Origin of the sequence: Paenibacillus sp. NPDC058898, assembly GCF_049316025.1 — a bacterium.
Taxonomy (GTDB): domain Bacteria; phylum Bacillota; class Bacilli; order Paenibacillales; family Paenibacillaceae; genus Paenibacillus_AQ.
Genome location: NZ_JBMOSM010000016.1, coordinates 57,672 through 104,442 on the forward strand (window position 1 = coordinate 57,672; position 46,771 = coordinate 104,442).

Consider the following 46,771-nt stretch of genomic DNA (forward strand, 5'->3'; position numbering starts at 1 on the left):
TCAGCTTGGTTCTCTATGCCTGCCTCTTCCTGCAGCCATTCCGAAATTCGGGGAACGATCCCCTCTGTCGGCATGTGCTCCATCTTCGGCCCCGGCAAAGAATATAAGAAATATTTCCCGTAATAGGATTCAATGACCCGGGTATCGTAGACAATGACAATCCCCTTATCTTGCGCGGTCCGCACCAGTCGGCCAAATCCCTGTTTGAAGCGAATGACCGCTTGCGGAACCGAAAGTTTCATGAACGGGTTCTTCTTCTGCTGCTGCAGCAATTCGCTCTTGGCTTCGACCAAGGGATGATTCGGCGGCTGGAACGGCAGCCGGACGATCGCAAGGCAAGTGAGCGCCTCCCCGGGTATGTCTACCCCTTCCCAGAAGGAGCTCGTACCCAGCAGGACCGAAGCGCTGCTATCCTGGAATCTCCGGATTAACTTGGTACGGCTGGTTCCGTCCATCCCTTGTCCCAGTACCGTAATATCGCTGGATGCCAGCGCCTCCTTCAACGGCTCGTGAACCTGACGCAGCATGCGGTACGAAGTGAACAGCACAAGCATGCGGCCATGCGTAGCGATTGCCGTATCGGCCAATGATTGCACAAGTGTATTCACAAAGAGTGCATCCCCGACCGAGCCCTTCACGCTCGGAAAATCGCGCGGCACGACAAGGAGGGCCTGCTCCCTGTAATTAAACGGGGACGGCAGCAGAACCGTGTTCAGGTTGCCGCTATCTGCCGCTTCCTGAAGACCCAAGTTCTCGATCATGAACTGAAACGATTTATCCACCGACAAGGTCGCCGATGTCAGGATCACGCTTTGTTTCTTGTCAAAAAACAATTCCTTCAAGTGAGTGCTAACATCGACAGGCACTGCATAAAGCTGCAGCGATTTGCCGCGGAAATTCCCGTTAGCCTCCATCCAGTATACCGTGCCTTCATCATTCAGAGCCATGAAGGACCTCAGGTCATCGCGGTGTGCGGCCAGGTCCTTAAACAGACCCGATAGGTCTGTTAACAAACTGTCCGCGCTGTAGTCGTCCAGATCTTCCTTCATCTCGGCGATCAGCTTGTCACCCTTGCGAACGACATCGCCCAGCGTCACATGAATTTGATGCTCCAACTCGGCCAGCGAACCCCAATCCTTCGGCTTCTTCAGAGGCGATAAGCGAAGCGAGAATTGACCGGCATCCCCCGGAGTCGCGTCTCCGCGTTCCGGAAGCAGTCCGAACAATTGATCGCTGAGCCGGTCCCAATTCTCTTTTGCGGTGATCAGATCCGGATAAATCCGGTCTATGATGGAGGACCACTCGACAGCCTTCTCATGCGATGATGCTTGCAGCAGCTGGCGAAGAGCCGGAAGCTGACCGCTGCGGCTGTCTTTGTACATACGAGTCAGCGTATGGACCACCGAAAAATATTTCATCTGCAAGCCAAGGTGCTTGCCAGCGACGTCCTCCAGATGATGCGCTTCATCAATGACGAGACGCTCATAACTCGGAAGCAGCTGATGATTCGCTTTTACGTCAGTGAACAGCTTCGAATGGTTCGTAATGACAACATCCGCGATGCCCGCTTCATGTTTGGCCCTGTGATAGTAGCATTTGCGGAACCATGGGCAGGCACGGCCAAGGCAGGAATCCGAATCACTGGAGATCGTCTCCCAGAAATCCCCTCCGCGACCGCCAAAGTTCAGTTCTTCATCATCCCCGTTCTCCGTCTGGGTCAGCCAGACCAGCATCTGCGCCGCGGTGATCACATCTTCCTTCGGGGAATGAAAATCTCTTCTATTTATTTTATGTTCAAATTTTCTCAAACACAAATAATGGCCTCTTCCCTTGAAAATAGCCGCTTTAAAAGGAAAAGGAACAACCTGGGTGAGCAGGGGAATATCCCGGTCACGCAGCTGTTCTTGAAGGTTGATTGTATGCGTGCTCACCATAACCTTCTGTTCCTGCTTCACGCTTTGATAAATCGACGGCAGCAAATACCCGAGGGATTTGCCTGTTCCCGTGCCAGCTTCGATCAATAAATGTTTATTGTCATCGAGAGCCTGCATCACTTCCTGAAACATCATGTCCTGGGCATCCCTGCTCTCATAATGAGGCAGCGTTTCCTTTAGACGTTCACGGACATCATTCATGTATTGCTCAAAGCTTACATCCGCCAGCGGATTAGGCTCCGACTCATCCCTGGCAGGCGCAATATCGTTCCAATCGTCAACGGCCAGGGCAAATTGACGATAGTACGTATGGGTGTCTCCGGCTTGTACAGCCTGGAACTCCCTGTCAGCACGGATGCCGTCAAAGAACCAGGCCAAGTCGCTGTCCTCGTCGGCAAACAGGTCGCTTAACCGCTGCACGGTAAGGAGAGGAAGCTCATCGATCTCCTCCAGGCATTTCAGCAGTGCATAGGCTGTGGCAAGCGCATCGCTGTCCGCCTGATGCGGACGGTCATGCTCCAGACCGAAATGAGAAGAGACCATCCCGAGCTGATAAGAAGGCAGCGAGGGAAAACATATTTTTAAGAAGTGCATCGTATCTAGAATTCGGCCGCTGAACGGTAAATAGCCGCAGCGATCGAGTGCATTTTGCAAAAAGTTAAAATCAAAAGCGACATTATGCCCAACCAATACGACATCGTCGAGCATGGGCACGAGTTCCATCATCATTTCTTCCAATGACGGAGCATCCGCTACATCACTGTCGGAAATGCCGGTCAAACCGGTAATAAAAGGAGGGATCGGAATCCCGGGATTGACATAGGTGCCGTATACGCGGGAGATGCTTCGATCCTCTTCGATGATGGCCAGTCCAACCTGAATGATCTCATCTGCTGACTGGTTGCCCGTGGTTTCAAAATCCAATACGGCAAATTTCATTTCGATAAAATCCCTTTCCTCCAGACTAATTAACAGCATACCAGAAGTTGCGGGTTTTGAACATTCCGGGTAAAAAATCCCCCGTTTCTCCTCCATCGCTCCATACGGCAAGAAGCGATACCAAAGTCTCAGGAATGAGCTCTGGCATCGCTTCTTGTAATGGCTTGATTTCTACAGCAAAGAGATCAATTGGCTGCCGTACTGGAGCTCACCGCGATTCTGCTTGCAGACCTCCAAATTGATAATGGGGTCAGGAAGTGTCGGGTCGCTGTGAATCGCCAGTGCAAAGTGCTCCTCGGCTTTCCCTTGTTGTCCATTCAACACCTCGATGCATCCAAGCGCGTTGTAAATCATCGCTCGCATCTTCTTGTTGTCTGCCAGGGGCAGGATGGACACCAATACATCGGACGCTGGTATGGTTTGCCCCAAATAAAGATGGGACATCGCAATATACAGCTTGGTCAGAAGGCTATCCGGAAATACCGTGGCGGCCACCTCAAATTGCTGTATAGCCGGCTGGAACATCAACAACTTGTAATAACCTTGGCCGCGAATGAATGCATCAAGCTGCAGTTCAGGCGCTTCGGTCGGTGGAAAAACAGGAGGTGAGGCGGCACTCTCGCGGAAGATAGCCATCTTCTCTTCAAAATGGAGCCATTCCTCGATAATGCCCTCGCTCATGCTTTTGAGCATGTTCCAGTTTTGTACCAGCGCCTGTTTTTGGGGACCTTGAGCAGAAGGGTAATGCTTCACAATTTCATCTAACATGTTGTTCATTTCAGCGAATACATGTTGAAACATAGCTGCATCCCACCCTTAGCGGAAAAATGAGATCAGTGCGTCGACCTGAACTCATTTTCTGTAGAAGTCGGTCTTTTCATCCCTTTAAGGTCCCGACACATTTTGGCTCTTAGGAGACCATTTAGAGAACCGCGGCGTGAACCTCACGATATTCCGTGTTAACCGGCTTATTCATTTCGTCAACGATCACAACCGTTGGGGTATGATTGTCGTATTCCTCTTTAGACATCATGGCATAAGAAATGATAATGACGTTGTCGCCAGGCTGTACAAGCCTTGCAGCTGCCCCGTTCAGACAAATCACGCCACTGCCGCGTTCGCCTTTGATCACGTACGTTTCCAAACGGGCGCCATTGTTATTGTTTACGATTTGAACTTTTTCATTCTCCAAAAGGTCTGCAGCCTCCATTAGATCCTCATCAATGGTAATGCTGCCCACATAGTTCAGATTGGCTTCCGTCACCGTTGCGCGGTGGATTTTGGATTTCATCATTGTTCTAAACATGGGATCCCCCTACTTTTGGTTGAAGTAACGCATTGTCAATGAGACGGGTGCGGCCAAATCGTACGGCCAGCGCCATAATGACGGTTCTGCCTTCATCCGCAATGCGATATGAATCTTCCACGGGAACAAGTTCCGGGAAAGTGAGCAATTCTGCATAATCAATATCAGCGAGCGGGGACTGGGATATAGAATCCCGAAGATGAACACGGATCTCTCCTGCCGTTGTCGCTTGTCCCTGCTGGATCATCTCCTGAGCGGTTCGCAAAGAGCCCGACAGCACAAGTGCCTGCTCCCGCTCTTCCGGCTTCAAATACACGTTGCGTGAGCTTAGAGCAAGGCCGTCAGATTCGCGGATGATCGGACAAGGCACGATGGTTACGTCCATGTTCAAATCTTGAACCATTTGCTCAATGACGGCTACCTGCTGGGCATCCTTCATTCCGAAGAAAGCATAGTCAGGTTTTACGATATTAAACAATTTGTTAACAACCGTGGTAACACCGTCAAAATGCCCGGGACGGGAGGCCCCGCACAACAAAGACGTAATTTCCGATACAGCGATTTTGGTTTTGGTCGGCTGGGGATACATTTCCTGAACCGTGGGAATAAAAACCACATTCACCCCTTCGGATTCCGCCAACGCCAGATCGCGTGCCTCATCCCGGGGATAGGTCTCATAATCCTCACCCGGTCCGAATTGAATCGGATTGACAAAGATACTGACAACCACCGTACCTGCCATTTCTCGCGCCTTACGCATCAGGCTGGCGTGTCCTTCATGCAAATAACCCATCGTAGGCACAAGTCCTACCGAACCACTGCCGGATTCCCAGCGGTCCTTAAGTTCTGATCTTAATTCCGCAATGGTGCGAATCACTTTCATGATGTCGTGCCCACCTTTTCCTTTTTGCTTCCATATAATGTTGTTGTCGTTTCGGAAGCCTCATGATTCTCGGCCTTGAAGACATGCTCCTCTGCCGGGAATGAGCGGTCCTTCACTTCCTTCACATACTGCGTAATGCCTTCACGGATAACGGAGCCTACATCAGCGTAAGTTTTCACGAAGCGTTTGTCCCGATAGGGAGACGCATATTTGATTAAATCATGGAATACCAGAACTTGACCGTCGCAGTAACGACCCGCTCCGATGCCAATCGTCGGTATGCTCAGCGCTTTAGATATTTCCGCCGCAGCCTCTTCTGTAACCAGCTCCAATACAATTGCGAATGCTCCAGCCGCTTCAAGTGCCTTTGCATCATTCATGAGCCGCTGAGCGTCTTGGGCATCCTTGCCTTGGATCCGGTAGCCTCCAATTTGATTCACCGACTGAGGCGTCAGCCCGATATGACCCAGTACCGGTACGCCGGACTGTACGATCCGTTTCACGGTGCCGGCGATTTCTTCGCCGCCCTCCATTTTCACGGCATGCGCATGACCTTCCTGCATCAATCTCCGCACCCCGCGCAGACTTTCATCAATATCTCCGTGATAGGTCATAAACGGCATATCCGCTACGATAAAAGTTTCTTCCGCTCCACGAGCGACGGCACGGGTATGATATACCATGTCGTCCAGCGTTACCGGAATTGTGGAGTTATAGCCGAGCACGACATTGCCGAGGGAATCGCCTACCAATATCATATCAATATCCGCTTCCTCCGCCAGCTTGGCGGAAGGATAATCGTACGCGGTCAGCATGGTGATCGGTACACCCTTCTTCTTCATGTTCTTCATCTTCACGATGTTCAGTGGTTGTTTGCCTGCCATTGTGACACAGCCTCCTTTGTGTAAATAAGTTAGACACAATAAAAAAAACCTTTTAGCACATACTTGCTAAAAAGTCCGAAAGGCAAAAAAGAGTCACTCGCGATCGTCCCTTCTGTCTCGGTCCTTTCGGCTCAGAGCAGAATCCAACGTAACCGGCATAACAGTTATGAAGGTGTTCTAAAAAAATAATGCTGTTCAATACCACTTGCTGTAGAGTGCAATTCGCTCATGGCGATACCGCCTCTTGGTCATAGTATAACAAAATCCAACTACGATTTCACCATGTTTCATTTACCTGGTATTAAAAAAGAATTTCACCGGAATATACGGGGATCAGCTCGTCATCTTGATTGCGGACCAGCAGCGCACCATCTCGGTTGAGTCCTGTGGCAATCCCGCTAAAACGGTCAAGGGTCGTCTGCACTTGAACTTCCCTGCCCACCGTGCCGGATAAAGCTTCCCAGAGAGAGGCTATAGGCTCGAAGCCCTGCTCGTTGTACAATTCATATAAAACCTCCATCTCCGCCATGATGGACTGGATCAGCTCTGTCCGATTGACGGTTGCTCCGCCAGCCATGCGAATCGAAGTCGCCACGCCGCGCAGCTCCTCCGGAAAATCCGACTCTTTCAGATTGGCGCTGATGCCGATACCGGCAATGCAGTAGCGCACCCTTTCGTCTTCTGTTGCAGACTCCAGCAAAATGCCGCACACCTTTTTGCCTTGAAACAGAATGTCGTTTGGCCATTTGATATCGGTTTGCACACCGGCGCACTTCGTGATCGCACGGCATACCGCTACGCCTGTCAACAAGGTGAGCTGCTGGGTTAAATGCAGAGGTTGCTTCGGTCTGAGCACCAGGCTCATCCATATGCCTTTGCCTCTCGGGGAGTGGAATTTCCTGCCCATTCTCCCGCGGCCGCCCGTCTGCTCTTCCGAGATCACAAGCGTGCCTTCCGTTGCCCCTTCTTCCGCCAATTGCCGGGCATCTTCCTGCGTTGACGCCGTTTTGTCAAGCAGCTTCAGCGGTTTCCCGAAGGTTTGACTGGTCATCCCCGCTGTCAGTTGTTCCACGCTCAGTTTGTCCGGTTCATCCATCATGCGGTAGCCAAGCCGTGGAACGGCCTCGAAATCATAACCCAAATGACGAAGCTTATTGATCTGTTTCCATACGGCTGTCCGGCTGATGGACAATTTACGGCTGATCTCTTCTCCGGACAAAAACTGGCCGGAATGCTCCTGGAACATTTTCAGAAGTGCATTGTCTTGATCATAATCCTTCATTATGAATTACCACCCGCTTTGCTTCTTCAATCAACGATTCCTTATCGTTGTTAATTAAACCTGCTGCCGCTTTCTCTAGCAATTGCCCGAGAAGTTCGCCTAGCCATGGGCCCCCGCGCTTGTCCAGCGCTTCAAGCAGTTCGTTTCCGGTGATGGCCAAATCCTTCAAACTCCGAATTCGGAGTTCCCGGAGCCAACCGTCAAGCTGCTCGATTACGCTAAGTGAGGCAGACGCCGCTCCCGTTTGGTTCAACGCCGTCTGCAAATGCAGCCAGCCTTGAGCTGCCTCGGCTCCGTGGAAAAGAACCAGCTTAATCCACTGGGGCCTAGCGCTCTTGGTATCTTCCTCTTCCTTCTCTTGCAGATAGGATTCATGAAGCGCCAGCTGCTTAACGATGGCTTCCCGCTGCTTATTGGAGAACGTCCATGATCGCAGCAGTCCCTCTGCTGCCTGGGCTGAAATGCCGCAGGCAAGCAGCAGCAGCGTCCAGCGGATCGTAGTATGCTCCGGCTCGATCCCACTCATGGCTTCTATCGCCTGCGTGTCATGCCCGGTATACGGAAACGGCGCTTTCATTCGGGCGTACAAGCCGCTGCGGACAAACATCTCCAATCCGCGTAAGGGGGCCGGCCCTGTCAATATCTTTTCAAATTCACTGCGGATGCGTTCCATCGCAATCCAGCTTAAGGTGTCTCTCTCCGAGAGAATCCCTCTCCATGTATGCTGCGCGATGGAGAAACCGAACACAGAGGCGAAACGGATGCAGCGAACCATGCGCAGGGCGTCTTCACGGAAACGCAGACGCGCATCGCCTACGCAGCGGATCACCTGCCTATCAATATCCGCTCGTCCGCCAAACGGATCCACCCAGGATCCATCAATCCCTCGGGCCATCGCATTCATCGTAAAATCGCGCCGTCTCAAATCTTCCTTTACTTCTCTGACGAAAGCGACCTCCGTTGGATGACGGTGATCCTCATAACCGCTCTCCACCCGATAAGTCGTCACTTCGAAAGACTGGCCTTCCATCAGCACCGTTACGGTCCCATGCTTGATTCCTGTAGGAATGACCTTGGGAAAGACGGAACAGGTGACTTCCGGCAAGGCGGAGGTCGTAATATCCATATCACTGACCCTGCGTCCCATGTATTCATCACGGACACAGCCTCCGACCCAATACGCTTCATGTCCATGCCGAAGCAGAGTCCGGATCACGTCCGCACTCCGCTCGGCCATATCGGGATCCGCGTTGCGCCATCGTATTGAATTAAACATATCTGCCATAGTTTCCCGTTCCTTTATCCGAAAAACAACGAGAGGGTCGAGCTTAGCCGCAGACCGGCTTCAACTCGCTAACCTCCCGTCCCAATACTCGGTAATATATTTCTTCGTACTTGCCTCGTATTAATTCATTGCAGAACATCGTCTTGGAACGATGCAGACAAGCCTTGCGCAGCCGCTCACTAAGCGCTTCATCCTTTAAAATTTCAAGCACATGCTGAGCCATCGAATAGGTGTCTCCGATAGGAGCCAAATACCCGGTTTCGCCATGTGTTATCAACTCGGGAATCCCGCCTGCCGTAGAGCCGACGGTAGGCACTCCGCAGGCCATCGCTTCTAGAGCAACCAGGCCAAAGCTTTCTTTCTCGGAAGGAAGCAGCAGCACATCCGCCATGGATATGACGTGCGCAATTTCATCTTGCTTGCCTAGAAAATGCACTTTGCTCGCGAGTCCCAGCTCATTGATCCGGCACTGAATTTTCGGAAGCTCGGGCCCTTCCCCGACAAGCAGCAGTTTCGCCGGGACCTGTTCCTGAACCTGGGCGAATATTTCCAACACGTCCGCTACCCGTTTTACCGGTCGGAAGTTGGAAATATGCATCAAGATCTTCTCATTCGGATCTGCATAATCTTTACGCAGTGATTCCGAATCCCGTGGATAATATACCCGCGGATCCACAAAATTGTAGGTAAGGTCAATATCCCGGCTTATATCCAGCAGCTCCCGCGTTTCTCGGATAAGATCCTGAGAAACAGCCGTAACCGCATCACTTTCATTAATAGCGAGTCGAATTAAGTCCTTCAGCGATTCATCCTGCGCCAGAACCGTAATATCGGTTCCATGCAGCGTCGTGACGACCTTCAGCTGATCTCCGACCATCTGCTTCGCTAGGAAGGCACACACGGCATGTGGCACCGCATAGTGCACATGCAGCACATCAAGCTGCTGCATTTTGGCTACCTGAGCCATCTTTGTCGCTAGCGACAAATCATATGGCGGGTATCGAAACACATAGTAGTCGTTCACTTCAACTTCATGATAAAAAATATTTTTATGGAAAGTCCCTAACCGGAACGGAATGCTGTGAGCAATAAAATGAACCTGGTGTCCTTGCTCGGCCAGGAGTTTCCCCAGCTCTGTCGCCACCACGCCCGACCCGCCCAATGAAGGGTAACAGGTAATGCCGATTTTTAATGGTTGTTGATTCATGTCAGGCCTCCTTTACGTACGCCTCTATATATTATGCCTGCTTGGAGCCGAATAGATGAACAACATACGGACTTTTACAAGCGAAACCTTCTGCATAAGGAATAAGCCTGCGCGCTCCAAGCAGTGAATCCCTGGCCCGCACACGCTCGATGTACCCCTCAGTCAACGGGGTAGAGACTGCATTTTCTTCAGCCTTCTGGAACTGGGAACGGTAACAAGACAGGGCCTGCTCCTTAACGGCATACTGATCCGTAACGTCAACGACCAGATCCGTTCTTCCGATATCATTAATGAAATAAAAATAAAGCTCGTCCACCTTAACCGGTGGCTGCTCAGGCATATAACGACGAAGCTTGGCATTAAATACCGCTTCCTCAACTAAACGGCTGCAAGCCACATGGTCCGGATGGCGATCCTCCCAGTAGGGAGCAAACACAATCGAGGGGGAAAACTTGCGAATCTCGGCCGTGACCCGTTCAATATTCTCCGGCGTCACAAATAAACCGCGGTCCGGCAGTCCCAAATTCGTCCGGACCGTAAGATCCAAAATCCGGGCTGCTTGCTCAGCCTCCTGCTTGCGAATGTCGACGGTGCCGTTCGACGACATCTCAGCCTCCGTCAGATCGCAGATCCCGACCGACAATCCAGCTGCTGTATGCTTCGCAATCGTTCCTGCCATTCCGATCTCGGCATCGTCAGCGTGTGCTCCGAAGATTAAGATGTCCAGTTGGCTGTTCATTAGCTATCCACACCCGGTTTGTATTTATGAACGAGTTCCCGCCATGCAAAATCGCCACGGTCCAGCGCTTTAACAAGAATCTCGGCCGTTGCCACATTGGTAGCAAGTGGAATTCCCTGCACGTCGCACAGACGAAGGAGTGCATTAATGTCTGGTTCATGAGGTTGTGCCATCAAAGGATCCCGCAAAAAAATGATGAGATCCATCTCATTGTCCGCAACAAGCGCGCCAATCTGCTGGTCACCACCAAGCGGTCCCGAAGCGAAACGGTGAATGCTGAGTTTGGTTTGCTCCATAATACGGGTCCCCGTCGTTCCCGTCGAGTAAAGATTATGATCTTCGAATACATTTTCATAAGCAATAACGAAGTTGACCATTTCCTCTTTTTTACGGTCATGAGCGATAAATGAAATATTCATAGTAATTTCTCCCCTATGTTAGTCGATAAAATGATCAAATCCATAGACCAAGCCGGTGTACCCCATTACTTTCTCTATAGCCATCTTCACGCCCGGCATATAAGCTGCACGCTCATAGGAATCATGTCGGATCTTCAAGCTTTGTCCGTAACCGCCAAATATAACTTCCTGCTGAGCAAATACACCCGGCAGACGAACACTGTGAATACGGAAGCCGTTATAGTACCCGCCTCTGGCGCCTTCAATGACCTCTTCTTCCTTTGGATTGCCTTGCCGGATTTCCTCGCGGTTTGCGGCAATCATTTCCGCTGTCTTGATCGATGTTCCGGATGGCGCATCAAGCTTCTGGTCGCCATGGGTTTCAATGATTTCAACATGGGGCAAATATTTTGCTGCTGCAGCTGCAAACTTCATCATCAGGATCGCTCCGATGGAGAAATTCGGTGCGATTAAACCGCCAATATTCTGCTCCATACACTGCTTGTCCAACTCTTCGATTTGCTCTGGCGTGAAGCCGGTAGTGCCCATGATCGGACGGACGCCGTGCTTAATGGCCAGAGCCGTGTTGCTATAGGCAAATTGCGGTGCTGTAAAGTCAACCATAACATCTGGTTTCGATTCGACCAACGCCATCTCCAGATCGGATGTCACCGTAATGCCGCAGGCAGGAAGACCCACAAGCGTCCCTGCATCAGCACCTTCATCCGATCGGCCCACAGCGGCAACCAGTTCCAGTTCCTCATCGCCCAAAACAAGCTTCACTACTTCTTTACCCATACGGCCGCCGGCACCGACGACCGCAACTGTCCATTTGTTTGCCATTGTACATGTCCTCACTTTCAATCCGATGCTGTATCCTGCATATATGATTTCAAGCGCTGTTTGAGTTCCTCCATTATATGCTGAAGCCCACTCTCCTGCGGGTACAATGAGATGACCTCTTTTAGTGTAGAAATGGCGCGCGCATGCTCATCGAGTTCGCTATAGACCAGAGCAAGCCACACGTAGGCTTGAGCGTACAAAGGGTCCATCGCTACGGCTGATTTCAGATGAGACACGGCCTGATAGAGCTCAGACTTGGTCACATCCTTGCGATTCTCCACCATTTTTCTGGCACGCTGCACCAGCTCTGCCGCTTTGATATGCTGTAAGTGAAGCGCATATTCCGGTTTGTCCGGCTGCAGCCTCACGGCTTCCTCCGCGTGAGTAATCGCCATTTCCAGTTTATTGCTTCTGCCGTAGGTAATGGAGCATCGGTAATGCACTTCGGCATCTCCCGGATTCGCAATGATCGCTTGCTCAAACCAACGTAACGCCTCTTCGAAATCATTTTGAAGGATGCATCGATATGCTTTTTGTATATAACTTTCAGGTTTCACGGGCTGTCCCTCCCCACAGCGGGTTTGGTACAGCATATGTAGCAGCAGCCTAATCGGTGTTTATTTTCGTCCAACGATCAGCATCACGCGTCGCAAATTTATGCATGACTTTAGCGTGCGCTTCCGCGAGATCGATGCCAAGGGAATTGGCAAAACAAATCGTAATAAACAATATATCTCCAAGTTCCATTTCGATGGAATTGTCTGCTTCATCGGCCTTTTTCGGCTTCTCACCGAACTGATGATTAACCTCTCTGGCGAGTTCGCCCACCTCTTCGGACATCCGGGCCATCATGGATAAAGGACTGAAATAACCTTCCTTGAATTGTGATATGTATTGATCGACTTCCTGCTGCATTTCAGCCATTGATTTTTCCAAGACCTATAACTCCCTTCACTGCGCAGTCTGCCCCAACTTGCAATATCCAAGCTGTAAGCAGCATTCTCTTATGACGAGCGATTGGTTTTAAACCTATGTTATCGTAAAGCGGATTTGAAAACAAATAATTTTTTATGGCTGGAACATGATCGGCACATACTAAGCAGGTACAAGCAACCTGACATACGGGTAATATCCACAATTGGAAATGTGAGGGGTCTTATGAAAACGTCCAAGTTGTTAAATCAGCTTCATACCATCATTCCGATCATCGCCGGTTCCGCCATTTACGCATTCGGCCTTCTGTATTTCATCATTCCGAATGAACTCATGGAGGGGGGCGTCACCGGCATTACCGTACTGCTGAACTATGCCTTTAACATATCGCCGTCCATCTCAACTATGGTGCTCAATATCCCGTTATTCTTGGTCGGCATGAAAATCCTCGGTAAACGCCAGTCGATTTACACAGGTCTCGGTATCGCCTCATTAACCCTGTTTCTGTGGCTGTTTGAAGCTTTGATCGATCGCGGCTATGTTGTACCGTTTCAGACCGAGCAGGATTATATTCTTGCTGCGCTTTACGCAGGTGTCACATTGGGCGCCGGACTCGGCATTGTGTTCCGGTTCGGCGGGACGACAGGCGGTTCAGACATCATTGCCAGAATCATCAACCGAAAATTCGGTTTCAGTATGGGACAGATCATTCTATCTCTTGATATCTTGATCATCGGGCTTTCTTTATTCTTTATCCCGCTCGAGCGAATATTGTATACCCTCGTTGCCGTATTCATCGCTTCCAAGGTCATCGATTTCATACAGGAGGGGGCTTATGCCGCCAAAGCCTTCACCATCATCAGTGATCACGCACCCGATATTGCCCATCGCATATCAACCGAGATGGAGCGCGGAGTAACACTAATCCCGGCCATCGGCGCCTACTCCAAGCAAGCCAAACATATGGTATACTGCGTCGTATCGAGGCAGGAAATTCGCCGCCTAACGGGAATCGCCAAATCGTTGGACCCTCGGGCATTTATTATCATTAATGATGTCAATGATGTGCATGGCGAAGGATTTAAAGAAGAATAGCCCGGTTTGCACCGGGCCTCAATCGGAACAACTATGGATTCCCGCCTACATTTTGCGAGGGAACATGGGTTTTGCGCTATACAACTGACCTCGGTATTTGCGGTATCCCGCAAACGTTAATGCCGCCAAAATGAAAGCCCCGATGACCAGCTGCCACGTCCATGGCTCCTTGACCTCTCCCAGCGGAGCTAGGGCGGGCTCATCCTTTTTCTTGCCAAACAGCGTATTGATCATTTCCTCACCCTGCGGAACCACTTTTTGCACCTGAGCTGTGTCCCCAGATGACACCAGACCCCCGGCATAAGAAATCCAGGACTCCATCATGTTAACCTCCTCAGGCTTTCGCTGTATGACAACAGAAGGACGGATGAGTTCATAATGTTCACTCAGGCTGTCATACGCTCGTCTCATGCCAGCCTGATCCTGCTGGATGGCATACTCCCCCATGACCCTCAGGTCTTCACGCATGACCTTGTAATATTGCAGCCATAACGCATCTCTGGTATGAATCAGGCTATCGGTTGCCATTCGGAGTTTTCCTGCGGACACCATCCAGTGCTGCGGCTCCTGCGTGGCCCTTGCCGTAGCTTCTTTCATCTCCAAAATGCTCTCAGCCAACGCATGAATTCCTTCTACACCGGTCAATCCCTGAAATGACGAAGCCTCAAACATCCCGGATACCCGGCGAACATCCTCTAGCACGGCTTGTACATTGCCTTCCTCCACATGGCGGTATAGCTGCTCCACTTCCTTGTTCAGCGCCTTAGCCTGTATGGATGCAGCGGGCGAAGTCTCCGACTGTCCGTTTGCCGGGGTAGCCCTCACAACAGGATCACCCATGCTGACAGTAACCAGCATAAGCAGTGCAAACAGACACAGCAGGAGCTTCGGAAAGGTTCGAAACATGGGACATCCCTCCTACCGTATATGTATGGCAGAAGGGATGCTCATAGAACTGTATAACCTAAACAGCTAACGTTGTTTGGAATTCCCATATTTCATGAAGATCCAGCCGGCAAAACCGCTGAAAAGAGTCAAAAGATAAGTAAACAGCTCGACCGCTGATAGGTCGTCATATAACTGCCCCGGCAGCCAAGGAAATACGCCGTACGTATAATCTACGGTATCATTCAGCAGTGTCCAGGCAATGGCCCCGGTGAGCGCTGTCCAGCGATAATGAAACAATCGTACGAACAATAACGCTTCCACTGCCATTGCCGTATGCGAAGCGACGAGCATCCAATCCTGCCATCCCAGCACATCCCCTTGGGCTTGTCCGGCAAATATGATGGCAACAGCCCAAATCCCATACTTCACTGATGTCACGACCGCCAGCGCCTCAATGAATTGCTGAAACAAAGAGCCCCCAAGCCCCCGAGGCGGGTAGAGGAGCAGCAGAAGCGCCAAACTGAAGAATAAACTGGCCGTCGGGCTATCCGGGACGAATATGACCTGCCATAGCAAGCCATGATCCACCGTATCGACCATTTGCCCCCCGTACCATATGTATCCATAGATCGTTCCAAGGATGTTGCAGATGAGCAGCAGCCAGAGAATCGATCGCTTGCTTAGAAATTCTCGGCTCCAAAAATACGAAATCGACAAGCTCCGTCCTCCTGTCCTGTTCCTTCTATTCTTACTTTTACGACTAATGCCGATTATACCTAAACTGTGCATATATTTCATCTATGTACAACATTTAAAAAAGAACCTGACCGCATTCGGTCAGGTTCTTCTATGCATCTTACTCTGCAGCTGCTTCTGCCTTTTGGCTTGCAAGCCAATCAGCCAGCTGGTCAAGTTCTGCTTCGGTTACACCAGCGCTTAAAGCCTGGTCTTTCATAGGCGGCATGCCACCTTTGCCATTTTCAATAATAGCCACGATTTCTTCCTTGGTGAGGATATCCCCAACACCGCGAAGCGACGGTCCAGATGCGCCTTTCAAATCTGCAGCATGACAAGAAATACAAGTAGCTGTCTTAAAGGTTTCCATCGCGGGATTATCCTTATCAACGATCGCTACAACACTGTCTTCAGCATGCTTGCCACTAGTCGTTGGTAGACCAGCTGCATGTTTCTCTTCCGCCTCTTCTTCACGCTGGATATGCTCAGGCTTCTGTCCAGTAGCTTCCAGCTCATGCACATAGTGCGTCCATGCTGAATTCGTCAGATAGACTACTGCCAGCAACGACAAAATCATAAGTGCCGAAGTAATTGGCCTTCTGTAAAAGCGACGCTCTTTCCCTGTATCGAGGAAAGGAACAAGCAGCAATGCGCCAAAGGCAACGCCCGAAACGCCAAGGGTACCCAGTACTACATAATCACCGGAAGCGTATGGAAGCTTCAGGTATTCATACAGGAACAGGAAGTACCAATCCGGCATCGGAATTACAGAAGCTCCCGGATCCGCCGGATAACCGAGCGGAGCCGGCTCCGAGATGGTCAGCACAAGGAAACCGACCAATACAACTACACCAACCATCCATTCCTTCAACAAGAAGTTAGGAATGAACGCTTCTGATTTGCCGGGATAAGCGGTGTAATCCGGCGGCGTAACCCAACCGCTGCCTTTTTTCACACGCGAATCGCCGACATAAACTACTTTCTCATCAGATTTATGACCATGTGCCATAAATATGCGCCTCCCTTCTTCTTATAGTGGACCGGAAATACCTTGTCTGCGGATCATGATAAAGTGTCCTACCAATAGAGCAAGAAGGACAGCCGGAAGGAAGAATACGTGAATCGCGAAGAAACGCGTCAACGTTTCGGCACCTACGATCGTACCGCCTTGCAGCAATTCTTTAATGATAGGTCCAAGCCAAGGTACGGAGTTCGCAATCTCCAATGTAACTTTTGTAGCGAAGTAAGCTTTGTTATCCCATGGCAGCAGGTAACCTGTCAAACCAAGACCGAGCATAACAAAGAAAATGAGCATACCAACAACCCAGTTCATTTCACGCGGCGCTTTGTATGAGCCTGTGAAGAACACGCGCATCGTATGCAAGAACATCATCACGATTACCAAGCTGGCGCCCCAGTGATGCATGCCGCGGACAATTTGTCCGAAGGCTACCTGTGTTTGCAGGTACTCAACACTGTTGTAAGCGTTTATGATATCCGGTACATAATACATCGTCAGGAACATCCCCGACAGAATCTGGATGACTGTGATAAAAAACGTCAAGCCGCCGAAACAGTACACAAACGCGGAGAAATGATGCGCCGGGTTTACGTGTTCCGGTACCTCGTGATCTGCAACGTCTCTCCAAATCGGCGTGATATCGAGACGTTCATCAATCCAGTTGTAGACATTCTTCAACATCTGAATCTACGCCTCCTATTTAACTACGGTATTTGGCACGATGGCGCCGAGGTAAATCCAGCCGTTCTCGATTTTCGTCTCGTACTGGTCAAGCGGCTTCGGCGCGACTGCCAGGTTCTTACCGTCCGGTGTATAACGCGCACCGTGGCAAGGGCAGTGGTATTCATCAGGGAAATTTTTGTTGTTATTCCATCCAACAAGGCATCCCAAATGCTTACAAATTGGTGAAAGCGCTACAATTTCACCCTGATCGTTCTTACGAATCCACGCCGTCAAAGTAGCTGTACTGTTGTACCAGCCGTCCTGCTGTTTGAGCTCAAAATGGAATTCCTGTGGATCGTTAGTAATTTTGCTCTCTTCCGCGACCTTTACAAAAGACCCTTCTTCTTTATTTTGAAGAATCGGATCAACGGCAAAGCGAAGCATTGGCAAAACTACTCCAGCAGCCATATAAGCTGTGGCACCGCCCAACGTGTATGTAAGAAATTGTCTGCGGGACATCTCTTTCTGTCGGGGTGGATTGTGCGATTCTTCATGCTCGTCATTGTGGTTGCTGCTCATTCTGTGTTCAACCCCCTTTGTCAACCGTTCTTAAGTGTCATCAATGATTAAAATCACACGACTTACTAGGACATACTAATAATATCTTAGGCACCCAAGACCGTCAAGAATTTGAACCCCAAATTTGGGTTCGCTTCCAATAGCCCTTTCGCAAATTGTTGGTTTTTTGTCACATTTGAACTTAGCTTTCCTGCTGCCACATTTCACTGATTTGTCCGGAAACGGTGGCTGAGAGGGGGATACCTTCATTGCCTTCCAACCTGCGCCGGGACAGTACAAGCGTACTTTCAGGCACATCCTCTTTAGAGAGCTCAACATCCGCTGTCATGATAACAACAAATTTAAACCCGATCGATTTGACATTGTGACAAACTTCATTTAGAAGCTTTATATCTTCAGTATTTCCATATTGTATAGCAGGATATGTAACCAATCTTCCCTTAAACGGAATTTCTGCCAAATCCATAAAATCCCGCAGCCGTTCAAGCGCAGCTGTAGCCTCCCATGGCGTTTCCGAACCCGATAATCCGGTAAACGGAATGAGGCACGTATCCAAAAAAGGTTTTAGTTCCGGCCAAGTCTGCTCGTCTACTTCACTAAATTTCATGCAAGGTACATCCTTTCTGCTCACTCATCATCATTTTGTTATCATTATACGAGTGGAAGGACGGGCAAAGCAAAAAAAAAGAAGAAATGCGATGAAGCATTTCTTCAATTCAAAGTCCTCAGTTCATCCGTCAGGTTTCGGAAAGCCACTTCGTCGCCGGAAGCCAGCGCTTCATCAATTTCTTTATACAGCTCTTCACTCCGATGCTTGCGCAATGCTTCGTCCCACACCATTTCGGCCGCCAGACCTAACATAACCTCGTAAGTAACCTTCATCTTATCCATTAGGATGCACCTCCAAACTAAATTTGCGTATACCTTATATTCTTTCCCTTTAAATACTTTACTTTCAAAAATTTTTACGGCTGCTGCAAATAAATGTAACCAAACAACCATGCTAGAGGATCAAATCTTTCGAATCGCCGATATGTATGCCGGCTTCCGCGGCCTTGAGGCCAAGCGCGGTCATTTTGTACGAAGTTCCCATGCTCTGACTCTCCCCTATTCTGAGCATCCCCAAATGCATTAGCATACGGATAATCCGCTGCTCCAAAATATTTTGCGGACTGTCATAATAGAAAGGACGGATTAGCCAGCCCAGCGATTCGTAAAGAGAGGCTGCGGTGACCCAATCTCTTGCGCATTGACTGATCCAGTATACAAGAGAAGAGATATTGGGAATTGCGCCTTTATAAAGTCTTAACCAAAAGCGGAATATCTGTATCACGCTAACTTGATTTCCTTCCTCCATAAACGCAGTTCCACTTTCGGTGAGGATCAACCGGGCATTGTTTTCCCTGATCCATTTTTTAGCGTAAGCATAATCGTACAGCAGCGCAAACCGATCGGGATATTCAATGCAAGAGCGGCCATACCCGAACCGCCATGCTCCCTTGGTAATGGGCGGTTCCGTTATATGCAGCGTACTCATGAGCTGCTGCTGATTTCGCCTATACATAAATCCTTCCTGATTCAACTCAATATCATGTCTGCCGACATATTTAAGAATCAGCATGAGATCTTCTGCGGCTAGTCCCTGCTCATCCCGGTACGCTTCCGGGTCATCACTTAATCGCTGCAGATTTTGATGAAGCCGCTCCCGAAGCACGTCACGAAACCGCTCCTTCAAATCCGATGGCACTTGAAACAAATACTTGGTGGAATGGGTAAAACCGTTAAACAACCAGCCGCTTCGGCGATAACGTGCGACCGCCTCACGCGGACTTTCCGTTTTGGCTGCGGTAGCTTTCTTGTTCGAAGAGGCTTGATCATCCTTCTCCTCCAATTCCGCCGCATGACGGATCGCAGCCGTCAATTCTTCCAGACTGTAGCCTGTTCGAGTGTCAAATGCCAGGTTGTTCAGAAAACGCAAATCGCTTGGTGACAAGCTGCTGACCTGCTCCTCGAAAAACTCTCTGCGTCCGAGCTTGGACAGAATACTCTGGATCAGTTCGTGCTTTGAATTCCGCTTAGCGTCACAATCATAGTGATTCGCTATATTGCTAAGCTGTCCAATATCGGCATATGTGAGCATATCCGCTAGATTCATCTTCCATCGCCTCGCCGTTTTACAACCATTATGGGAAGGTTTGAGACATTTGATACCTGATACGCTTCGGTTTAACGAAATATTTTTTGTTTTTTTGTATATAGAAATGACTATGCTCTCTTATTAAATGATAGAATACTTACTAAGTGTTGCAGAGAATTTACATATAATGTATTACATCTAAATCAAATAAAAAACCGCTTTATATGAAGGAATTATTCAATCACTACAGGAGGAATAAAATCATGAGAACTCCAGAACATGAGATATAACTAGGTGCAAATCGAATTCGAGGGCCTCCCTTAAGAGCTTTTTATAAAAATGAAAGTACCATTCATTATAAAAGCTTGGAGGATATGTGAAATGATAAAAGAAGCAGAATTTATGGCCTTTATTCAAGATATGGATCAACAATTTTCAGGATGGGACTTCTCACGAATTACGGCTTCAGGCCGCATGCAGTCCCATGCTCTCCCCTGGTCTTTGGGCAGCATGGTAATTCCGTTGATGCGAAATGCCGCTACGATGCTGGACATGGGTACGGGCGGAGGAGAGTTCTTATCCTCTCTCCAGCCACTGCCGGAAACGGTCTATGCAACCGAAGGCTATAAACCAAACGTACCGATTGCACAGCAAAAACTTGAACCGATTGGCGTAAAGGTTGTCTATTTTGAAGAAGATTCCTCACTTCCGTTAAAGGATCATTTTTTTGATCTGATCATCAATCAGCATGAATCCTATTCCGTGCCGGAAATCAAAAGGATTCTAAACGATCATGGCGTGTTCGTAACCCAGCAATCCGGAGGAACCGACTGTTATGGCATCAACGAGTGGTTTGGCGTTCCCTTGAATGAAGAGTTCGCTCATTGGAATCTGGGAACCGCTGTTCAAGAGCTGCAGGATCACGGTTTCAACGTCACCTTCAGCCGGGAGGACTTTTCACCGCAGCGGTTTTACGACATCGGTGCACTGATCTATTACCTACAGGCGATCCCTTGGCAGATTCCTGATTTTACGGTGGAACGCCACCTCGAACCTTTATATCAGGTTCATCAGGTTATCCGAACGAAGGGCTACTTCGAGGTGCAGCAGCATCGGTTTATTATAGTAGCAGAAGCGTAAAACTTTGTCCTATATAGTTATCCATTTTATCGACTGTACCCGAATGACTTATAAAGCGTAATTTAGCAAGATACGAACAACGATAGAAAAGGCGATGTGATATGCTTAGGAAACCATTCTGATCGTTTATTTTATATCGGAGGAGCAGTCGAGATGCTATCGGAAAAAGTGATCCATTATTGCAAAAGCAAAAACTGGTGGTTTGAAGACATTGCAGAGGAGTATGAACACGCATTAGTAAAGTTAGGCATCGATTTGAGTTCAGATTTTGCTGCGTTTTATTTGCATGCAGAGGATGGTCCGACTTTCTATAGTAGACGACGTGAAATTTATCAGATTTGTTGGTTTATGATCAATTCTTCGGATTATATGTTAGGCGTGGATAGAACTCATGTCGTTTTAAACCTGCCTGAAGAATATATTCCGTTGGATAGCTTTGAAGGAGAGTTCGGCTTTTTTTATAATAAGAACGCAGACGAAGTGTTAGGCTTAGGATTGGGCCAGCCGATGGAGGATTTTTTTGCTGGTAAATTGAAATCGCAATGGGAAAGCTTTAACTCCTTCCTAGAGTGGTATTTTGAACTGACCGATTCGTGTGTGACTATATAGTAAAAGGCCGTCAGCTACCGCCAGTATAGATACAAAAAGAGCCTTCCCGCGGGAAGGCTCTTTTTACTATTCATGAAGCTCCATGCTACGACTGTTTTGTCAACAGATGTTTGGTACAGTTAAACAGCAAGGGAGACCAGTCATCATCTTTTCTCTCCAGGACGGTGAGCGACAGATTGCCGATCCGCTCGCTCAGGACGCCGCGGCACACCAGCTTATATAGCTGCGCTAAAAAACCACCGTGGCTGACAACCAGAATATTGGCATCCGGGTATTTATGCCACATATCATCCAGAAAGACAAGCCCCCTGGATTGAAGCTCCAGATCCGTCTCCTGTCCCAAATCGAGCAGGTGCCAATCGGCACCAAACCGCGATTCACGCTCTTCCGCTGTCAACCCTTCCACCTGACCGTACTTGCGCTCGCGCAAACGATTATCTGGTGGTATCAATGGAATGTTCAGCATGGACGAGATGATCTTTGCTGTTTCCTCAGCACGGGAAAGTCCGCTGCTAACCGCAAAGTCCCATCGGTAAGGCTCTTGCAGAAGTCTTTCCCCAAGCAAACGCGCTTGACGACGGCCTTCCTCATTCAGTGGAATGTCCGTTTGACCTTGGATTTTGCCTAACGCATTCCAGTCCGTTAATCCATGACGAACCAAGCCGATTTGCATGCGCATCTCCTCCATTCTAACCACTTTTTATCTTCGGACCCGATTTAACTTCTTCAGGAAAAACATGGCGAATCCGATGCCCAATAAGGATAGTATCATCCAATATTCTGGCTGAGTCGGGCTCATATCAACCACAAAAGGATCAATAATGCCGCTGTTGGTTTTCGGAATGTTATAATCGTCCTTAGTGTTCAGGGTTTGGGCCGTGTCAGCCACCCCTGTAGGGATTATCCCTGTCGTTACCGCTTCCGGAACCGGCTTCGGCTGGTTGCCAGTCGCTGCAAAATAAACGAAGCTGCATACAAACAGAGCCAAAAAACCGGCAATCATAAGTGTCAGCCGTTTGCGGAACACTCGGCTTACCGCCCGACTCTTAGACGTTTCCTCCACCAGCCATGGGAAATCACGATAAATGCGGTCCATCACGTTTCGGTTGATCTGTTCAGCGTCCATGTAGGGGATCTCATGCTCCAGAACATGAACCATGTTCTGGCTTTCCACCCACATTTCGTACTCCGCTGCACATGAGCTGCAGGTTTGAACATGTGCGATCAGCCGTTGTCGCCGCAGATCATTGTCCGGCAAATCCCAGACAGTTTCCATCAGCTCTTGGGCTTCATCGCAAGTCATCTATTCTTCATCCCTCTCAGATCCTCAAAAACCGGCTCATAAAAATAGGGTTCGAGCTGAATTTTGACACTGCCGCGAGCTCTGAACAACAACGACTTAACCGAACTGACACTTTGACCTAAAATATCTGCGATTTCCTGATAATCCAGTTGATCATACTCCCGAAGAATCAGCGCCGACCTCTGTTTCTCCGGTAAATTATTTATTGCTTCCCTTACCATATGTACTCGTTCACTGCGTAGTATGGCCTGCTCCGGAGCAACTTCCATCGGAGCCACTGGCACGACCCCGCTCTCCTCCAACGGCAATGTGCCGCTTCGATGCTTGCGCAATTCGCTGAGCACGGTGTTGCGGGCAATCGTATAGAGCCAGGTCGAGAAGGATGCATCCACTTCCCGGAATGAGTGCAAGCTCCGGAAAGCCTTATAAAATGTTTCCGAACATAAGTCTTCAGCCATAAGCTCCATGTGCGAACTTTTTAACATATGATAGACAAATGCTAATATTTTTCTCTGATAACGCCGCATTAATTCGGAATAAAGTTCGGTGTTGCCTTGCTTAATTTCTTGGATTAGTTGGGAATCCGTCATATGATTTTTCGTTCCTCCTTCACCATCCGGTGCCTCTTCCCTGTCCAATACATCTCCACGGATGCAATGATCAAGGATTTGTGCAAAAGTACCGTCAAACCATATATAGTTACGCCTCAAGATGTCTGACTATTCTATGTATTTGGCAATTTCCCCAAATCTTCTACACTAGCACTCTAGCATTATAGCACATATTGGAGAAAAGTTCAGGTTTGTGGCAGTAGATTTCCCACTGATAGGAAAAAGGACAAAAAAAATCCGCCTTCAACATTGAAGGCGGTTGCACACAGTGCAATATTTTGGATAGGAGTGGAGAGAAACCATACTGTACTTTTATTATATGTATACGTTTTCATTTTGTCAACACTGAAAACGCATTTATTTCCGGTTGTTTAAAAACAACCGGAAAAATTACTGGTACACCGAGTGCCCTTGCGACAACAATAGCTCCTTAGCCCGCTCCTGCTCAATTTCATTGCGGAAGGAAAGCCGCATCACGCCCGGCACATCTTCCCGACTCTCGATAATCTGCATGTTGCTGAGGTTGATGCTATTTGTCCCCAAATCCGTCGCTATGCGGCCGATGATACCCGGATGGTCAGGCACGTCCAGATACAGATCGTATTGGGATACAATCATCCCCTTCCGTCGCTCTGGGAGCACGCTGCGGAATTCCCCCGCTCTGCGGAAGGCCTCTTCAATAGCTGGCCCGTCCTTCGACTCCAGCATATCCATGAAACGCTGAATTCCTTCGTTCCAGTCTCGTAAAAGCGGCAGCATGACATTGCGGTTATTTAATAGAATGTCCCGCCAAACGACCGGGTCACTTGAAGCGATACGGGTAATATCCCGAAAGCCGCCTGCAGCCAGCGTACGGTATAACGGATTATCGTCATTGTAGGAGCTGATCTGGTTGACCAAAGCCACTGCGATCACATGAGGCAGATGACTGATGGCTCCAACAATCTCATCGTGCAGTCTCGGCTCCACCTTTACAATGTGTGCACGCGTATACGATAGAAGCTCTACGAGTACGTCCACCTTCTCCTGAGGGACTTCATCCGGCGGAGTAAGCACATAATATGCATTCTCGAATAATACGGTGGAGGCAGCGCCTACACCGGATCTTTCCGAACCAGCCATCGGATGTCCTCCGATAAAGTAGGCATCCTTCAGCGCAAGTTGGGATGCGCATTCGGCAATACTCGCTTTGGTACTGCCTACATCCGTAATAATGCATCCGGTTTTAAGCCGCAATTCACTCAGACGTTTTATGTACATCTCGAGACTTCCTACCGGAACACACAAAAATATAATGTCCGCGCCCTGGGCAGCTTCTTCTACCGAAAGCGTAACTTTATCGACAACGCCCTTGGCGATAACCTGGTCGGCATACTCTTGCGTGTGGGCATAACCGGTCACGGTTATGCCTGGTTTTCCTTTGAAATTTAATGCTAACGAACCGCCGATCAAGCCGACGCCGAATATAGAAATTTGCATGGTCATGTTCTCTCTCTCACTCGTTTCAAGCTGCGATTATTGTTATGTCATTAGATTAGGCTGGAGCATTCACTTCCTGGAGCACTTGTTCCAATGCGCCGATGAAAGCCTTGTTCTGTTCTTCAGAGCCAACGGTTACGCGAATGTAGTTCGGGTAAACTTCAAATCCCGGACGTACGATAATGCCTTTACTTAGCAGGGACTTGAACACTTCGGTGCCCGGCTTCTTCACATCCACCATGATAAAGTTACCGTTCGCAGGGAAATAGGATAATCCAAGACGATCAAACTCCCGCTGGACATAAGTGATTCCCTCGGCATTCAATTGTCGGCATTTAGCTACGAATTCCTGATCTTTCAAGGCTGCCTTCGCCGCCACTTGGGCCAGGCGTCCTGTATTAAACGGCTCACGTACCCGATTAATCAAGGAAATAACCTCAGATTGCCCGATGCCGTAGCCGATGCGAAGGGCAGCCAGGCCGTATATTTTGGAGAAGGTACGCAGGATTACCAAGTTCGGATAACGTTCCATTAACTTGATGCTGGCCGGATACGAAGCGTCCGTTACATATTCAAAATAAGCTTCATCGAGAACAACCATCACGTGAGCCGGGACTTCATCCAAGAAAGATACCAGCTCGCTTTCGGAAACGATAGTTCCGGTCGGATTATTCGGATTGCACACCCAGATGATTTTGGTTTTGTCCGTGACGGCTTTGGTCATGCCCGGCAGATCATGCTTCCCGTTAACCAGAGGTACCTCAATGCTTGTTGCGCCTTCAATATCCGCATTCGTTTTATAGACCGAGAAGGTCTGATCGGCCATAATGGTTTCGTCTCCCGGCTCCAGGAACGCCCGAATAATGAGGGCGATGATTTCATCGGATCCGCATCCGAAAATAATCTGATTGCGTTCAATACCAAGCTGCTCAGCAAGCTCCGCCGTTAAATCAGCCGCACTTCCATCCGGATACAAGCTGAGCGTACCGAGTTCAGCGGTAATCGCTTCGGTTGCTCGCGGCGAGCAGCCGTATGGATTCTCGTTGGAGGCCAGTTTAATGACAACATCCAGGCCTAATTCTTTTTTGACTTCTTCGATGGGCTTCCCGGGTTGATATACAGGAAGATTAACAATTTGCGCTTTTGGTTTCATACGATATTCGCCTCACCTTTCATAACTGCTATGGACAACACTAACCTTTTAATTGTGCCACAAACTCCCTGATTTGCAAAAGTCCCTGCTGTCTTGTCTCTTCCTTCTCAAGAAGAGGAATCGTCGATTCGATCTGACGCACGATGGCACTGCCAACAACGACGCCGTCGCAAATTTTCGAGAATCTGGCAACCTGTTCCCCGGACGAAATGCCAAAGCCAATCGCGATGGGCACGTTGCTGTACTGCTTCACCGTTTGAAGAAAGGCTTCCACTCCCGAATAAAAATCGGTGCGTTCGCCTGTCACGCCAAGCGAGGATACGCAATACACAAAGCCAGTCGCTTCCGAAGCGATGCTCGCAATCCGCTCATGTGAGGTAGGTGCCACCAACGGAATCAGGTGAACGTCCGCAGCATGAGCCCGTTTCCGAATCTCTGCGGATTCTTCCACCGGCAGATCCGGAATGATCAGCCCGCTGATATCATTCCTTACCACTTCTTCAAAGAAAACATCCAGTCCGGTCTGCAGAACCGGATTGTAATAGGTAAACAGGATGAACGGCAGCTTACTGCCCCGTTCTCTCGCCAGGCGCGCAGTCTCCATGCAGGTGCGAATGGTCACCTTGCTCTTCAGGGCGCGCTCGGAAGCACGCTGGATGACCGGGCCATCGGCGAGGGGATCAGAATAAGGAACACCGAGTTCGATAATATCGACTCCTGCAATTTCAAGCTCATGAATGATATCGAGCGTCGATTTCACGTCCGGATCCCCAACGGTCAGATAAGGAATCAAGGCCGTCTTGTTTTGTTGTTTCAACGACGCAAAGGTCTGGTCAATTCGGTTCATTCGGTTTTCCCTCCCGTGTAAGCCATGATGGACTCCACGTCCTTGTCACCGCGACCGGACAAATTAATGACGACGATATCGTCTTCGGTCCACGCGGGCGCCATTTTTACTGCTTGCGCTACGGCATGCGCGGATTCCAGCGCAGGAATAATGCCTTCCGTGCGGCATAGCAGCTGCAAGGCATCCAATGCCTCTTGGTCGGTTATAGGCACATACTGCACACGCTCAATATCTTTTAAGTAGGAGTGCTCAGGTCCAACGCCGGGATAATCAAGGCCGGCAGAAATGGAATGCGCCTCCTGAACCTGTCCATACTCATCCTGTAGCAAATAACTCATCGATCCCTGGAATACGCCATGGGTCCCCTTGGACATGGTAGCCGCGTGAAAATTGGTATCTACCCCTTTGCCAGCCGCTTCGACACCGATCAAACCGACTTCCTTATCTTCCAGGAACGGGTAGAACATGCCGATCGCATTGCTCCCTCCACCGATTGGCGCAAGAATCACGTCGGGCAGTCTTCCTTCCGTCTCCAGAATCTGCTTGCGGGTCTCGTCACCGATAATCCGCTGGAAGTTCCGCACCATCATCGGATACGGATGCGGACCTACTGCGGAGCCAAGTACATAGAAGGTATCCTCTACGTTGCTGACCCAGTAGCGAAGCGCCTCATTGCCGGCATCTTTCAGCGTTCGGCTTCCCGACGTCACCGGAATCACTTCGGCTCCAAGCATTTTCATACGGAATACGTTCAACTGCTGCCGCTTGGTATCCTCTTCGCCCATGAACACCTTGCATTCGAGACCGAGCAGAGCGGCCACGGTTGCAGTGGCAACACCATGCTGTCCGGCTCCCGTTTCGGCAATGACCTTGCCTTTGCCCATACGCTTGGCTAACACGCCCTGAGCAATGGCGTTGTTGATTTTGTGTGCACCTGTATGGTTCAAATCCTCACGCTTCAGATAAATTTTAGCCTTGCCGAGGTGTTTGCTGAGCCGCTCGGCATAATATAACGGCGTTTCCCGTCCGGAATACTGTTTAAGCAAATAAGCAATCTCCTCTTTGAACGCAGGATCCTCCGAAAAGCGGTTATACTCTTGTTCAAGCTCTATTAAAGCGTTCATGAGTGTTTCCGGTACGAACCGGCCACCAAACACTCCGAAACGTCCATTAAGATCAGGAAGCTGTGTCATTTCCCCTTCACCCTTTCTACGAATGCAATCACTTTGTTTATGTCCTTCACGCCAGGTTCACTCTCAACGCCGCTGGATACATCCACGCCGTACGGAGCGTATTGACCTATTAAATACGATACATTATCCGAATCCAATCCGCCGGCTACAAACAAGGGGATCCCTTGCCGTTTCGCCCACTGCTGGTAAGGTGGGATGAGATCCCAGGCAAATGTCTTACCAGACCCTCCGCCATATACCGGATCGTACGTGTCGATCAGCAATCCATCGATGCTGCCTGCATACGGATCAAGTGCTGACAGACGTTCCGCTTCCGAGCGGTCACTCTCGATCGATACCGCCTTAAAAACGGAAACCGGGAAGCGCTCCTTCACTTCCCGGCAAAATTGCGGCGATTCCTGACCATGCAGCTGCACAACGTCGAGCGCTGCTTCTCGTAGAAGCTCTTCCAGCTCATTCAAATCAGGGTTAACCAAGACGCCGACGGCGGCGGGAATCATGTCATGATCCCATCCCCGCAATACTTGAATAAGCTGCGCAGCCTGCTGCGGCGATACCTTCCGCCGGCTCTTGGCAAATACGAATCCGATATAATCCACAGGTAAGTTTATCATAGATTTTAGCACTTCAACGCTTTGAAGTCCACATATTTTTAGCGCCGTACTCATCACTTAATATCCCCTTTATTCTATATGTGCGTGTTCAAAAAGGTCGGTTTTCAGCACCGAGAAGGTTGGATGAAGCTAGGGACTGAGGAGCGGAGCGTACGTTTTTGGTACGTGAGCACCGGAAGGCCCGGCTGAATTCAAGATTCGATGCCGAGTGGCTTCCTGATTCGCTTCGTGATCAAAAGCGGGCTTTTTGAACAACCTCTATATCTACAGCGATCGGCAAGGGTCCCATCAGATCGTTAACTGCACGGAACACATCCTGCTGGCGCATGAAATGCTCCCCTACCAGAACACCATGTGCCCCAACATAATGCAAGTAGGAAATATCGGCGGGGCCTGATATTCCGCTCTCGCTGATCAACGTAACTCCCTGCGGAACTTGTGCCGCGATATCCGCCGTTGTCTGCAGCGATGTTTCAAAGGTCCGCAGATTGCGATTGTTAATTCCGATAAGATGAGCTGTTCCCAGCTTAAGAACCGATTCCAGCTCCTGCCCATCATGGACCTCAATCAGGCAATCCAAGCCAATAGAACCGGCGATGTCTATAAACTCCGCGATCCGCTCAGGCTCCAGTATGCTCGCGATCAAGAGAACCGCGTCCGCACCTAACAGGCGCGCTTCGTAAATCTGAGTCTCGTCGATAATGAAATCCTTGCGCAGCAAAGGAATGTTGACAGCCGCCCTTACCGCTTTCAAATACTCTCCACTGCCCTGGAAATAGTCCTTGTCGGTCAGCACGGATAGGCAATCGGCATCGGCTGCCTCATAAGCTTTGGCGATCATAATCGGGTCAAAGTCCGGACGAATTAACCCTTTGGACGGCGAAGCCTTCTTCACCTCGGCGATTAATCCCATGCTGCGTTTACGCCCCGTGGACAACGCCTTCTCAAAACCGAGAGTCGGCGGTAAATCCGCGATTAGCCTCTCGGCCTCCGAGATGCTGAATGTTTCCCGCAGTTGGGCAACCTCCCTGCGCTTCGTTTCGACTATTCGATCAAGATACATAACTCATTTCCCCCGTTCTTGAGATCAGCTGCTCCAGCTTAGACTGAGCCAGCCCTGAATCGATGGCTCCCGCTGCGCGCTGCACACCTTCAGCCAAACTATCCGCAAGCCCAGACACATAGATGCAGGCACCGGCATTGGCAAGCACGATATCCCGATAAGCATTGCGCTCACCGCGCAGCACCGATCCGATAATGGCTGCGTTCTCTTTGGCATCACCGCCCAGAATATCGCTCATCGGATGAACTGACAGTCCCAGATCATGCGGATGAATATCATAAGTACGGACTTCTCCGCCACGGAGCTCGGAGACTCGCGTAGGCGCGGAAATGCTGATTTCATCCAAACCATCATGGCTGGTCACCACCATGGCACGCTTTAAGCCAAGCTCCTTGAGCACCTGCGCGATGGTTTCCGTTTTGTTCATGTCGTATATCCCGAGCATCTGCCGATCTGCGCCCGCCGGATTTGTCAAAGGCCCCAGCATGTTAAATACGGTTCGAACCCCGAGCTCTTTGCGAGGAGCTGCCGCATATTTCATCGATGGATGATAGATCTGGGCAAACAGGAAACAGATTCCGATATCATTCAGACAGGCTGTCGCTTGCTCTGCCGTCAAGTGGATATTCACGCCCAGCGCTTCCAGCACATCGGCGCTGCCCGCCCGTCCAGATGCCGAGCGGTTGCCGTGTTTGGCCACTCTGACCGAAACCGAGGAGGAAATAATGGCGGATACGGTAGAAATGTTAAACTTGTGAATCCCGGATCCTCCTGTGCCGCATGTATCCAGCAGCTGGTTCCGCTCGGTAACGACGCGCCCGCCCGCACCACGCATCGCCTCGGCGAAGCCGGTGATCTCTTCAACTGTCTCCCCCTTCATTCTCAGGGCAGTAAGCAGCGCCCCGATTTGAGAATGGGTTGCCTGGCCTTCCATAATGGACTGCATGACCCCGCGTGCTTCGTTCCGGCTCAAATCTTGACCTTGAATCAGCTTCGTAAGGCTGGATTGCATCGTTTCCATGACGTTCATTACGTTCTCCCCCTTCGGTTTAAGGTGTGTATTGGTACAGATAATCCTGATTAATTAAATCGTTAGCATCCGTGCTGGACGGGAACATCGCTTCAGCGACGCGGATCGCTTTCAGCATCCCTTTGGCTTTGTTGACGGTTTCTTCATATTCCTTCTCCGGTACCGAGTCCCATACGATGCCTGCCCCCGCCTGAACATAAGCTTTGCCCTGACGGAAAATGATCGTCCGGATCGTAATGCAGGAATCCATATTGCCGCCAAAGCCGAGATAACCGATGGCCCCGGCATACGCGCCTCTAGCCTCCCGCTCTAGCTCCGCAATAATTTCCATGGCCCTTAGTTTCGGAGCACCGGATACCGTTCCTGCTGGCAAGCAGGACAGAAAAGCATCGAAAAAATCCTTATCCTCACTCAACTGACCCGAAACGCTGGATACCATATGCATCACATGGGAGTATTTTTCAATCTCCATGAACGTGTCGCACTTCACCGTGCCGAACTCTGACACACGGCCCAGGTCATTACGCCCCAGATCCACCAGCATCAAATGCTCGGCGCGTTCCTTCTCGTCCTGCAGCAGATCATCGGCCAGTGCCTGGTCTTCGGCCTCATCGCTGCCTCTAGGCCTGGTGCCTGCAATCGGTCTAGTTTCCAATCTTCGTCCATCCACCTTCACCAGGGCTTCCGGGGATGTACCCACGATAATGTCGTCGTCCATTTTGAGGTAATACATATACGGCGAAGGATTCAGCGTTCTCAGCACCCGGTATACGTGAAGCGGCGATACTTCGGTCTCAATATGGAAGCGCTGGGACAATACCACCTGAAAAATGTCCCCTGCGCGAATGTATTCCTTCGCTTGCTCCACATTAGAGAGGTACTTCTCTTTTGTCATATTGGATTTAATGTCGCCCATATCAACATCCGCTGGAATGCCTTTGGAGTTCACGTTCTCCCGCGGTCCCTGCTCTTGCAGCTGCTCGGCTGCTGCTTCCAAGGTACGGCATACATCCCGATAGCTTTGCCGAATGTTTTCGTCCGAATCACCCGGTTTCACGTGTACGTTGCCAACCAGCATGATCTGCTGTTTCACATGGTCGAAGACAATGACTTGATCGCAAAACATGAACCTTATATCATCCATTCCGAGATCGTCCATCGCATGTGCCGGAAGCTTCTCATAATATTGGAGCAGGTCATATCCGAAAAATCCGATTGCCCCTCCGGTAAAAGGTGGCATCTCCTTCAGCTGCGGGCTGCGGTACGTTCGCAGCAGCGCCTTTAACTCCTCGACAGGCTTTCCTTTCAGCAGGGAACGCTCTCCGTTCCTTTCAATTTCGATCTTGCCTTTTTTACCCGTGATCATTAAGAAGGGGTCTGTTCCGATAAACGAATACCGTGCCCACTGTACTCCACCCTCAACGCTTTCAAGTAAAAATGCCCGCTTCCGTTCCGCATACCGCTGAAAAATGCGAATCGGGGTTTCCATGTCGGCTAACAGTCTAATCGCTACCGGAATCAGGTTATATTCACCTGCCATAGCCACCACTTGCTCCATTGATGGATTCGCCATGTCAATCCCTCCTTAATTGATGGTATACAACAAAAAAACCTCTACCGAAGTAGAGGTTAACGTTCAGAATAAGTCTATGAAAAAAGAGCGCGGTCAAGGAATTCCAACTATTCAACGACAAACTACAGCGGCTGTTGTTCTTAGACGGATACAAGAAATAGGCTTGTAACCAGCCGTGTGAACGTGCTGTACTATTCATCATGAAATCAAGTTCATCCTTAATCCCGATTATGTTATTGCCTAAAATGCCTCAGCTCTTCTCAACTCATCTGTAAAACCTAACTCTACTCAGCTATTCTGATATCACTATACAGGATGATGCCGTGTTACTGCAACCCTAAATTTCAACATCAAGCGTTGGAGCCTGATAAATCCGGACGCAGCCGCTTGGCTTCGTTCAAATACACATGCTTGATCTCGCTCTGGCTTTTATCCGTATTGACCTGCACCATGAAGCGGATGCAGCGCGGCAGACTTCCTTGAACCGGTATTTCAACCGAACACATTAAAGGAACGAGATCCCAGCCCTCCAGCTGGCGTATCGCTTTGGCTGGAAACGTCGCATCCAGATCCTGTGTCATCGTAATCCATATGTTGCTGATATACTCCGGCTGGAGCTCGTTGCGTCTCACCATCTCTTCAAGCAGCCGCAGCGTTTCCTGTACAATCTCCTGCTCATCGTTACGGGTGACGGTTGTCGCCCCCCGGATTCCCCGATTCATCATGAACTATCCCTCTCCCTTCAACTGCTCAACCACAGATCGAACAGCTTCTACCGGTACATCCTTAACGATGCTGACGGAGCCGATGGATTCCGGTACGATAAATACCATATTCCCCTCGGCAAACTTTTTATCGTGCTGCATCGCATCCATAATCCGCTCAACCGAGACGTCACCCGGCAAGATTACCGGCAGATTCACCGCCTTCAGCATGCTCACTGTCTCGTTGTGCAGATTCGCAGATCTGCCAAGCTTTTCTGCAAGGCGGGCCGAACCGGCCATTCCGATTGCAATCGCCTCACCGTGCAAAAAGCGTCCGTAGCCGCCAACGGCTTCAATGGCATGGCCGATGGTATGCCCCAGATTAAGGATGGCACGCAAACCGCCTTCCCGCTCGTCCTGGGATACCACGTCCGCCTTGATCGCACATCCGCGCTCCAGGCCGTATATCAACGTATCGGGATCCAGGCTCAGCAGCTTCGAGCCGTTCTCCCGGCACCAATAGGCAAAATCACGGTCCAGGATCAAGCCATGCTTCACCATTTCCGCAAGACCAGAAGATACCTCTCGCGGAGGCAAAGACATCAGCGTATTTACATCGTAAACTACCATGACGGGTTGATGAAACGCGCCGATCATATTTTTAGCTAACGGATGGTTGACCGCCACTTTGCCGCCGACGCTGCTGTCATGGGCCAGGATAGTAGTCGGGATCTGCACAAATGTCACGCCGCGCATGTACGTTGCCGCGACGAATCCAGCCAAATCACCTACAACGCCTCCGCCCAGCGCAAATACTGCCGAGCTGCGGTCCAGTTTACCGTTGATCGCTGTCGTCATTACCTCTTCATAGACCTGAAGCGATTTGGAGGATTCACCGGAAGGGACTATGTGAGAAATAACCGTATATCCTTTCGACTTTAACTGCTCCTCCACTTGAGACAAATAATGAGGCGCCACTTTATCATCCGTTACGATCAAATGCGGGCTCTTGCGTGTGATTCCATGCTTCGTGCTTAACTCACCAATCGTATCCAAAATCCCAGCTCCGATATAAATCGGATATGAACGCTCTCCCAGCTCCACCTGAAGTGTTCTCATATCAGTAGTTCTCCAGCTGCTTCAGGTAGTTCTGGTAATTCGCATGAATTTCTTCCATCGAATCACCGCCAAACTTCTCAAGAAACGCCTTCGCTACCTCCCAGGTCACCACATGCTCCATAACAACGCTGGCTGCCGGAACCGCACAGGCATCCGAGCGTTCAACCTGAGCCGTGAAAGCTTCCTTCGTATCGATATCCACGCTTTGAAGCGGCTTGTACAGTGTTGGAATCGGCTTCATGACGCCGCGAACAACGATCGGCATGCCGTTGGTCATCCCGCCTTCAAATCCGCCTAGGCGATTGGTTGCGCGGTAGTATCCGCGCTCTTCACTATACATAATCTCGTCATGCACCTGGGAACCGGGCAGTTCGCCTGCTTCAAATCCGATGCCGACTTCAACACCCTTAAAGGCATTGATGGACATCACGCCTTGTGCGATGCGGCCATCCAGCTTGCGGTCATATTGGACATGGCTGCCCAGTCCGACCGGCAAACCTTCGATGATACATTCCACGATGCCGCCAATGGAGTCGCCTTCTTTTTTGATCTGATCTATGTAGGCTTCCATCTTCTTCTCCGTCTCTTCATCCACGACGCGAACCGAGGAGGCTTCCGTACGCTCGATCAGCTCATCAATCGAAAGATTGTGCGGGGGAGCTTCGATCTCGCCAATCCGAATGACCTGGCCAGCCACTTTAACGCCGAATTGTGCCAGGAATTGTCTGGCGATAGCGCCAACCGCTACGCGGACTGTGGTTTCACGGGCACTGGAGCGTTCCAGCACATTACGCAGATCCTTCAGGTTGTACTTCAAACCGCCGTTCAAGTCAGCATGCCCCGGTCTTGGGCGATGCACCCGTCTTTTCACCTCGTCGCTACCTTCAATCGGCTCCACATTCATAATGTTCTGCCAATGCTTCCAGTCGTTATTCTGCACGACCAACGCGATTGGCGCACCCGTTGTATATCCGTGACGCACACCACCAAGGATTTGCGCGGTATCCTTCTCAATCTGCATGCGGCGTCCTCGGCCATACCCCTTCTGTCTCCGATGAAGCTGAAAGTTCAATGCTTCAAAATCAAGCTCCAAATTGCTTGGAAGTCCTTCGATTATGGTAGTCAACTGAGGACCGTGTGTTTCCCCAGCAGTTAAAAAGCGTAAGCTCATGATGCTTTCCCCCTTTAAACTTTTAAGCGTTAAACCGCTAAACTCCGTAAATATCTTCTGCTCATTATAGTATAGGTCTAACGCTTTGACAAGAATGCCGCAGGACAAGCAAAAGCGCCTCTCATCCTCCGGATTGAAAAGCGCTTATGCGTTATGATAGCCATTTCTATTAAATTTTACGGTAGAAGAAAGTCTCGTTGCTCTCCAGATTATATTGTCCAGGATTAAAGATCTGCTCCGTGCTGCCCACAAACAAAAATCCGCCTGGCTTTAGGCTTGACGCAAACTTCTGGTACAGCTTATGCTTGGCCCCTTCCGTGAAATAAATCATCACGTTTCGGCAAACAATCAGATCATATCCAGTCTCAAACCGGTCCGTCAGCAAATTCTGCTTATGAAAGGTTACTTCCTTCTTCAAATGCTCACTGAAGCGATACACCGAACCTTCTTCTTTAAAATAGCGGGCGGCTACATCCGGAGGCACATCTTTCAATGACCTCTCGACATATAGGCCTTCCTTCGCTTTATGTAATGCCCCATCATCAATGTCTGTCGCCACGATACGCGCACGGCTCAGCATGTTCTGTTCGGACAGTATCATGGCAAGCGTATATGGCTCCTCACCCGTGGAGCAGGCAGCGCTCCATATTTTCAATACCCCGGGATTCTGCCGGGATATCTCTGGCAATATTTTATCGCGGAGAACTTCCCACCGGTTGGGATTGCGCCAAAACTCCGAGACATTAATTGTCATTCGGTCCAAAAACTCATGAAATAATGGCTTGTCCTTCATCATCGCGTCGTAGAAGGCCGAAAAGGTTTCAAACCCTTTCTTCAAACGCAGCGTTGTCAGCCTTCGCTTCATCTGCGCTTCTTTATAATCTGCCAGATTGATCCCCGTGCTTCGTTCGATACTGCGAACAAAGCCTATATAATCCGGATCATCCAGCACAAGTTCATGTTCCGTCATCGTATCATCCTGTTTAATCAGATTATGCCGCTTCCTTCGCTTACAGCCAAGGGGACAGCGTCTTGTTATATTCAACCAATTCCTTCTCTTCAAAGAAATTGGCAATTTCGCGTTGGGCACTCTCCGGTGAATCCGATCCATGAATCAGATTGTGCGGTGTATGGGCTGAAAAATCCCCACGAATCGTCCCGGGCAGCGCATCCTTCACATTCGTTTTGCCGATCACTTGGCGGGACAATGCAATGATGTCATCCCCTTCCCACACCATCGCAAACACCGGTCCAGACGTTATAAATCCAACCAGATTTTCAAAAAAATCTTTGCCTTCATGTTCCGCATAATGGCGCTTGGCCTGCTCGTCTGAAATCTGCAGGAACTTGCCTGCAACCAGCTTGAATCCTTTATCCTCCAAACGGCCGACGATTCGGCCGATCAGCCCACGCTGTACACCATCCGGTTTAATCATTAAAAAAGTACGTTCCATTGGCCTCATCACGCTTCCCCTCATTCTAGGATATTGAACAATCATTCCATGCTCAGGTGATGTTACATGTTTGTACCCGTATTTTAACAGAAAGCAACCTCATGGTTAAGAGCTAATATGACCGCTTCGTAATAAAATTTGCGATATCTCTAAGCTGTTTTTTGGTCTTGATGTCAGGCAAAGTATCCAATGCGTCCAATGCTTTACGGATATACCGATCAGCTAGTGCCTCAGATCTCGATATACCATCGCTAGAGGTTACAAGCTTCACAGCGTCAGTCACATCACACTGACCATTCAGTGTATGAATCCGATCCAGCTCTTGCAGCAGCGGCTCCCTTCGTTTGCTATCTCCGAGCGCAAATATAACAGGCAGCGTAATATTCCCCTGCCTCATATCACTCCCCGGCGGCTTGCCAATCTGCTTCTCCGTCCCGCATAGATCCAGAAGATCGTCTTGAATCTGAAAGGCCATGCCGACGTTATATCCGAATCGATACAGGCTGTTTGCGATTTTGCGGTCCGCATCCGCAGCCAGTGCTCCGAGCTGGCAGCTGACCGCGATCAAGAGCGACGTCTTGCGGCGAATGCGAAGAAGGTATCTTCTGACGTCCTGATCGGTATTAAAGAAATCGCGAATCTGCTCCATTTCGCCGATGGACATTTCAACCATGGCCTTGGCGAGAATCTGATGAATCTCTGGCTGCTTCAGGTGGGTCGTCAGCTCCAGCGCCTTGCCGTAAATATAGTCGCCGGTATACATGGCAATCCGGTTGTCCCATTTCGCTTTTACCGTTGGCTTGCCGCGCCGCGTGTCCGCATCATCGATCACGTCATCGTGAACGAGCGATGCGCTGTGAATCAGCTCAAGCGGCACGGCTACATGCTTCAGCTTGTCAATGTCATAGTCGCCGAACTTACCGCCCATCAGTACAAAAACAGGACGGAGCCGCTTGCCTCCTGCTCTAAGCAGATGCAAGGAAGTCTCTGTCAGCTCGGGGCTGTCGCCCTCGACGCTGAGATAGAGTTCCTTCTCGATAACGTCCATATCTTTTTTTAATGTTCCGAATATGTCAAATCGTTTCATCTTTTCACCCATATGCTTAGATTCTCATTCCATAACTCCGGCATTACCTTGCGATCTTAGCTGGCCAAGTTGATCTACGACTTGAAATATAAGCTTAACCTTCCTGTTGTCGTTCGTCAAAATCGCAGCACAGGTTCGTAGAGTCGTCATTTCAACAGCCGCCAACGCCTTCGATGCACCCCTGCCTGCTAATCTCCCCATCTCGTATACAGTTGATGTTCGATGCGCAAGCTGTCCAATACCTTGCCGACCAGAAAATTCACGATATCATCAATGGTCTTCGGTCCGTAATAGAACGCGGGCATCGCGGGAATGATTTTGACGCCAAGCTTGGCCAGCGTCAGCATGTTCTCCAGGTGAATGGCATGCAAAGGCGTCTCTCTCGGGACAAGTACCAGAGGACGGCCTTCTTTCATCATCACATCCGCGGCGCGTCCCATCAGATTGTCGGAAGATCCGTGTGCCACTGAGGATAATGTCCCCATGGAGCATGGCATGATGATCATGCCTTCCACCAGGAAAGATCCACTGGCGATCGTGGCCCCGATGTCGGAGATGGGATGGTACATCACACTCCCCTCGTATCCGCCGAATTTCTCGGCCAGCACTTCTTCGCGGTTGCCTGCCTGAAAGCCCATTTCCTCCTTCAGGACACGCCACCCCGCATTGGAAATGATCAAATGCACATCATATCCCAGCGAGAGCAGGCTCTCGGTAAGGCGAACACCGTAGATGCTGCCGCTGGCTCCCGTAATACCGACAACCCAGCTTTTTCTGCGCATGGATTTCATCAGATATACCGCACCACCAAATCAATTAAAGTGAATACAAACAGGATAATGCTCAGTGTACTGTTCATCGTAAAAAAGGCAGTTTGCAGACGGCTCATATCGTTAGGCGATAAGATGTAATGCTGATAGAACAAAATTCCGCAGGCGATGATCATGCCGATCAGATACCACCAGCCAACCGGTGTGACAAAGAAAAGAATGACAAAGCCGATGGCTGTTACAACGTGAAATCCGCGTGCGAACCACAATGCTTTATGCAAGCCGAACCGGGATGGAATTGAATACAGCTTTTCTGTTGCATCAAACTTCTCATCCTGGCAAGCGTAGACAATATCAAATCCCGCTGTCCAGAACGCAAGCGCGATATAGAACACAATGGCCTTCCAGTCGATTTGACCGGTTACCGCAACCCATCCCCCAAGTGGAGCCAATGCTGTTGTAAGCCCGAGCACCAGATGACAAAGCCAAGTAAACCGTTTGGTGTATGAATAAATAATAAGCATAAAAATAGCAATAGGCAGCAAACGGAAAGCAAATGGATCCAGCATGTAAGTGGCCCAGAAAAACACCGCGAAAGACAGAATAATGAATAAGATAACTTCCAGCGGCTTCAGCAGCCCTGCCGGAATGGCGCGATTTACGGTGCGGGGGTTCTTGGCATCGATATGCTGGTCCGTGAGCCGATTCAATCCGAACGCAGCGCTGCGTGCACCGAACATGGCAAGAAAGATCCAGCCGATATCTCCCCAGGATGGTAATTGGTCAAACACAACGGCCGATCCTAGAATCGCCCCCATAAAAGCGAAAGGCAGAGCAAACAGTGTATGCTCCACTTTAATCATTTCAAGATAAGTTCCTATTTTCTTAAACATCCAGATTCTCCTTGATCCCAATATGTAAGGCTGCTATGCCACCAGTCAAGGGATAGGCCTGAACCTGTTGAAGTCCGGTCTGACGGAAAGCTTCGGCAAGCTCCTCTCGTCCTGGGAACAAAGCCAGCGATTCCGGCAGCCACTTATACTGCTCGTAACGCTTGGCTACCAGTTTCCCCATCCGAGGCAGCACTTGTTGAAAGTAGAAATAATAAATGCCTTTGAACGGCTGCCAAGTCGGCTTGGACAATTCCAAACATACAACCATCCCGCCAGGCTTAACCACGCGTTTCATCTCATGCAGAACCTGCATGTAATCCGGCACATTGCGAAGACCGAAACCGATCGTCGCGTAATCGAACTGATTGTCTTCGAATGGCAGGTTCATGGCGTTTCCCTGAACCAGGTCTATCTGTTGGTCCAGCCCCTGCTTGGCAACCTTCCCCCGGCCGACATTCAGCATCCCCTCACTGAAATCGAGTCCGACTATGTGTCCTGATTCACTTGCCTGGGCCATACTGATCGTCCAGTCACAAGTACCACAGCATAAATCGATAGCTGTATCGCCTTGGCGCATGTTCATCTTTTTCATCGTAAACTTGCGCCAGGCTTTATGTCTTCGAAAGCTCAGAATATCATTCATAATATCATACTTTCCCGAAATGCTTTCAAAGACGGAGTGGACGTATTGCTCTTTCGGGTTTTTGCCATCATGCTTATTCATGTCTAACTTCGTTGCTTGATTATCCACAGCATCCCCCTACCCTTCACTTACGACGGACCTATACGTGCTGAGCCGTTTCAGGAACGGGTCCAGCATACCGGCGTACGGGCTCTCTCCTACACGGCTTGCCAGCAGCAGCTGTACGGCATTAACGGATTCGCGCAGCTTGTCCAGCAGCTTCTCCGAAACCTTGTGCTTCAGGATCAGCTTCCTCCAGTCCTTCATATCCGTCTTCTTGCCAACCAGCATTCTCCGTTCCTCGTCGCTCCCCGATTCGATCAGATGCCAGTACACGTAACCGCATCTGCCAATTTCAGGCGTCGCACAGCGTTCCATCTCCCGCACAAGTGTTTCACATTCCGTAAATTCTTTGAGCAGCTTCTCCCATGTTTCTTGTACGGACTTCTCAAGCAGCGGAGTAAAAGAAAGAAACAGCTGCATATTCAGCTGTACCGTTAGCCGTAGATATTCTTCAGAAGGCAGCAGCGTTTTTTTCATTTTGCCGTACAATCTCATCTTCAACACGTTCACATCGCTAACAGCCTTGCTAAGAAGCGAGATGACAGCAATTTCGCCCTTTAAGGCAAGGAGTTGATAAAAACGACTGCTGAAGTAATCCCCTGCAAGCACTTTTAACTGCCGGGATCGCATCATCGCCTCTCCTTGATTGCCCTCCGTAACGTCGATGCTCTCATGCGTATCGAGTCCCACTTGAACCAGTGAGGTAACCAGTGCGTACAATTCTTCATGACCGGCAAGATTTCGTCCCGAATCCTTTAAAAATATGTATAGCAAATGAACACGGGCATCCGGAAAATTCGGAAGTTCCGTGTGGTTTTGAATCATATCATAATTTAAATATTTCTCTGCCAGTTCTGGTACGCGATACGATTTCATTCTCAGCCTCCGTGCACTTGATGTTCTTTTGTCCAATTGAGCCCACAATCCAATCTATTATAACACATGTTCAAGACACGTACATGCCCTGTCACTTACTATTTTACCCCTATCATGGGCTGCTGAACTGCTTTAGCCAAAGATTCGTAAACGTTAGGTTAAGAGCGGCAGCAATAGATGGCGGAACATCGCCGTTCTCAAGTTGGGTTAGAGCTTCTGCATAGCGTGAGTTCCAGGTATCCTTGCTCATATTCGAAGCCAGCAGCATATACCGCTTCCCTCCCCAACGATCGATGGCTACTACTCTTAGATACAACTGCTGCACATTATCCGTTCCTTCGAACGTAAAGGACATAATGCTGGCGATATCCTCATAAACCTCGGCGGCCGTCTCCGCGGGGTCGCTCAATTTGATATCCAGCGTCAACGCGCCTTCATCATAATCTGCCCGGCTTATTTTTAGATGAAGAGGAAGATTCTTTAGGGAGTCCACTAATCCGGCATCGCTTAATTCGCGGCTGTGATAGGGTATCGCCGCTGTCACAGCGCCGACCTTATAACGGGCTTGTGATTGAAGCCCCATTAACAGTGCGAGTATGATGAATGCAATCGCCGCGGGCAGGAGTACGGCTCGTACAGATTGCCAGTGCTTCATATCCTAAACCTCCTCTATTCCTAGTTTCTTCCGGTCCTCATTAGTCCATACCTCATTGTATAAAGAAAAAAAGCAGGCTATGCCTGCTTCAGGTAAAACGAACCGTATTCGGTTTAGAAAAAGGGTCGAGAAGTCCATACCACTGCTACCCCCAGCGCGGCGATCCGCGCCAGATTCATGAGCACGAAATTTTGCACCGCAATCACAAATGTCTTCTCTTTGGATGGATGGGCGGTGAAAACGGCGCTTTTTTTATAAATCGGGACAAGGGTGACAAACACCAGAAGCACTAACACGGGATGCACTTTCATCAGGAGAAGAGCCGCCAGGTCCAGATAAGCAAGGCAATACAGAATTCGGAACAGCTTTAGAGAAGGTCTGAATCCTATATATACCGGCAGCGTATACCGCTTGTTCTCCATATCCTCATCCATGTCGCAGATGTTGTTGGCCAACATGATGTTGGCAATCCCAAGTATGGCCGGCAGTGATACCACCAGCAGCAGCAGTACCTCAGGAAGGTTCACCTGAAGGGACAGAACACTGCCGTGCAGGTCCAAAACCGCCAGATGGTTGCCCTCCGCATGGATCCAAGCCGAAATAAATATAATGACAAATCCCATAAACAATCCGGAGAACAGCTCGCCTAGCGGCATCCGCGAAATCGGAATCGGTCCGAACGAATATAATATCCCTACGGCAAAAGACAATCCCCCGAGCAGCAGGATCAACCAGCCCGTAGACAGGAATAGTGCGATCCCCGCACCAATGGCTGTCAAGAGCAGCAAGATGATGACGGACACCACCGCAGGCTCCTTAAGATTATATCGTACAATGGCATTGTGCTCCTCGTAACCGAAGCCGTTCTTTTTAATCGCTTTTTTATAATCGTAATAGTTATTGATTGCCGTCGTTGCCATATCAAACGACAGCAATGATGCAAGCATCAGGGCAAAATGATACCCATCGAACTGCTGAAAACGAAACAGTGCATACAAAGTTCCGAACAGAAACGGAATCATGCTGGCTACCTTTGTCTGAATTTCCACCAGTTTAAAAAAAGCTCGGATTCCCATGACCATCATCCTTTATCCAATTGATCTGATTTCAGATTAAAGGATTTCATGGCCGCGGTCTGTTGGAATTGTACTTGACAAACGCGTTGCAAAAGTGACGAATGTTACTTTTAGAGTAAAATCAAATTTATTCCAAAATGTCCTGATCCTTGCGCCTGCGGCTCCAAGGCGTACCCAGCAGCGGCAGCGCCCAACGGTCCAGACCATACCAGCCCGCCACTTTCCAGGCCATTACCAGCCATGTGGCCAATATAAAGAATAACGGATTGGAGCTTACCGTGCCCGCGAATAAAAAGCTGGCATTCATTAATCCGCCGAAAAACGCGGCAATGCCCGTCAGCAGACCCAAAATCAGCCCGAGTCCGACCAACACCTCACCGAAGGACACCATATACGAAAACAGCTTGGCGTTGGGAAGCACAAACCCTTCGAGAAAAGAAGCATACCATCCGGTGACGTCCTTCCCTTCTTCCGCCTTAGCCAGCGCTCCCCCGACAAACCCCTGAATGGCCGCGCCGGCTTCGCTTCCCGTCCAGGCTTCCGCCGTCAGCTTTTTCAGCCCCGACGTTAACCAAGAATAACCGAGATACAGCCTCACGAGCAGCCAAATCCAGCCGGAGCGAGTACTGCTGAACAGAAACAGGGATACCGGATTTTCAGGGACCACCACATATTGTCCCTCTCTAAATTGCTTTGCCATGATTTCTTTAAACATCCTTTCGTATTTTTATTCATTCCGCTAGTATATACAACGTTCACGAATCCAACAAGGGTCATTTAACAATTGATTAACACACAATCTTTCCACGGAAACATCAAACATAAAAAAGCCCCACCAATTTGGTGGGGCTTAGCCAAGATGATAAGTCTAATCAGATGCCTGATTCAATCTTCCCGTGTTTGGTCATGACCTCAGCTTTGCCGCGGATTTTGACCGCAGATGTATGATCCGTGAACTGGGCGATGATGACCTCGCCTTTGTCCAGCTTTTCGGTATGATGAAACCGGGTGTCCTGACCGCGGGTAAGGCCAATCACCTGCACGCCATGGTCCAGCGCTTTAACGATAAAATAATCCCCGTTTTGAACGTTCTCCATTGTTCAGACCTCCTCACCGTAAGCTAAAAGAAAAGGCCGTGAACGAATTCACGACCTGTGCTCTTAGGTAATATGTAGAAATCTTTATTTGATTCCGTCTTTGAGCGCTTTACCAGGTTTAAATGCAGGAATTTTGCTCGCAGGGATTTCGATTTCTTCACCTGTTTGCGGGTTGCGGCCTTTCCGTGCGGAACGCTCGCGAACCTCGAAGTTGCCAAAGCCGACCAGCTGTACCTTGTCTCCACTTTGCAAAGCTTCGGAGATTGCATCGAAAACGGCATCAACCGCTTTAGTTGCATCCTTCTTGGAGAGCTCAGTAGATTCAGCTACTTGTGTAATCAGATCCGATTTATTCATTCTTTCACCTCCCTAACAAGGAATGTGCTCCACTTGCTATTCACTGTTTCCGTTTTACCGCAAATTATACGTGCAATCGGGTATTTTACCCCTATCTCGCGTTTAGAATGCATGACGCGGAACAAATTTATAGTAATACAGCCACCTCATAATTTCAAGCGTTTTGCTCTACCCAACCAAAGAAAACACGAAAAACAGCCGCTAATCGGGACTTTAGACCCGTTAGCGACTGCGTATTCAACACCTTATCGATACTCACTTAAAGAATGATCGCGATCAAACCGCCGGAACCTTCGTTGATGATCCGACCTAAAGTTTCTTGCAATTTATATCTCGCATTATCAGGCATCATCGCGATTTTGCCTTGAATGCCTTCACGGACGATCGAGTGCAGCGAGCGTCCGAATATATCGGATTCCCAAATCTTGATCGGATCGTTCTCGAAATCCTGCATCAGATAGCGCACAAGCTCTTCGCTCTGCTTCTCTGTGCCGATAATCGGCGAGAACTCGGATTCCACATCGACTCGAATCATATGGATGGAAGGCGCGGTCGCTTTCAATCTTACCCCGAAGCGAGTGCCTTGACGGATAAGCTCAGGCTCATCCAGCGCCATCTCAGCCAGGGAAGGAGCAGCGATACCGTAACCTGTCGTTTTAACCATTTCAAGCGCTTCAGCGAAGCGGTCGTATTCCCGTTTGGCATGGGAGAACTCTTGCATCAGCTGCAGTAAATGATCTTTACCGCGAATCTCGACACCCACAACCTCCATCAAGATCCGGTCATACAGTTCGTCAGGTGCGAAGAGATCGATCTCAGCAACGCCCTGACCCATATTCATGCCGCTAAGTCCAGCATGGTTGATGAAGTCATACTCCATGAACTGGCTGACCACCCGATCCACGTCACGCAGACGACGGATATCCTTAACGGTATCTCTGACCGAGTTCTCATAGTTGCTGCGCAGCCAGTGGTTCTCGTTAAGCACCATAACCCAGCTAGGCAGATTGACGTTCACTTCATGCACTGGGAATTCATACAATACTTCACGAAGAACACCGGTTACATCATCTTCGGTCATCGTAGCTGCACTTAGTGTCATTACCGGAATGTCGTATTTCTCAGCCAGCTCATTGCGCAGCTGAAGCGCTTCTTCACTGCGTGGTCGTGTCGAGTTGATGACCACCACGAATGGCTTGCCGACTTCCTTCAGTTCCTCGATGACGCGTTCCTCAGCGTCAACATAAGAGCTTCGCGGAATTTCCGCAATGCTTCCGTCTGTTGTGACGACCACGCCAAGTGTGGAGTGCTCCTGGATGACTTTGCGGGTTCCGATTTCTGCCGCTTCCTGGAACGGAATCGGCTCTTCGAACCATGGCGTCGAGATCATTCTCGGGCCATTCTCGTCCTCGTAGCCCTTAGCGCCTTCAACGGCATAGCCTACACAATCCACCAATCTTACGTTGACCTCAAGACCTTCCGTAACTTTGATCTGTACCGCGTTGTTTGGCACAAATTTCGGCTCGGTTGTCATGATTGTTTTCCCTGCAGCACTTTGAGGCAGCTCATCGACAGCTCTTACTCGATCCGCCTCGTTCGTAATGTTCGGGAGAACAACCGTCTCCATAAACCGCTTGATGAAGGTTGATTTTCCCGTACGGACGGCACCGACAACACCTAAGTAAATGTCCCCTCCGGTCCGTTCGGCAATGTCCTTAAAAATGTCCACTTTTTCCAAAAGAGATCCCCTCCTCAAATTACTCCGAAGGAAAAATGCTTTAAGAGCATCCGCTTCGTGTTCCACTCATAGCCAAAGCCATTGCAACAGATGAGCAGCCTTTACAATGTCGCCAGCATCCCGCCGCCGGTATTCCATGAGTTTTGATGGAAACGGCAAAGCGGCGTAACTCGTACATGCATTTGGACTAGTAACATCATATGTACCGGGTTCAAAAATATGACGGTTGCCCCTTAAAGTCCGTCCAGTTTTTTTTAAGATATCGAACAGGCCTAAACCAACTAGACACCGTCATCGAATACCGTAAAGAAAACTACCGCTGGGGCGCGGTTTATCTTCATGCTGTGCGCCTTCAGACGTTTTCGTATGCCTCATGATGTGGGCAACCGGCTCTTGCCCGCACTACTCTTTCAGATTATGAATATGCGCGCACTTTAATAGATATTCCAAAGAGATTCAACCATTTTCAAAAAAGTCTATCGAAGAAGGGTCTCAAGGATAAAATGTAGGCTGCATTATGGCTTCCGCATACTCATTCCTCTACTGATATGGGTCACCATGCAGAGTCAATCATGACCACCCGTCCAACGGGTGGTTTGCACTTGGGGTATAACCCCCTGTTGCCAAACTGCGCCTAAAGACGCTAGCCTGACCACAAATCTG

General features: G+C 49.5%; 52 protein-coding genes (1 of these 52 running past the window's edge). 3 read left to right on the forward strand and 49 right to left on the reverse strand.

What is annotated here, in order from left to right; genetic code table 11:
* From dinG to ACOZB4_RS29240, 14 genes are all read right to left on the reverse strand, one after another.
* A protein-coding gene (gene dinG / locus ACOZB4_RS29175) for an ATP-dependent DNA helicase DinG (protein ID WP_379414589.1) crosses the window boundary here: on the reverse strand, positions 1–2,873 show its 5' portion. 4 nt of this gene lie to the left of the window's left edge; the window shows 2,873 of its 2,877 coding nt (coding positions 1–2,873); the start codon lies at positions 2,871–2,873; its stop codon lies beyond the left edge, outside the window.
* A gap of 25 nt (positions 2,874–2,898) precedes the next feature.
* Positions 2,899–3,021: a hypothetical protein gene (locus ACOZB4_RS29180; RefSeq protein WP_379414590.1), complete on the reverse strand. Its 123-nt coding sequence runs from the start codon at positions 3,019–3,021 to the stop codon at positions 2,899–2,901.
* Positions 3,022–3,044: 23 nt separating this feature from the next.
* The gene (locus tag ACOZB4_RS29185; RefSeq protein WP_379414591.1) at positions 3,045–3,650 is read right to left on the reverse strand and encodes a hypothetical protein; all 606 of its coding nucleotides are present in this window, start codon (positions 3,648–3,650) and stop codon (positions 3,045–3,047) included.
* Between the two features lie 145 nt (positions 3,651–3,795).
* On the reverse strand, positions 3,796–4,179 hold the full coding sequence (panD, locus tag ACOZB4_RS29190; RefSeq protein ID WP_076320996.1) for an aspartate 1-decarboxylase: 384 nt from the start codon (positions 4,177–4,179) through the stop codon (positions 3,796–3,798).
* Positions 4,172–5,062, reverse strand: coding sequence for a pantoate--beta-alanine ligase (panC, locus tag ACOZB4_RS29195; protein WP_379414592.1), 891 nt, complete (start codon positions 5,060–5,062; stop codon positions 4,172–4,174). The genes panD and panC overlap by 8 nt, the downstream gene beginning before the upstream one ends.
* Complete coding sequence (gene panB, locus ACOZB4_RS29200; RefSeq protein ID WP_379414593.1) at positions 5,059–5,946, reverse strand: 3-methyl-2-oxobutanoate hydroxymethyltransferase; 888 nt, start codon at positions 5,944–5,946, stop codon at positions 5,059–5,061. Before panB ends, panC begins: the two co-directional genes overlap by 4 nt.
* A gap of 301 nt (positions 5,947–6,247) precedes the next feature.
* The gene (locus ACOZB4_RS29205; RefSeq protein WP_379414594.1) at positions 6,248–7,228 is read right to left on the reverse strand and encodes a biotin--[acetyl-CoA-carboxylase] ligase; all 981 of its coding nucleotides are present in this window, start codon (positions 7,226–7,228) and stop codon (positions 6,248–6,250) included.
* Positions 7,215–8,513 (reverse strand): CCA tRNA nucleotidyltransferase, encoded by a 1,299-nt coding sequence (locus ACOZB4_RS29210; RefSeq protein ID WP_379414595.1) that lies wholly within the window; start codon positions 8,511–8,513, stop codon positions 7,215–7,217. Before ACOZB4_RS29210 ends, ACOZB4_RS29205 begins: the two co-directional genes overlap by 14 nt.
* 43 nt (positions 8,514–8,556) lie before the next feature.
* Positions 8,557–9,720: an N-acetyl-alpha-D-glucosaminyl L-malate synthase BshA gene (gene bshA / locus ACOZB4_RS29215; protein WP_076320991.1), complete on the reverse strand. Its 1,164-nt coding sequence runs from the start codon at positions 9,718–9,720 to the stop codon at positions 8,557–8,559.
* Positions 9,721–9,751: 31 nt separating this feature from the next.
* Positions 9,752–10,459: a bacillithiol biosynthesis deacetylase BshB1 gene (gene bshB1, locus ACOZB4_RS29220; RefSeq protein WP_339292987.1), complete on the reverse strand. Its 708-nt coding sequence runs from the start codon at positions 10,457–10,459 to the stop codon at positions 9,752–9,754.
* Positions 10,459–10,878: a methylglyoxal synthase gene (gene mgsA / locus ACOZB4_RS29225; RefSeq protein ID WP_098743043.1), complete on the reverse strand. Its 420-nt coding sequence runs from the start codon at positions 10,876–10,878 to the stop codon at positions 10,459–10,461. The genes bshB1 and mgsA overlap by 1 nt, the downstream gene beginning before the upstream one ends.
* A gap of 18 nt (positions 10,879–10,896) precedes the next feature.
* On the reverse strand, positions 10,897–11,700 hold the full coding sequence (gene dapB, locus ACOZB4_RS29230) for a 4-hydroxy-tetrahydrodipicolinate reductase (protein WP_098743042.1): 804 nt from the start codon (positions 11,698–11,700) through the stop codon (positions 10,897–10,899).
* 17 nt (positions 11,701–11,717) lie between these two features.
* A complete protein-coding gene (locus ACOZB4_RS29235) occupies positions 11,718–12,257 on the reverse strand; it encodes a tetratricopeptide repeat protein (RefSeq protein ID WP_071218386.1) in 540 nt (179 codons plus the stop codon).
* A 49-nt stretch (positions 12,258–12,306) separates the two neighbouring features.
* The gene (locus ACOZB4_RS29240) at positions 12,307–12,636 is read right to left on the reverse strand and encodes a nucleotide pyrophosphohydrolase (protein ID WP_076320987.1); all 330 of its coding nucleotides are present in this window, start codon (positions 12,634–12,636) and stop codon (positions 12,307–12,309) included.
* A gap of 222 nt (positions 12,637–12,858) precedes the next feature.
* On the opposite strand from ACOZB4_RS29240, the gene ACOZB4_RS29245 reads away from it, so the two are divergent.
* The gene (locus ACOZB4_RS29245; RefSeq protein WP_076320986.1) at positions 12,859–13,728 is read left to right on the forward strand and encodes a YitT family protein; all 870 of its coding nucleotides are present in this window, start codon (positions 12,859–12,861) and stop codon (positions 13,726–13,728) included.
* 45 nt (positions 13,729–13,773) lie between these two features.
* Here ACOZB4_RS29245 and ACOZB4_RS29250 read toward each other — a convergent pair whose 3' ends face one another.
* The 8 genes from ACOZB4_RS29250 to ACOZB4_RS29285 all read right to left on the reverse strand — a co-directional run bounded on the left by ACOZB4_RS29250 (position 13,774) and on the right by ACOZB4_RS29285 (position 19,769).
* Positions 13,774–14,634, reverse strand: coding sequence for a sporulation protein YpjB (locus ACOZB4_RS29250; RefSeq protein WP_379414596.1), 861 nt, complete (start codon positions 14,632–14,634; stop codon positions 13,774–13,776).
* Between the two features lie 66 nt (positions 14,635–14,700).
* Positions 14,701–15,333, reverse strand: a complete 633-nt coding sequence (locus tag ACOZB4_RS29255) for a DUF1405 domain-containing protein (RefSeq protein ID WP_098743039.1) — start codon at positions 15,331–15,333, stop codon at positions 14,701–14,703.
* Between the two features lie 139 nt (positions 15,334–15,472).
* A complete protein-coding gene (locus ACOZB4_RS29260; RefSeq protein WP_379414597.1) occupies positions 15,473–16,360 on the reverse strand; it encodes a menaquinol-cytochrome c reductase cytochrome b/c subunit in 888 nt (295 codons plus the stop codon).
* A gap of 21 nt (positions 16,361–16,381) precedes the next feature.
* Entirely contained in the window at positions 16,382–17,053 is a 672-nt protein-coding gene (gene qcrB, locus ACOZB4_RS29265) for a menaquinol-cytochrome c reductase cytochrome b subunit (RefSeq protein WP_006209500.1), read from the reverse strand.
* A gap of 15 nt (positions 17,054–17,068) precedes the next feature.
* Positions 17,069–17,614 carry a ubiquinol-cytochrome c reductase iron-sulfur subunit gene (locus tag ACOZB4_RS29270; protein ID WP_015734548.1) on the reverse strand — a complete coding sequence of 182 codons (546 nt, stop codon included), beginning with the start codon at positions 17,612–17,614 and terminating at the stop codon, positions 17,069–17,071.
* 181 nt (positions 17,615–17,795) lie between these two features.
* The gene (locus ACOZB4_RS29275) at positions 17,796–18,221 is read right to left on the reverse strand and encodes a DUF2487 family protein (protein WP_339292984.1); all 426 of its coding nucleotides are present in this window, start codon (positions 18,219–18,221) and stop codon (positions 17,796–17,798) included.
* 104 nt (positions 18,222–18,325) lie between these two features.
* Positions 18,326–18,505 (reverse strand): IDEAL domain-containing protein, encoded by a 180-nt coding sequence (locus ACOZB4_RS29280; protein WP_006209497.1) that lies wholly within the window; start codon positions 18,503–18,505, stop codon positions 18,326–18,328.
* Between the two features lie 112 nt (positions 18,506–18,617).
* A complete protein-coding gene (locus ACOZB4_RS29285; protein WP_379414598.1) occupies positions 18,618–19,769 on the reverse strand; it encodes a hypothetical protein in 1,152 nt (383 codons plus the stop codon).
* A 363-nt stretch (positions 19,770–20,132) separates the two neighbouring features.
* On the opposite strand from ACOZB4_RS29285, the gene ACOZB4_RS29290 reads away from it, so the two are divergent.
* Both ACOZB4_RS29290 and ACOZB4_RS29295 read left to right on the forward strand, forming a co-directional pair.
* The gene (locus ACOZB4_RS29290; protein ID WP_379414599.1) at positions 20,133–20,891 is read left to right on the forward strand and encodes a methyltransferase domain-containing protein; all 759 of its coding nucleotides are present in this window, start codon (positions 20,133–20,135) and stop codon (positions 20,889–20,891) included.
* Positions 20,892–21,044: 153 nt separating this feature from the next.
* Positions 21,045–21,500, forward strand: coding sequence for a hypothetical protein (locus ACOZB4_RS29295; protein WP_076320979.1), 456 nt, complete (start codon positions 21,045–21,047; stop codon positions 21,498–21,500).
* Between the two features lie 85 nt (positions 21,501–21,585).
* On the opposite strand, the gene ACOZB4_RS29300 is transcribed toward ACOZB4_RS29295, so the two are convergent.
* From ACOZB4_RS29300 to spoIVA, 27 genes are all read right to left on the reverse strand, one after another.
* Entirely contained in the window at positions 21,586–22,173 is a 588-nt protein-coding gene (locus ACOZB4_RS29300; RefSeq protein ID WP_379414600.1) for a histidine phosphatase family protein, read from the reverse strand.
* A gap of 27 nt (positions 22,174–22,200) precedes the next feature.
* On the reverse strand, positions 22,201–22,803 hold the full coding sequence (locus ACOZB4_RS29305; protein ID WP_379414601.1) for an anti-sigma factor family protein: 603 nt from the start codon (positions 22,801–22,803) through the stop codon (positions 22,201–22,203).
* Positions 22,800–23,393, reverse strand: coding sequence for an RNA polymerase sigma factor (locus tag ACOZB4_RS29310; protein ID WP_076321323.1), 594 nt, complete (start codon positions 23,391–23,393; stop codon positions 22,800–22,802). The genes ACOZB4_RS29305 and ACOZB4_RS29310 overlap by 4 nt, the downstream gene beginning before the upstream one ends.
* 411 nt (positions 23,394–23,804) lie before the next feature.
* Positions 23,805–24,893, reverse strand: a complete 1,089-nt coding sequence (locus tag ACOZB4_RS29315; protein ID WP_179090573.1) for a prephenate dehydrogenase — start codon at positions 24,891–24,893, stop codon at positions 23,805–23,807.
* A 55-nt stretch (positions 24,894–24,948) separates the two neighbouring features.
* On the reverse strand, positions 24,949–26,046 hold the full coding sequence (gene hisC / locus ACOZB4_RS29320) for a histidinol-phosphate transaminase (RefSeq protein WP_339292981.1): 1,098 nt from the start codon (positions 26,044–26,046) through the stop codon (positions 24,949–24,951).
* Between the two features lie 40 nt (positions 26,047–26,086).
* On the reverse strand, positions 26,087–26,893 hold the full coding sequence (trpA, locus tag ACOZB4_RS29325) for a tryptophan synthase subunit alpha (RefSeq protein WP_379414602.1): 807 nt from the start codon (positions 26,891–26,893) through the stop codon (positions 26,087–26,089).
* Positions 26,890–28,086, reverse strand: a complete 1,197-nt coding sequence (gene trpB, locus ACOZB4_RS29330) for a tryptophan synthase subunit beta (RefSeq protein WP_379414603.1) — start codon at positions 28,084–28,086, stop codon at positions 26,890–26,892. The genes trpA and trpB overlap by 4 nt, the downstream gene beginning before the upstream one ends.
* Complete coding sequence (locus tag ACOZB4_RS29335; protein WP_379414604.1) at positions 28,083–28,757, reverse strand: phosphoribosylanthranilate isomerase; 675 nt, start codon at positions 28,755–28,757, stop codon at positions 28,083–28,085. The genes trpB and ACOZB4_RS29335 overlap by 4 nt, the downstream gene beginning before the upstream one ends.
* Positions 28,758–28,932: 175 nt before the next feature.
* Entirely contained in the window at positions 28,933–29,763 is an 831-nt protein-coding gene (gene trpC, locus ACOZB4_RS29340; protein WP_379414605.1) for an indole-3-glycerol phosphate synthase TrpC, read from the reverse strand.
* Positions 29,753–30,793 carry an anthranilate phosphoribosyltransferase gene (trpD, locus tag ACOZB4_RS29345; RefSeq protein WP_339292978.1) on the reverse strand — a complete coding sequence of 347 codons (1,041 nt, stop codon included), beginning with the start codon at positions 30,791–30,793 and terminating at the stop codon, positions 29,753–29,755. Before trpD ends, trpC begins: the two co-directional genes overlap by 11 nt.
* A gap of 19 nt (positions 30,794–30,812) precedes the next feature.
* Positions 30,813–32,366, reverse strand: coding sequence for an anthranilate synthase component I (gene trpE, locus ACOZB4_RS29350; RefSeq protein WP_098743026.1), 1,554 nt, complete (start codon positions 32,364–32,366; stop codon positions 30,813–30,815).
* 350 nt (positions 32,367–32,716) lie between these two features.
* Positions 32,717–33,091 carry a chorismate mutase gene (gene aroH / locus ACOZB4_RS29355; protein WP_009595253.1) on the reverse strand — a complete coding sequence of 125 codons (375 nt, stop codon included), beginning with the start codon at positions 33,089–33,091 and terminating at the stop codon, positions 32,717–32,719.
* Between the two features lie 3 nt (positions 33,092–33,094).
* Entirely contained in the window at positions 33,095–34,189 is a 1,095-nt protein-coding gene (gene aroB, locus ACOZB4_RS29360) for a 3-dehydroquinate synthase (RefSeq protein WP_076320968.1), read from the reverse strand.
* A 1-nt stretch (position 34,190) separates the two neighbouring features.
* Positions 34,191–35,360 (reverse strand): chorismate synthase, encoded by a 1,170-nt coding sequence (gene aroC, locus ACOZB4_RS29365; RefSeq protein WP_339292975.1) that lies wholly within the window; start codon positions 35,358–35,360, stop codon positions 34,191–34,193.
* Positions 35,361–35,529: 169 nt separating this feature from the next.
* Complete coding sequence (locus ACOZB4_RS29370) at positions 35,530–36,330, reverse strand: CheR family methyltransferase (RefSeq protein WP_339272157.1); 801 nt, start codon at positions 36,328–36,330, stop codon at positions 35,530–35,532.
* Positions 36,331–36,370: 40 nt separating this feature from the next.
* On the reverse strand, positions 36,371–36,814 hold the full coding sequence (gene ndk / locus ACOZB4_RS29375; protein WP_098743022.1) for a nucleoside-diphosphate kinase: 444 nt from the start codon (positions 36,812–36,814) through the stop codon (positions 36,371–36,373).
* A gap of 112 nt (positions 36,815–36,926) precedes the next feature.
* Positions 36,927–37,901, reverse strand: a complete 975-nt coding sequence (locus ACOZB4_RS29380; RefSeq protein ID WP_339292973.1) for a polyprenyl synthetase family protein — start codon at positions 37,899–37,901, stop codon at positions 36,927–36,929.
* A gap of 188 nt (positions 37,902–38,089) precedes the next feature.
* Positions 38,090–38,692 (reverse strand): UbiX family flavin prenyltransferase, encoded by a 603-nt coding sequence (locus tag ACOZB4_RS29385; RefSeq protein ID WP_213645127.1) that lies wholly within the window; start codon positions 38,690–38,692, stop codon positions 38,090–38,092.
* Positions 38,692–39,564, reverse strand: coding sequence for a UbiA-like polyprenyltransferase (locus ACOZB4_RS29390; protein ID WP_339272155.1), 873 nt, complete (start codon positions 39,562–39,564; stop codon positions 38,692–38,694). The genes ACOZB4_RS29385 and ACOZB4_RS29390 overlap by 1 nt, the downstream gene beginning before the upstream one ends.
* A complete protein-coding gene (locus ACOZB4_RS29395) occupies positions 39,557–40,288 on the reverse strand; it encodes a demethylmenaquinone methyltransferase (protein ID WP_339293499.1) in 732 nt (243 codons plus the stop codon). The genes ACOZB4_RS29390 and ACOZB4_RS29395 overlap by 8 nt, the downstream gene beginning before the upstream one ends.
* Before the next feature lie 36 nt (positions 40,289–40,324).
* Positions 40,325–41,185, reverse strand: a complete 861-nt coding sequence (locus ACOZB4_RS29400; RefSeq protein ID WP_339272154.1) for a heptaprenyl diphosphate synthase component 1 — start codon at positions 41,183–41,185, stop codon at positions 40,325–40,327.
* A 112-nt stretch (positions 41,186–41,297) separates the two neighbouring features.
* A complete protein-coding gene (locus ACOZB4_RS29405) occupies positions 41,298–41,840 on the reverse strand; it encodes a hypothetical protein (RefSeq protein ID WP_339272153.1) in 543 nt (180 codons plus the stop codon).
* Between the two features lie 113 nt (positions 41,841–41,953).
* Complete coding sequence (locus ACOZB4_RS29410) at positions 41,954–42,916, reverse strand: 1,4-dihydroxy-2-naphthoate polyprenyltransferase (RefSeq protein ID WP_339272152.1); 963 nt, start codon at positions 42,914–42,916, stop codon at positions 41,954–41,956.
* Positions 42,917–43,043: 127 nt separating this feature from the next.
* Positions 43,044–43,616 carry a DoxX family membrane protein gene (locus ACOZB4_RS29415; protein WP_379414606.1) on the reverse strand — a complete coding sequence of 191 codons (573 nt, stop codon included), beginning with the start codon at positions 43,614–43,616 and terminating at the stop codon, positions 43,044–43,046.
* 172 nt (positions 43,617–43,788) lie between these two features.
* A complete protein-coding gene (gene mtrB, locus ACOZB4_RS29420; protein ID WP_071223937.1) occupies positions 43,789–44,013 on the reverse strand; it encodes a trp RNA-binding attenuation protein MtrB in 225 nt (74 codons plus the stop codon).
* An 84-nt stretch (positions 44,014–44,097) separates the two neighbouring features.
* A complete protein-coding gene (locus tag ACOZB4_RS29425) occupies positions 44,098–44,370 on the reverse strand; it encodes an HU family DNA-binding protein (protein ID WP_006209463.1) in 273 nt (90 codons plus the stop codon).
* A 259-nt stretch (positions 44,371–44,629) separates the two neighbouring features.
* Complete coding sequence (spoIVA, locus tag ACOZB4_RS29430) at positions 44,630–46,108, reverse strand: stage IV sporulation protein A (RefSeq protein WP_076320959.1); 1,479 nt, start codon at positions 46,106–46,108, stop codon at positions 44,630–44,632.
* Positions 46,109–46,771: the final 663 nt, after the last annotated feature.

Excerpts from the sequence above, each read along its gene's own strand:
- ACOZB4_RS29245 (WP_076320986.1), top strand. The coding sequence starts at position 12,859 with ATGAAAACGTCCAAGTTGTTAAATCAGCTTCATACCATCATTCCGATC.
- hisC (WP_339292981.1), bottom strand. The coding sequence starts at position 26,046 with ATGAAACCAAAAGCGCAAATTGTTAATCTTCCTGTATATCAACCCGGG.
- ACOZB4_RS29310 (WP_076321323.1), bottom strand. The coding sequence starts at position 23,393 with ATGACGGATTCCCAACTAATCCAAGAAATTAAGCAAGGCAACACCGAA.
- dapB (WP_098743042.1), bottom strand. The coding sequence starts at position 11,700 with ATGGCAAACAAATGGACAGTTGCGGTCGTCGGTGCCGGCGGCCGTATG.
- ACOZB4_RS29315 (WP_179090573.1), bottom strand. The coding sequence starts at position 24,893 with ATGCAAATTTCTATATTCGGCGTCGGCTTGATCGGCGGTTCGTTAGCA.
- ACOZB4_RS29205 (WP_379414594.1), bottom strand. The coding sequence starts at position 7,228 with ATGAAGGATTATGATCAAGACAATGCACTTCTGAAAATGTTCCAGGAG.
- ACOZB4_RS29180 (WP_379414590.1), bottom strand. The coding sequence starts at position 3,021 with ATGCCAGAGCTCATTCCTGAGACTTTGGTATCGCTTCTTGCCGTATGG.
- ACOZB4_RS29260 (WP_379414597.1), bottom strand. The coding sequence starts at position 16,360 with ATGGCACATGGTCATAAATCTGATGAGAAAGTAGTTTATGTCGGCGAT.
- ACOZB4_RS29390 (WP_339272155.1), bottom strand. The coding sequence starts at position 39,564 with ATGTTTAAGAAAATAGGAACTTATCTTGAAATGATTAAAGTGGAGCAT.
- trpC (WP_379414605.1), bottom strand. The coding sequence starts at position 29,763 with ATGTATCTTGATCGAATAGTCGAAACGAAGCGCAGGGAGGTTGCCCAA.
- mtrB (WP_071223937.1), bottom strand. The coding sequence starts at position 44,013 with ATGGAGAACGTTCAAAACGGGGATTATTTTATCGTTAAAGCGCTGGAC.
- ACOZB4_RS29250 (WP_379414596.1), bottom strand. The coding sequence starts at position 14,634 with ATGTTTCGAACCTTTCCGAAGCTCCTGCTGTGTCTGTTTGCACTGCTT.
- trpA (WP_379414602.1), bottom strand. The coding sequence starts at position 26,893 with ATGAACCGAATTGACCAGACCTTTGCGTCGTTGAAACAACAAAACAAG.
- ACOZB4_RS29295 (WP_076320979.1), top strand. The coding sequence starts at position 21,045 with ATGCTATCGGAAAAAGTGATCCATTATTGCAAAAGCAAAAACTGGTGG.
- trpD (WP_339292978.1), bottom strand. The coding sequence starts at position 30,793 with ATGAACGTCATGGAAACGATGCAATCCAGCCTTACGAAGCTGATTCAA.
- aroC (WP_339292975.1), bottom strand. The coding sequence starts at position 35,360 with ATGAGCTTACGCTTTTTAACTGCTGGGGAAACACACGGTCCTCAGTTG.
- ACOZB4_RS29395 (WP_339293499.1), bottom strand. The coding sequence starts at position 40,288 with ATGAATAAGCATGATGGCAAAAACCCGAAAGAGCAATACGTCCACTCC.
- mgsA (WP_098743043.1), bottom strand. The coding sequence starts at position 10,878 with ATGAATATTTCATTTATCGCTCATGACCGTAAAAAAGAGGAAATGGTC.
- bshB1 (WP_339292987.1), bottom strand. The coding sequence starts at position 10,459 with ATGAACAGCCAACTGGACATCTTAATCTTCGGAGCACACGCTGACGAT.
- ndk (WP_098743022.1), bottom strand. The coding sequence starts at position 36,814 with ATGGAACGTACTTTTTTAATGATTAAACCGGATGGTGTACAGCGTGGG.
- ACOZB4_RS29415 (WP_379414606.1), bottom strand. The coding sequence starts at position 43,616 with ATGGCAAAGCAATTTAGAGAGGGACAATATGTGGTGGTCCCTGAAAAT.
- bshA (WP_076320991.1), bottom strand. The coding sequence starts at position 9,720 with ATGAATCAACAACCATTAAAAATCGGCATTACCTGTTACCCTTCATTG.
- ACOZB4_RS29275 (WP_339292984.1), bottom strand. The coding sequence starts at position 18,221 with ATGAAATTTAGTGAAGTAGACGAGCAGACTTGGCCGGAACTAAAACCT.
- ACOZB4_RS29370 (WP_339272157.1), bottom strand. The coding sequence starts at position 36,330 with ATGACGGAACATGAACTTGTGCTGGATGATCCGGATTATATAGGCTTT.
- qcrB (WP_006209500.1), bottom strand. The coding sequence starts at position 17,053 with ATGTTGAAGAATGTCTACAACTGGATTGATGAACGTCTCGATATCACG.
- ACOZB4_RS29385 (WP_213645127.1), bottom strand. The coding sequence starts at position 38,692 with ATGAAATCCATGCGCAGAAAAAGCTGGGTTGTCGGTATTACGGGAGCC.
- ACOZB4_RS29380 (WP_339292973.1), bottom strand. The coding sequence starts at position 37,901 with ATGAAACGATTTGACATATTCGGAACATTAAAAAAAGATATGGACGTT.
- ACOZB4_RS29280 (WP_006209497.1), bottom strand. The coding sequence starts at position 18,505 with ATGGATAAGATGAAGGTTACTTACGAGGTTATGTTAGGTCTGGCGGCC.
- trpB (WP_379414603.1), bottom strand. The coding sequence starts at position 28,086 with ATGACACAGCTTCCTGATCTTAATGGACGTTTCGGAGTGTTTGGTGGC.
- aroH (WP_009595253.1), bottom strand. The coding sequence starts at position 33,091 with ATGATGAATCGGGGAATCCGGGGGGCGACAACCGTCACCCGTAACGAT.
- ACOZB4_RS29285 (WP_379414598.1), bottom strand. The coding sequence starts at position 19,769 with ATGAATCTAGCGGATATGCTCACATATGCCGATATTGGACAGCTTAGC.
- aroB (WP_076320968.1), bottom strand. The coding sequence starts at position 34,189 with ATGAGAACACTTCAGGTGGAGCTGGGAGAGCGTTCATATCCGATTTAT.
- ACOZB4_RS29405 (WP_339272153.1), bottom strand. The coding sequence starts at position 41,840 with ATGAAGCACTGGCAATCTGTACGAGCCGTACTCCTGCCCGCGGCGATT.
- ACOZB4_RS29425 (WP_006209463.1), bottom strand. The coding sequence starts at position 44,370 with ATGAATAAATCGGATCTGATTACACAAGTAGCTGAATCTACTGAGCTC.
- ACOZB4_RS29210 (WP_379414595.1), bottom strand. The coding sequence starts at position 8,513 with ATGGCAGATATGTTTAATTCAATACGATGGCGCAACGCGGATCCCGAT.
- ACOZB4_RS29410 (WP_339272152.1), bottom strand. The coding sequence starts at position 42,916 with ATGGGAATCCGAGCTTTTTTTAAACTGGTGGAAATTCAGACAAAGGTA.
- ACOZB4_RS29305 (WP_379414601.1), bottom strand. The coding sequence starts at position 22,803 with ATGACTTGCGATGAAGCCCAAGAGCTGATGGAAACTGTCTGGGATTTG.
- panB (WP_379414593.1), bottom strand. The coding sequence starts at position 5,946 with ATGGCAGGCAAACAACCACTGAACATCGTGAAGATGAAGAACATGAAG.
- panD (WP_076320996.1), bottom strand. The coding sequence starts at position 4,179 with ATGTTTAGAACAATGATGAAATCCAAAATCCACCGCGCAACGGTGACG.
- panC (WP_379414592.1), bottom strand. The coding sequence starts at position 5,062 with ATGAAAGTGATTCGCACCATTGCGGAATTAAGATCAGAACTTAAGGAC.
- ACOZB4_RS29270 (WP_015734548.1), bottom strand. The coding sequence starts at position 17,614 with ATGAGCAGCAACCACAATGACGAGCATGAAGAATCGCACAATCCACCC.
- ACOZB4_RS29185 (WP_379414591.1), bottom strand. The coding sequence starts at position 3,650 with ATGAACAACATGTTAGATGAAATTGTGAAGCATTACCCTTCTGCTCAA.
- ACOZB4_RS29290 (WP_379414599.1), top strand. The coding sequence starts at position 20,133 with ATGATAAAAGAAGCAGAATTTATGGCCTTTATTCAAGATATGGATCAA.
- ACOZB4_RS29400 (WP_339272154.1), bottom strand. The coding sequence starts at position 41,185 with ATGAAATCGTATCGCGTACCAGAACTGGCAGAGAAATATTTAAATTAT.
- ACOZB4_RS29300 (WP_379414600.1), bottom strand. The coding sequence starts at position 22,173 with ATGCAAATCGGCTTGGTTCGTCATGGATTAACGGACTGGAATGCGTTA.
- trpE (WP_098743026.1), bottom strand. The coding sequence starts at position 32,366 with ATGGCGAATCCATCAATGGAGCAAGTGGTGGCTATGGCAGGTGAATAT.